At 72.0% G+C, this 56,056-nt stretch carries 54 protein-coding genes, 1 tRNA gene and 1 pseudogene; 31 read left to right on the forward strand and 25 right to left on the reverse strand.

Annotated elements, in window-relative coordinates:
* Window positions 1-60: 60 nt before the first annotated feature.
* Complete coding sequence (locus ACZ6A9_RS06995) at window positions 61-918, reverse strand: MaoC/PaaZ C-terminal domain-containing protein (RefSeq protein ID WP_468979813.1); 858 nt, start codon at window positions 916-918, stop codon at window positions 61-63.
* Window positions 919-1,148: 230 nt separating this feature from the next.
* Between ACZ6A9_RS06995 and ACZ6A9_RS07000 the strand changes: the two genes are divergently transcribed.
* The gene (locus tag ACZ6A9_RS07000; protein WP_468979816.1) at window positions 1,149-2,375 is read left to right on the forward strand and encodes a sensor histidine kinase; all 1,227 of its coding nucleotides are present in this window, start codon (window positions 1,149-1,151) and stop codon (window positions 2,373-2,375) included.
* 47 nt (window positions 2,376-2,422) lie between these two features.
* Complete coding sequence (locus ACZ6A9_RS07005) at window positions 2,423-3,064, forward strand: response regulator (protein ID WP_468979819.1); 642 nt, start codon at window positions 2,423-2,425, stop codon at window positions 3,062-3,064.
* Between the two features lie 62 nt (window positions 3,065-3,126).
* Here ACZ6A9_RS07005 and ACZ6A9_RS07010 read toward each other — a convergent pair whose 3' ends face one another.
* Entirely contained in the window at window positions 3,127-4,557 is a 1,431-nt protein-coding gene (locus tag ACZ6A9_RS07010; RefSeq protein ID WP_468979821.1) for an MFS transporter, read from the reverse strand.
* A gap of 235 nt (window positions 4,558-4,792) precedes the next feature.
* Between ACZ6A9_RS07010 and ACZ6A9_RS07015 the strand changes: the two genes are divergently transcribed.
* The 4 genes from ACZ6A9_RS07015 (at window position 4,793) to ACZ6A9_RS07030 (ending at window position 9,114) form a co-directional block, all read left to right on the forward strand.
* A complete protein-coding gene (locus ACZ6A9_RS07015) occupies window positions 4,793-6,322 on the forward strand; it encodes an MFS transporter (RefSeq protein WP_468979826.1) in 1,530 nt (509 codons plus the stop codon).
* Between the two features lie 150 nt (window positions 6,323-6,472).
* Window positions 6,473-7,132 carry a class I SAM-dependent methyltransferase gene (locus tag ACZ6A9_RS07020; RefSeq protein ID WP_468979831.1) on the forward strand — a complete coding sequence of 220 codons (660 nt, stop codon included), beginning with the start codon at window positions 6,473-6,475 and terminating at the stop codon, window positions 7,130-7,132.
* A gap of 9 nt (window positions 7,133-7,141) precedes the next feature.
* Complete coding sequence (locus ACZ6A9_RS07025; protein ID WP_468979836.1) at window positions 7,142-8,113, forward strand: N-acetylmuramoyl-L-alanine amidase; 972 nt, start codon at window positions 7,142-7,144, stop codon at window positions 8,111-8,113.
* A gap of 158 nt (window positions 8,114-8,271) precedes the next feature.
* Entirely contained in the window at window positions 8,272-9,114 is an 843-nt protein-coding gene (locus ACZ6A9_RS07030; protein ID WP_468979839.1) for a hypothetical protein, read from the forward strand.
* Window positions 9,115-9,264: 150 nt separating this feature from the next.
* On the opposite strand, the gene ACZ6A9_RS07035 is transcribed toward ACZ6A9_RS07030, so the two are convergent.
* The 3 genes from ACZ6A9_RS07035 to ACZ6A9_RS07045 are packed head-to-tail and all read right to left on the reverse strand — an operon-like array spanning window position 9,265 to window position 13,966.
* On the reverse strand, window positions 9,265-11,991 hold the full coding sequence (locus tag ACZ6A9_RS07035; RefSeq protein WP_468979841.1) for a multicopper oxidase domain-containing protein: 2,727 nt from the start codon (window positions 11,989-11,991) through the stop codon (window positions 9,265-9,267).
* Entirely contained in the window at window positions 11,988-13,151 is a 1,164-nt protein-coding gene (locus tag ACZ6A9_RS07040) for a hypothetical protein (protein WP_468979848.1), read from the reverse strand. The genes ACZ6A9_RS07035 and ACZ6A9_RS07040 overlap by 4 nt, the downstream gene beginning before the upstream one ends.
* Window positions 13,148-13,966 (reverse strand): helix-turn-helix transcriptional regulator, encoded by an 819-nt coding sequence (locus ACZ6A9_RS07045; protein ID WP_468979851.1) that lies wholly within the window; start codon window positions 13,964-13,966, stop codon window positions 13,148-13,150. Before ACZ6A9_RS07045 ends, ACZ6A9_RS07040 begins: the two co-directional genes overlap by 4 nt.
* A gap of 74 nt (window positions 13,967-14,040) precedes the next feature.
* Here ACZ6A9_RS07045 and ACZ6A9_RS07050 point away from each other — a divergent pair, with 74 nt between their 5' ends.
* A complete protein-coding gene (locus tag ACZ6A9_RS07050) occupies window positions 14,041-14,829 on the forward strand; it encodes a DUF2249 domain-containing protein (protein ID WP_468979854.1) in 789 nt (262 codons plus the stop codon).
* Between the two features lie 73 nt (window positions 14,830-14,902).
* Window positions 14,903-15,196, forward strand: coding sequence for a hypothetical protein (locus ACZ6A9_RS07055; protein ID WP_468979857.1), 294 nt, complete (start codon window positions 14,903-14,905; stop codon window positions 15,194-15,196).
* A 31-nt stretch (window positions 15,197-15,227) separates the two neighbouring features.
* On the opposite strand, the gene ACZ6A9_RS07060 is transcribed toward ACZ6A9_RS07055, so the two are convergent.
* From ACZ6A9_RS07060 to ACZ6A9_RS07070, 3 genes are read right to left on the reverse strand one after another with little or no spacing between them, the layout of a single operon-like run.
* Complete coding sequence (locus ACZ6A9_RS07060) at window positions 15,228-16,331, reverse strand: prenyltransferase (protein WP_468979863.1); 1,104 nt, start codon at window positions 16,329-16,331, stop codon at window positions 15,228-15,230.
* The gene (locus ACZ6A9_RS07065) at window positions 16,328-17,074 is read right to left on the reverse strand and encodes a class I SAM-dependent methyltransferase (protein ID WP_468979866.1); all 747 of its coding nucleotides are present in this window, start codon (window positions 17,072-17,074) and stop codon (window positions 16,328-16,330) included. Before ACZ6A9_RS07065 ends, ACZ6A9_RS07060 begins: the two co-directional genes overlap by 4 nt.
* Window positions 17,068-18,534: a glycosyltransferase family 4 protein gene (locus ACZ6A9_RS07070; protein ID WP_468979870.1), complete on the reverse strand. Its 1,467-nt coding sequence runs from the start codon at window positions 18,532-18,534 to the stop codon at window positions 17,068-17,070. The genes ACZ6A9_RS07065 and ACZ6A9_RS07070 overlap by 7 nt, the downstream gene beginning before the upstream one ends.
* Before the next feature lie 298 nt (window positions 18,535-18,832).
* On the opposite strand from ACZ6A9_RS07070, the gene ACZ6A9_RS07075 reads away from it, so the two are divergent.
* From ACZ6A9_RS07075 to ACZ6A9_RS07110, 8 genes are all read left to right on the forward strand, one after another.
* A complete protein-coding gene (locus ACZ6A9_RS07075) occupies window positions 18,833-19,588 on the forward strand; it encodes a TetR family transcriptional regulator (protein ID WP_468980691.1) in 756 nt (251 codons plus the stop codon).
* Entirely contained in the window at window positions 19,540-20,016 is a 477-nt protein-coding gene (locus tag ACZ6A9_RS07080) for a cellulose binding domain-containing protein (protein ID WP_468979873.1), read from the forward strand. The genes ACZ6A9_RS07075 and ACZ6A9_RS07080 overlap by 49 nt, the downstream gene beginning before the upstream one ends.
* 265 nt (window positions 20,017-20,281) lie before the next feature.
* On the forward strand, window positions 20,282-21,499 hold the full coding sequence (locus ACZ6A9_RS07085; protein WP_468979878.1) for a prenyltransferase/squalene oxidase repeat-containing protein: 1,218 nt from the start codon (window positions 20,282-20,284) through the stop codon (window positions 21,497-21,499).
* Entirely contained in the window at window positions 21,496-22,131 is a 636-nt protein-coding gene (locus ACZ6A9_RS07090) for an SCO2322 family protein (RefSeq protein ID WP_468979881.1), read from the forward strand. The genes ACZ6A9_RS07085 and ACZ6A9_RS07090 overlap by 4 nt, the downstream gene beginning before the upstream one ends.
* Window positions 22,132-22,216: 85 nt before the next feature.
* Complete coding sequence (locus ACZ6A9_RS07095) at window positions 22,217-23,353, forward strand: CbiQ family ECF transporter T component (protein WP_468980696.1); 1,137 nt, start codon at window positions 22,217-22,219, stop codon at window positions 23,351-23,353.
* On the forward strand, window positions 23,350-25,008 hold the full coding sequence (locus tag ACZ6A9_RS07100; protein WP_468979887.1) for an ABC transporter ATP-binding protein: 1,659 nt from the start codon (window positions 23,350-23,352) through the stop codon (window positions 25,006-25,008). Before ACZ6A9_RS07095 ends, ACZ6A9_RS07100 begins: the two co-directional genes overlap by 4 nt.
* A complete protein-coding gene (locus tag ACZ6A9_RS07105) occupies window positions 25,005-25,853 on the forward strand; it encodes an ECF transporter S component (RefSeq protein ID WP_468979892.1) in 849 nt (282 codons plus the stop codon). Before ACZ6A9_RS07100 ends, ACZ6A9_RS07105 begins: the two co-directional genes overlap by 4 nt.
* A gap of 303 nt (window positions 25,854-26,156) precedes the next feature.
* Window positions 26,157-26,573: an aggregation-promoting factor C-terminal-like domain-containing protein gene (locus ACZ6A9_RS07110; RefSeq protein WP_468979895.1), complete on the forward strand. Its 417-nt coding sequence runs from the start codon at window positions 26,157-26,159 to the stop codon at window positions 26,571-26,573.
* Window positions 26,574-26,688: 115 nt separating this feature from the next.
* Here the strand turns inward: ACZ6A9_RS07110 and ACZ6A9_RS07115 are convergent, their stop codons facing one another.
* Together ACZ6A9_RS07115 and ACZ6A9_RS07120 are read right to left on the reverse strand one after the other, a co-directional pair.
* Window positions 26,689-28,197: a DUF4246 domain-containing protein gene (locus ACZ6A9_RS07115; RefSeq protein WP_468979897.1), complete on the reverse strand. Its 1,509-nt coding sequence runs from the start codon at window positions 28,195-28,197 to the stop codon at window positions 26,689-26,691.
* Window positions 28,198-28,286: 89 nt separating this feature from the next.
* The gene (locus tag ACZ6A9_RS07120; protein ID WP_468979902.1) at window positions 28,287-30,341 is read right to left on the reverse strand and encodes a bifunctional glycosyltransferase 87/phosphatase PAP2 family protein; all 2,055 of its coding nucleotides are present in this window, start codon (window positions 30,339-30,341) and stop codon (window positions 28,287-28,289) included.
* Between the two features lie 453 nt (window positions 30,342-30,794).
* Here ACZ6A9_RS07120 and ACZ6A9_RS07125 point away from each other — a divergent pair, with 453 nt between their 5' ends.
* The gene (locus ACZ6A9_RS07125; protein ID WP_468979904.1) at window positions 30,795-31,472 is read left to right on the forward strand and encodes an O-methyltransferase; all 678 of its coding nucleotides are present in this window, start codon (window positions 30,795-30,797) and stop codon (window positions 31,470-31,472) included.
* A 10-nt stretch (window positions 31,473-31,482) separates the two neighbouring features.
* Here ACZ6A9_RS07125 and ACZ6A9_RS07130 read toward each other — a convergent pair whose 3' ends face one another.
* On the reverse strand, window positions 31,483-31,875 hold the full coding sequence (locus ACZ6A9_RS07130; protein WP_468979910.1) for a hypothetical protein: 393 nt from the start codon (window positions 31,873-31,875) through the stop codon (window positions 31,483-31,485).
* Window positions 31,876-32,187: 312 nt separating this feature from the next.
* A complete protein-coding gene (locus tag ACZ6A9_RS07135; protein WP_468979915.1) occupies window positions 32,188-32,487 on the reverse strand; it encodes a hypothetical protein in 300 nt (99 codons plus the stop codon).
* Between the two features lie 178 nt (window positions 32,488-32,665).
* Here ACZ6A9_RS07135 and ACZ6A9_RS07140 point away from each other — a divergent pair, with 178 nt between their 5' ends.
* Window positions 32,666-32,908, forward strand: coding sequence for a GntR family transcriptional regulator (locus ACZ6A9_RS07140; protein ID WP_468979922.1), 243 nt, complete (start codon window positions 32,666-32,668; stop codon window positions 32,906-32,908).
* Between the two features lie 237 nt (window positions 32,909-33,145).
* On the opposite strand, the gene ACZ6A9_RS07145 is transcribed toward ACZ6A9_RS07140, so the two are convergent.
* From ACZ6A9_RS07145 to ACZ6A9_RS07170, 6 genes are all read right to left on the reverse strand, one after another.
* Complete coding sequence (locus ACZ6A9_RS07145) at window positions 33,146-33,952, reverse strand: hypothetical protein (RefSeq protein ID WP_468979929.1); 807 nt, start codon at window positions 33,950-33,952, stop codon at window positions 33,146-33,148.
* A gap of 240 nt (window positions 33,953-34,192) precedes the next feature.
* Window positions 34,193-34,858, reverse strand: a complete 666-nt coding sequence (locus tag ACZ6A9_RS07150) for a hypothetical protein (protein ID WP_468979934.1) — start codon at window positions 34,856-34,858, stop codon at window positions 34,193-34,195.
* A 19-nt stretch (window positions 34,859-34,877) separates the two neighbouring features.
* A complete protein-coding gene (locus ACZ6A9_RS07155) occupies window positions 34,878-35,144 on the reverse strand; it encodes a helix-turn-helix domain-containing protein (RefSeq protein ID WP_468979940.1) in 267 nt (88 codons plus the stop codon).
* A 941-nt stretch (window positions 35,145-36,085) separates the two neighbouring features.
* Window positions 36,086-36,631, reverse strand: a complete 546-nt coding sequence (locus ACZ6A9_RS07160) for a helix-turn-helix domain-containing protein (protein WP_468979945.1) — start codon at window positions 36,629-36,631, stop codon at window positions 36,086-36,088.
* 282 nt (window positions 36,632-36,913) lie between these two features.
* Entirely contained in the window at window positions 36,914-37,171 is a 258-nt protein-coding gene (locus ACZ6A9_RS07165; protein WP_468979950.1) for a hypothetical protein, read from the reverse strand.
* Between the two features lie 99 nt (window positions 37,172-37,270).
* The gene (locus ACZ6A9_RS07170) at window positions 37,271-38,809 is read right to left on the reverse strand and encodes a recombinase family protein (RefSeq protein WP_468979953.1); all 1,539 of its coding nucleotides are present in this window, start codon (window positions 38,807-38,809) and stop codon (window positions 37,271-37,273) included.
* Between the two features lie 75 nt (window positions 38,810-38,884).
* Between ACZ6A9_RS07170 and ACZ6A9_RS07175 the strand changes: the two genes are divergently transcribed.
* A complete protein-coding gene (locus ACZ6A9_RS07175) occupies window positions 38,885-39,280 on the forward strand; it encodes a DnaJ family domain-containing protein (protein WP_468979956.1) in 396 nt (131 codons plus the stop codon).
* Here the strand turns inward: ACZ6A9_RS07175 and ACZ6A9_RS07180 are convergent.
* Both ACZ6A9_RS07180 and ACZ6A9_RS07185 read right to left on the reverse strand, forming a co-directional pair.
* Complete coding sequence (locus tag ACZ6A9_RS07180) at window positions 39,269-39,838, reverse strand: hypothetical protein (protein ID WP_468979960.1); 570 nt, start codon at window positions 39,836-39,838, stop codon at window positions 39,269-39,271. The two genes, ACZ6A9_RS07175 and ACZ6A9_RS07180, sit on opposite strands and share 12 nt — an antisense overlap.
* A gap of 5 nt (window positions 39,839-39,843) precedes the next feature.
* Window positions 39,844-40,527: a hypothetical protein gene (locus tag ACZ6A9_RS07185; protein WP_468979965.1), complete on the reverse strand. Its 684-nt coding sequence runs from the start codon at window positions 40,525-40,527 to the stop codon at window positions 39,844-39,846.
* Window positions 40,528-40,776: 249 nt separating this feature from the next.
* On the opposite strand from ACZ6A9_RS07185, the gene ACZ6A9_RS07190 reads away from it, so the two are divergent.
* On the forward strand, window positions 40,777-41,268 hold the full coding sequence (locus ACZ6A9_RS07190) for a GNAT family N-acetyltransferase (protein ID WP_468979970.1): 492 nt from the start codon (window positions 40,777-40,779) through the stop codon (window positions 41,266-41,268).
* A gap of 43 nt (window positions 41,269-41,311) precedes the next feature.
* Here ACZ6A9_RS07190 and ACZ6A9_RS07195 read toward each other — a convergent pair whose 3' ends face one another.
* Window positions 41,312-43,402, reverse strand: a complete 2,091-nt coding sequence (locus ACZ6A9_RS07195; RefSeq protein ID WP_468979977.1) for an MDR family MFS transporter — start codon at window positions 43,400-43,402, stop codon at window positions 41,312-41,314.
* Window positions 43,403-43,563: 161 nt separating this feature from the next.
* On the opposite strand from ACZ6A9_RS07195, the gene ACZ6A9_RS07200 reads away from it, so the two are divergent.
* Complete coding sequence (locus ACZ6A9_RS07200; RefSeq protein WP_468979985.1) at window positions 43,564-44,667, forward strand: peptidoglycan-binding domain-containing protein; 1,104 nt, start codon at window positions 43,564-43,566, stop codon at window positions 44,665-44,667.
* 242 nt (window positions 44,668-44,909) lie between these two features.
* Here ACZ6A9_RS07200 and ACZ6A9_RS07205 read toward each other — a convergent pair whose 3' ends face one another.
* Both ACZ6A9_RS07205 and ACZ6A9_RS07210 read right to left on the reverse strand, forming a co-directional pair.
* Window positions 44,910-45,572: an HAD-IA family hydrolase gene (locus tag ACZ6A9_RS07205; protein ID WP_468979993.1), complete on the reverse strand. Its 663-nt coding sequence runs from the start codon at window positions 45,570-45,572 to the stop codon at window positions 44,910-44,912.
* 204 nt (window positions 45,573-45,776) lie between these two features.
* Entirely contained in the window at window positions 45,777-46,358 is a 582-nt protein-coding gene (locus ACZ6A9_RS07210; RefSeq protein ID WP_468979998.1) for a TMEM165/GDT1 family protein, read from the reverse strand.
* Between the two features lie 401 nt (window positions 46,359-46,759).
* Between ACZ6A9_RS07210 and ACZ6A9_RS07215 the strand changes: the two genes are divergently transcribed.
* From ACZ6A9_RS07215 to ACZ6A9_RS07235, 5 genes and pseudogenes are all read left to right on the forward strand, one after another.
* Entirely contained in the window at window positions 46,760-47,404 is a 645-nt protein-coding gene (locus ACZ6A9_RS07215; RefSeq protein WP_468980004.1) for an HNH endonuclease family protein, read from the forward strand.
* An 87-nt stretch (window positions 47,405-47,491) separates the two neighbouring features.
* A complete protein-coding gene (locus ACZ6A9_RS07220) occupies window positions 47,492-49,138 on the forward strand; it encodes an alkaline phosphatase D family protein (protein WP_468980008.1) in 1,647 nt (548 codons plus the stop codon).
* A gap of 251 nt (window positions 49,139-49,389) precedes the next feature.
* Window positions 49,390-49,845: a DoxX family protein gene (locus ACZ6A9_RS07225; protein ID WP_468980011.1), complete on the forward strand. Its 456-nt coding sequence runs from the start codon at window positions 49,390-49,392 to the stop codon at window positions 49,843-49,845.
* A 239-nt stretch (window positions 49,846-50,084) separates the two neighbouring features.
* Window positions 50,085-50,693, forward strand: coding sequence for a DedA family protein (locus ACZ6A9_RS07230; RefSeq protein WP_468980013.1), 609 nt, complete (start codon window positions 50,085-50,087; stop codon window positions 50,691-50,693).
* A gap of 107 nt (window positions 50,694-50,800) precedes the next feature.
* A pseudogene (locus tag ACZ6A9_RS07235) lies at window positions 50,801-51,057 on the forward strand (fasciclin domain-containing protein); the annotation flags it as partial.
* 178 nt (window positions 51,058-51,235) lie between these two features.
* Here ACZ6A9_RS07235 and ACZ6A9_RS07240 read toward each other — a convergent pair.
* Window positions 51,236-51,472 (reverse strand): DUF2277 domain-containing protein, encoded by a 237-nt coding sequence (locus ACZ6A9_RS07240; protein ID WP_468980017.1) that lies wholly within the window; start codon window positions 51,470-51,472, stop codon window positions 51,236-51,238.
* Window positions 51,473-51,581: 109 nt separating this feature from the next.
* Between ACZ6A9_RS07240 and ACZ6A9_RS07245 the strand changes: the two genes are divergently transcribed.
* Window positions 51,582-51,947 carry a hypothetical protein gene (locus tag ACZ6A9_RS07245; RefSeq protein ID WP_468980023.1) on the forward strand — a complete coding sequence of 122 codons (366 nt, stop codon included), beginning with the start codon at window positions 51,582-51,584 and terminating at the stop codon, window positions 51,945-51,947.
* Window positions 51,948-52,011: 64 nt separating this feature from the next.
* On the opposite strand, the gene ACZ6A9_RS07250 is transcribed toward ACZ6A9_RS07245, so the two are convergent.
* Window positions 52,012-52,083 (reverse strand) — tRNA-Val (locus ACZ6A9_RS07250).
* 244 nt (window positions 52,084-52,327) lie between these two features.
* On the opposite strand from ACZ6A9_RS07250, the gene ACZ6A9_RS07255 reads away from it, so the two are divergent.
* The 4 genes from ACZ6A9_RS07255 (at window position 52,328) to ACZ6A9_RS07270 (ending at window position 55,836) form a co-directional block, all read left to right on the forward strand.
* A complete protein-coding gene (locus ACZ6A9_RS07255) occupies window positions 52,328-53,137 on the forward strand; it encodes a DUF4097 family beta strand repeat-containing protein (RefSeq protein ID WP_468980029.1) in 810 nt (269 codons plus the stop codon).
* A gap of 158 nt (window positions 53,138-53,295) precedes the next feature.
* Entirely contained in the window at window positions 53,296-54,642 is a 1,347-nt protein-coding gene (locus ACZ6A9_RS07260) for a hypothetical protein (protein ID WP_468980702.1), read from the forward strand.
* A 37-nt stretch (window positions 54,643-54,679) separates the two neighbouring features.
* Window positions 54,680-54,901, forward strand: coding sequence for an FmdB family zinc ribbon protein (locus tag ACZ6A9_RS07265; protein WP_468980033.1), 222 nt, complete (start codon window positions 54,680-54,682; stop codon window positions 54,899-54,901).
* Between the two features lie 140 nt (window positions 54,902-55,041).
* Window positions 55,042-55,836 carry a DedA family protein gene (locus ACZ6A9_RS07270; RefSeq protein WP_468980039.1) on the forward strand — a complete coding sequence of 265 codons (795 nt, stop codon included), beginning with the start codon at window positions 55,042-55,044 and terminating at the stop codon, window positions 55,834-55,836.
* Window positions 55,837-56,056: the final 220 nt, after the last annotated feature.

Here is a 56,056-nt window from a genome sequence, read left to right on the forward strand (position 1 = left end):
GTCAGCGGGTCCCGCCACGGCCCCGCCCGTCGCACACCGACGGGCGGGGCCGTTCGCCGTTCACGCGTGGGTGACGGTGGTGTCCGTGAGCACCGGCGCGTCCCCGCGTCCGGCCGCGCTCACGGTCACCGTCACGTCGCCGTCGCCGCGCCACAGCCGGGTCCGCAGCGTCTCTCCCGGGTACGCGACCCCGGCGAACCGGGCGGTGCAGGAGCGGACGCGGGTGACGTCGCCGTCGAGCAGGGTGTCGACCACGGCCTTGAGGGTCATGCCGTAGGTGCACAGCCCGTGCAGGACGGGCCGTTGGAACCCGGCGAGCGCCGCGAACGCGGGGTCGGCGTGCAGCGGGTTGCGGTCGCCGGTCAGGCGGTAGAGCAGGGCCTGGTCCTCCCGCACGGGCAGGTCGAGGGTCCGGTCCGGCGGGCCGGCGGGCACCGGTTTCCGCGCGGAGGGGCCGCGCTCACCGCCCCAGCCGCCTTCACCGCGGACGTGGACCCGTGCCTCGCAGGTCCACAGCGGGCCGTCGCCGTCGGCGGCCTCGGTGCGCAGGACGAGGAGGGCCGCGCTGCCCTTGTCGTACACGGCGGTGATCCGGTCGGTGGTGGTGGCGGTGCCCTCGGCCGGCAGGGGGCGGTGCACGGTGAGCGACTGGCCGCCGTGCAGGACGCGGGCGAGGTCGACGTCGACACCGGGCACGGACAGGGCGCGGATCACGCCGGGCGGTCCGCCGCCGGCGACGGTGGCGAAGCCGGGCAGCACGTGCAGCCGGGACTCCAGGGTGTAGCGCAGCTCGCCGGGGTCGGTGGCGGGGCGGCCCGCGCCGATGCCCAGGTGGTAGAGCAGCACGTCCTGCGCGGTCCAGGAGATCCGGGCGGTACGGGGCGGGGCGGCGAGCGCCCGGGCTGCGTCGATGGGCATGGGTCTCCTGTTCGCCCTGTCCTCTGTCCGGCCGGCCCCCGGTGGGCGTCCCCTGGAGGGCGGCGGGCGGGACATGTGTCCTGCCGAAAGCCGTACGGGCGGCTCTGCCGGGGCGGCCGGAAGGACCCTACCGTCGTGGGTGGGACGCACGCGGGACAGCACGAACGACCGCGGGTACGGCAACAACGGGGACGGCGCCGGCTGGACGGCGCGGACTGGGGGCTGAACGCATGTCGACGTCGTGTGGGACGTGGGGGCACGTCACGGAGAAGGGGTGGGCCGCGCCGGCCGGCGGCCCCGGGTCGCTGCCGTGGCTGCTGCTCGGAATGGGGGCCTTCTCCCACCTCTTCCAGGGGACCACCCCGAACCCGTGGATCGGCGGCGCCGGTCTGCTGGTCTTCAACTCGCTCTATGTGTTCCTGGCGTTCAGCGCCCGCCCGTGCGGGCGGCGCGACGTGCTCGCCACCCGGGTGGCGCTCGGCCTGCTGGCGGCGGTGACCTGTGCGCTCGCCGTCGGTTACGGCGGCGGCTGGCTGCTGTTCTTCCCGCTGCTGGGGCTCGCGACCGGCGTGGTGCTGCGCGGACGTGGGCTCCTGGTGGCGGGGGCCGCGGTGACCGTGGCCGCGGGGGTGGTCTCCTTCGCCCACGACGGCTGGGACGGCCTTCCGGTCCTCTACGCGACGGCGATCTCGGCGACGGTGACCGCGACGATCCTGCGGCTGGCGGAGACGGTGCGGGAACTGCGGGCGGCGCGTGAGGAACTGGCCCGCCGGGCCGTGGCGGAGGAACGACTGCGCTTCGCCCGCGACCTGCACGACCTGCTCGGGCACACCCTGTCGGTCGTGGTGGTGAAGTCGGAGGCGGCCCGCCGGCTGGCACCGCGCGACCTGGACGCGGCACTCGCCCAGGTGACCGACATCGAGTCGGTCGGCCGGCAGGCGCTCACCGAGATCCGGGAGGCCGTGACGGGCTACCGGGACGGCAGCCTGGACACGGAGCTCGACCGGGCGTGCTCCGCCCTCACGGCGGCGGGCGTCACCCCGGTGGTGCGCCGCTCGGGCCCGCCGCCGGCCCCGCGTACGCAGGTGCTGCTGGGGTGGGTGGTGCGCGAGGCGGTCACCAACGTCGTACGGCACAGTGCCGCGCACCGCTGCGCGATCACGGTGGCGGTGACACCGGAACGGGCACGTCTGACCGTCACGGACGACGGTGACGGCGCCCGGGACACCGACACGGGCGGCACGGGGCTGCGCGGCCTGGCCGAGCGGCTCGCGGCGGCGGGCGGCACCCTGCGCACCGACCGCGGGGACGGCGCGGACGACGGGGACGGGGACGGGGGTGCGCGGGTGGGCTTCACGCTCTCGGCGGAGCTGCCGGCGGGCGTCGCCGGGGACGCCGGTACGCCCGGGCCGCCCCCGGAAGCCGTGGCAGCGGGGCGGGGGCCCGAGCCGCGATGACCGCACCGTCCGGGCGCGTTGCGCTCCCCGCGTCCTACCCTTCCCCCGTGACCGAGACGCCGCACGACCACCGGCCCGCCGGGTCCGTCCGCGTCCTGCTCGCGGAGGACCAGGGGATGATGCGGGGAGCGCTCGCCCTGCTCCTGGGGATGGAGCCCGACATCGAGGTCGTGGCCCAGGTGGCGGCCGGTGACCTGATCGTCGACACCGTGCTCGCCCACCGCCCCGACGTCGCGCTCCTCGACATCGAACTGCCCGGCCTGAGCGGTCTGGACGCCGCCGCGGACCTGCGTGAGCGGGCGCCGTACTGCAAGGTGCTCATCCTCACCACGTTCGGCAGGCCCGGCTATCTGCGGCGGGCCATGGACGCGGGGGCGGCCGGGTTCCTCGTCAAGGACGGGCCCGTGGAGGAGCTGGCCTCGGCGATCCGCCGGGTGCTCGCCGGGGAGACGGTGGTCGATCCCGCACTGGCCGCGGCGGCACTCGGCGCGGGGCCCAACCCGCTCTCGGCGCGCGAGTGCGACGTCCTGCGGGCGTCGGCGGACGGCGTCACCGTCGCCGACGTCGCGGCCCGTCTCCACCTCTCCGAGTCCACGGTCCGCAACTACCTCTCCGCCGCCATCGGCAAGACCGGCACCCGCAACCGCGCGGAAGCCCTGCGGGAGGCCCGCCACCAGGGCTGGCTGTGACCTCACCGGCCGCGCGGCCCGACGAACGGCGACCCCGCTCCCCGGTGCACCGGACGGCGTGCCTAGTGCGGTCCCGTCCCGCGGCGCGGCAGCCAGACCCACATCAGGACGGCCCCTGCCGCCAGTACCGCCGTTCCCACGCCGAAGACCAGTGCGTAGCCCTCCGTCAGGGCCTCCGGGGTCCTCACTCCCGCCGTGCGGGCGGCCGCGACGGTCGACATGACCGCGAGGCCGAGGGAACCGCCCATCGTGCGGGAGGTGTTGATCAGCCCGGAGACCAGACCGGCCTCCCCCGGTGCCGCGCCCGACATGGCCAGGGCGGCGAGCGGGGTTCCGGCGAGGCCCGCGCCGAGCATCATCAGGACGCCGGGCAACAGGATCGCGATCAGGTACGTCCCGTCCACGGTCATCGTCGACTGCCAGGCGCACCCGACGAGCGCGATCAGCGTGCCGAGCACCGCCGCCGTGCGCGGTCCCGCCGTACGCATCAGGCGGGGGGCGAGTTGCGAGCCGAGGACGACGGCGAGCGAGCTCGGCACCAGGGCGAGGCCGGCTTCCAGCGGGGTGTAGCCGAGGACGTTCTGCGCGTACATGGTCATGAAGAACCACATGCAGAACAGCGCCGAGCCGTTCAGGAACATCGCCACGTTCGCCGACGCCACCGCACGCAGCCGCAGCAGCCCGAGCGGCATGAGCGGGGCCCTGGCCCGTGCCTCGACGAGGAGGAACACCGCGATCAGGGCGAGTCCCGCGCACAGCGGCACCAGGGTGGCGCCCGCCGCCCAGCCCTCGGCCTCGGTCTGGGAGATGCCGTACGCCAGCGTGGCGAGACCGGCCGTCACCAGCAGCGCGCCGGGCAGGTCGAGCCGGCGCCCCTTCCCGGTCCGGCTCCCCGTCAGCCAGCGGGCTCCCCCGGCCAGCAGCACCGCGCCTGCGGGTACGTTGATCAGCAGGACCCACCGCCACGACAGCGTGTCCACCAGCAGCCCGCCGACGAATCCGCCGGCCGCGCCGCCGCCCGCCCCGACGGCCGTCCAGGTCGCGATGGCGCGGGCACGGGCCGCGCCGGCGGGCACCGCCGAGGTGACGAGGGTCAGCGTGGAGGGCGCCAGCGCGGCGGCCCCCAGCCCCTGCACGGCCCGCGCCAGCAGCAGCTGCCAGCCCTCCTGGGCGAGGCCGCCCGCGAGCGAGGCCAGCGTGAACAGGCCGAGGCCGGCGAGGAACATGCGCTTGCGCCCGTAGAGGTCACCGGCGCGGCCGCCGAGCAGCATGAACCCGGCGAAGGCGATGGTGTACGCGGTGACCACCCACTGCAGGCCCTGCTCGTCGAGCGCCAGGGCGCTGCGCACCGACGGCAGCGCGACGTTCACCACCGAGATGTCGAGGACGACGAGGAACTGCCCGGCGCACGCCAGTGCCACCACCAGCCACATGGGGGAGGCGGTGCGTGCGGGCAGGCGGGCGGTGTCGGGGGCTTCGAGCATGTGGGCCATGCTCTCAACCGGTCCGGGCCTCCCGCACCGGTCCGTCGGCCGACGCGGTCCCGGTCGCCCGGCGCGGGCGGACAGGCGGCGGGCGGGATCGCCGGGCGGGCGGAGGAGCTCTTGACAGCCTCAAGGAAAGGTCAAGAATTCGTTAGGGTGCCAAAGCATCGGAATAGTTGCCTCGGTGTACGGGGTTCGGTTTGCACGTATTGCTGGAAACGGCCGGCCCCCGGAGGCACCCTTCATGACGCAGATGACGACCGACCGTCCCTCCGGCAGAGCGGGCGGGGCCGTGGTCCCGGTGCTCGCCTTCGCGGGCATCGTCGTCGCGGTGATGCAGACCCTGCTGGTCCCGGTCATCAAGGACCTGCCGCGCCTGCTGGACGCCTCCCCCGCCGACGCCACCTGGGTGCTGACCTCCACCCTGCTGTCCGGCGCCGTCGCCACCCCGATCATGGGCCGCCTCGGCGATCTGTACGGCAAGCGGCGCATGCTGATCGCCAGCCTCGCGGTGATGGTCGTCGGCGCGCTGGTCAGCGCGAGCACGAGTGATCTGATCGTGATGATCACCGGCCGTACGCTCCAGGGAGTCGCGATGGGCGCGATTCCGCTCGGTATCGGCCTGATGCGCGACATGCTGCCGCGGGAGCGGCTGGGCTCGGCGATGGCCCTGATGAGTTCCTCCATAGGCGTCGGCGGCGGCCTCGCGCTGCCCGCCGCCGCGCTGGTCGCCCAGCACTCCGACTGGCACGCCCTCTACTTCGGCGCCGCGGCCCTCGGTGTCCTCGCCATCGTCCTCACCCTCGCCGTCGTACCGGAATCGCCGGTGCGCGCCCGGGGCACCTTCGACCTGCCGGGCGCGCTGGGCCTGTCCGCCGGGCTCCTCCTGTTCCTGCTCCCCGTCTCCAAGGGCGGCGACTGGGGCTGGTCCTCGGGCACCACGCTGGGTCTGCTCGGGGCCGCCGTCGTGGTCCTGCTCCTGTGGGGCCGCATGGAACTGCGCCGCGCCGCTCCCCTGGTGGACCTGCGGACCACCGCCCGCCGCGAGGTGCTGCTCACCAACCTCGCGTCGATCATGGTCGGCGTCTCCTTCTTCGTCGTCTCCCTGGTCCTGCCCCAGCTGCTCCAGCTGCCCGCCGGGCACGGGCTCGGCCAGTCGATGGTCGTGGCGGGCCTGTGCGTGGCCCCGCTGGGCGTGACGATGATGTTCACCGCTCCCCTCTACGCCCGGCTGTCCACCCGGTACGGCCCGAAGCACACGCTCATCCTCGGCCTGCTGATCATCGCGGCCGGGTACGGGGGCGGACTCGGGCTGATGGACGCCGTCTGGCAGACCGTCGTCACCTCGGTGGTGCTCGGCGCGGGCATCGGCCTCGCCTACTCCTCCCTGCCCGCGCTGATCATCGGCGCGGTCCCGGCCTCCGAGACGGGCGCCGCGAACGGCCTCAACACGCTGATGCGGTCCATCGGTACGTCGGTGTCGAGCGCCGTCATCGGCATGGTGCTGGCGAACACGGCGGACACCGTGGGCGGGGTGGAGATCCCGACGCTGCACGGCTTCCGCGTCTCCTTCCTGATCGCGACCGCCGCGGTGGCCGTCGGTCTGCTGCTGGCCCTGTTCCTGCCGGGCCGCCCCGAGCAGCACCCGCAGCTGCGGGCGAGCAGCGAGGAGGACGCGAACCTGGCCCGCGCGCAGACGGCCCTGCGCGCGCCCCTGGGGACGGCGGGCGTTCCCGCCGCCCGCGCCGAGGCCCGCGGAGAAACCGGCCCCTGAGCGACGGCTTCCCGGCAGCCCGCGCGCCGTGACGGCGTCGGGCCGGAACGGTCCCGGTCACCTGCCGGTACCCCCTGTCCTCCGTGCGTGCCGGACGTGCGGCAGCATGAGCCCGTGCACACACCTGCGACCTCGGGAGAGGCAAGCCCCATGTCGATGGCACCCGAGCCCGGGATCCTGGCCGCGTTCGAGGCGGCGAAGGGCTTCATGCCCGCGGACGAGGGCCTGGCCCTGTACGCGGCGGCGGCCGGCGCCGGCCGGCTGGGCCTGCCCCTGCTGGAGGTCGGCACCTACTGCGGGCGCTCCACGATCCTGCTCGCCGACGCGGCCCGCGCGGCCGGTGTCACCGCGCTCACCGTGGACCACCACCGCGGCAGCGAGGAACAGCAGCCCGGCTGGGACTACCACGACCCGGAGACCGTCGACCCCGAACTGGGCCTGATGGACACCCTCCCCACCTTCCGCCGCACCCTGCACCGGGCGGGCCTGGAGAACCACGTGGTCGCCCTGGTCGGCCGGTCCCCCCAGATCGCCGCACTGTGGGCGTCCCCGCTCGGCCTCGTCTTCATCGACGGCGGCCACACCGACGAGCACGCCACCGCCGACTACGAGGGCTGGGCCCCGCACGTCGCCGAGGGCGGCCTCCTCGTCATCCACGACGTCTTCCCCGACCCCGTCGACGAGTTCACCGGGCAGGCCCCCTACCGCGTCTACCTCCGCGCCCTCGCGTCCGGCGCGTTCACCGAGGTGTCGGCCACCGGCTCCCTGCGCGTCCTGCGCCGTACGGGCCCGGGTGCCGAAGACCGTTAGGGTGACTGCGTGTCGTACACAGGACCCGGCTTCGAACCTGCCCCGCCCCGGCGGTCCCGGCGTCGCGCCCTGACCGTGGCGCTCGCCGCGCTCGTGTCCGGAGGGCTGCTCGGGTGGGGCGTGTACGCGGCCGTGGGCGGCTCGCAGGACGACGAGGCCGCCCCGGCAGGCGCCTCCCCGTCGGCTTCCGCGCCGGGCCCGTCCCGTGCGCCGTCGCCCTCCGGCGGGAGCGCGTCGCCGTCGGCCGAGGACGAGAAGCCCGGCGCCACCGAGACGTCCCCGTCGGCGTCCGCCCCCGCCGCGTCCGGCGCGCTCAAGGGCAAGGTCGTCGTCATCGACCCGGGACACAATCCGGGCAACTTCCGGCACACCACCGAGATCAACCGCACCGTGGACATCGGCACGAACCGCAAGGAGTGCGACACCACCGGCACTTCCACCAACGACGGTTACGCCGAGGCCGAGTTCACCCTCGACGTCGCGCACCGGATGCGTACGCTCCTCGAAGCGCGGGGCGCCACGGTGAAACTGACGCAGGACGACGACCGGCCGTTCGGGCCGTGCGTCGACGAGCGGGCCCGGATCGGCAACGAGGCCGGGGCCGACGCCGTCGTCTCCCTCCACGCGGACGGCTCCGGCAGCGGCAACCGCGGCTTCCACGTCATCCTGCCGGGCAGTGTGCGGGCCGGTGCCGCCGACACCCGCGCCATCGTCGGGCCGTCGCGCGACCTCGGTGAGCGCATCGCGGGCAACTTCGTCCGCGCCACCGGCAGCGCGCCCTCCAACTACACCGGTGGCGGTACCGGACTCGTCACGCGTAAGGACCTGGGCGGTCTCAATCTGTCAACGGTTCCCAAGGTGTTCATCGAGTGCGGCAACATGCGCGATAGCAAGGACGCGGCACTGCTGACCAGCGGTGCCTGGCGGCAGAAAGCGGCGCAAGGGATTTCCGACGGAATCGTGAGCTTCCTGCGCGGGTAAGGGTCATCGCAGTGATCCAGGCGGACAGCCCGATCCTGCGGACGATAGTGTCGTCCGTACGATGAGGGGCCACCCCCGCGCTTCGCACCGGATCCTTAGGGCGACATGGTGACAGCGACGCCTCTTCCGACGACGAGACGACCTACGAAGGACCTGAAGTGAATATCCGCTCCCTCACTCGAGGCGACGGCGTGGTGATCGGAGCAGCGGTATTGCTGTTCATCGCGTCGTTCCTCGATCTGTACTCGATCGATGGCGCCCCGGACAGCGCGGACATCCCCAACCTGTGGGACAGCGGGCCGGTGGTGCTCGGCGTCGTGCTGGCGGGGATCATCGGTGCGGCGCTGGTCGTCGTGGCCCGGGGGCTGCCGCAGCCGCGCAAGGTCGCCGGACTCGACCTCGGCCAGTTCGGTGTGGCCTTCACGGTGTTCGCCGCCTGGTGCGCGCTCGGCAACATCTTCGACCCGGTGGGCGGTTTCGACGGCAGCGGGGGCTTCTCCGCGGACATCGGCGCCGGCACGGGCCTGATCCTCGCGCTGGTCGCCACGCTCGTCATGGCCGGCGCCGCGATCGCGACGCCCCTGGTCCCGGCCCTCAAGGGTGCCCTCCTCCCGGCCGCCCGTCCGGCCGCGCCGCAGCCCTACGGCGCCCAGCCTCCCGGCGGTTACGGCTACCCGGGCGCGGGCGGGCAGCAGGCGTCCTTCGGTGGCCAGCCGCAGCCGGGCCAGCCCGGCGGCCCCGGGCAGCAGCCCTACCCGGGGCAGCCGCAGCAGGGTCAGCCCGCCGCTCCGGCGCCCGCCGGTGACTTCTCGCCGTTCTGGTTCGCCGTGCCGGTGCCCCGGCCGCTGTTCCCGGAGGACGGCTCGTCGACGCCGATCGCCGAACTGGCCCCCGGTACCTGGTACCTGGCGGTCGAGCAGCGCGGCCAGGCGCTCGTCGCGCAGACGCAGGACGGCCGTCGCGGCGTCCTGCAGGACACGTCGGGCATTCAGCGCGGCTGATCCCCCGCTCCTCCTCGTCGCGGCCCCTCGCCCCTGCGGGCGGGGGGCCGTTGCCGTCCAGTCGGTCATCGGGGCGGCGCTCGGGCGGGCCGAGCAGGAGTGGACGAGCGGCGGATCACGGGTCTCACCCACCACGGCGGTGCGGTCCGTTCAGCGCACGCGCAGGACGCCGTGCGCGCCGCGTTCCGCGTCGCTCATGATGTGGGAGACGAACGGGTAGTTGCCGGCCCCGGGCAGGGTCAGCTCGACGAATCCGCCCGAAGCGGGGGCGAGATCGAGGACCTGGGCGCCGCCCTGCTCCGGACCGCCCGGCTTCAGGTCGTACGCGCCCTCACGGAACACCGTGTCGAACTGTCCGCCCACGACGTGGAAGGCGCCGGGTACGTTCGGGCCCGCCGTCAGCACCCAGATCCGTACCCGCTCGCCGGCCTTCGCGGTGAGCGGGTCGTGGTCGTACTGGTTGGCGTACCCGTTGAAGGCGACGATGTCGGGTTCCTGGGACTTCAGCTTCGCGGCGTCGGCCGTGCCGTTCTGCTCGCCGAGGTAGAACTCCGACTGGACCAGCAGGTATTCGCGGTCGACGCGCGGCAGGTTCGGCGGGTCGATGACCACGGCGCCGAACATGCCGTTGGCGATGTGCAGGGACATCGGCATGGTCGAGCAGTGGTACATCCACACCCCGCTGCGGGTGGCCTCGAACCGGTACGTCAGCGACTCGCCGGGCTGGATGGTGCGCATCGGCCGGTCCGGGGCCAGCGCTCCGGCGTGGAAGTCGACGGAGTGGCCGAGGGTGCCGTCGTTGACGAGGGTGATCTCGAAGGTGTCACCGACGCGACCCCGCAGGACGGGTCCGGGGACCGTCCCGCCGAAGGTCCACACCTTCTGCCGTACGCCGGGGGCCACTTCGGCCTCCGCCTCCCGCACGGTGAGGGTGCGCTTGTGCAGCCGGGGGCCGGTCTGGTCGGTCGTGGGCGGCAGTTCGGCGTCGCGGGCGGTGAAGCCGTCGGACGGTACGGCCATCGGGTCGAAGGCGTCGGCGGCGGACTCGCCGGTGCCCTCGGAGGTCGTTGCGCCGTGGTGGTGCCCGGTTTCCGCACCGTCCTCGGGCGCGGCGCTGCCGTCGTCCTTGCCGGTCGCGCCGCCGGCGTCGCCCCCGGTGACCCGTACCGCGAAGACCATGCCCATCTGCCGGTGTCCGACCACCGAGCACCAGCCGTCCAGGTTCCGGCCGACGACCCCCGCGTCCAGCGTCGTCCGCTTCCCCGGCGCGACGCGGTCCGTGCGGGCGCCGGTCTCCAGCACCAGGTCGTGGGTGTCGGTGCCGGTGTTGTCCAGCTCGATGACGAGACGGTCACCGGCGGGCACCTCGATCGAGGCCGGTGAGAACCGCATGCCGCGGACCGACACCTCGACCGTCGTGGTGCGACCGGTCGGGGTCACCTCGCCGCCGTCCGCGTTCGTCGCGGCCGACCGCTCCAGGACCGGCAGTGACCGGACGTCCGCCGCGCCGCCGCCCGCGACGGCCAGCAGCACGACCGCGAGCCCCAGGGCCACTCCCCCGAGCACCCGGTGCGCGACGGCGGGCGGGTCCGCGGGAGCGGGGGCGTCCGCGGACCCGCCGCGGCGACCGCGCAGGCCCCGTACGACCGTGAGGACCAGCGATGCCAGGAAGTGCAGCAGCACCGTCAGCAGCAGGACGGAGTTGACCACCCGGACCATGGACGGCACCGGGAGGACGCAGAGCAGCAGTGCGGCGTTGGTGATGGTCAGCCGCGCGGGCCAGGCCCGTTCGAGTCCGGCGGTGGCGGCGCGTACGGCCGTGGGGCCGCCGCCCAGGACCACGGGGACGAGGAAGCTCAAGGCGCCGAGCAGCACCTGGGCGATCCAGCCGGCGGCCAGCGGGGCGGTCAGCAGGGATGTGCGCTCCCCCACCGTGATCCACGAGGTGGTGGAGAGGAAGATGCCGGCCAGCACCAGCAGGGATCCGGCGAGCCAGAGGCTGCCCGCGGCCACCGACCAGGCGGCGAAGGAGCGGGGAGCCTTCGCCCGCGCCTCGCGCACCCAGGGGATGCCCGCGACCACCAGCCCGGCGGCGTAGGCGGCCACACCGGGGGCGGCCAGCGCCGGGGGCCCGAGGAGGGCGGCGGCGACGGCCGCGCCGAGGCCGGCGAGCAGCACGGGCAGGGCCCTGCGTCCGGCCCGTTCCGCCCCTTCGGCGACCCGGGTGCGCAGCATCGTCGGCCACAGGGTGATCAGCGTTCCGGCGACGGTGAGACCGACCCAGCCGAGCAGGTTGATCAACTCGTGTGCGATCAGCATCCGTTCGGGGAGGTCACCACCGAGGTCGCCGCGGGCCATGAGGACCCCCAGTCCCGCCCCGGCGGGCAGCAGCGCGGCGGCCGCCACGTAGTAGCGCACGGTCATGGTGAACCGGCCCGGCAGCGCCCGGCGCAGCAGCCGGACCAGCCACACGGCGTGGGCGGTGACGGCGGCGGCGACCAGGGTGCCACCGCCGAGGACGGCGGGCCAGTGGTCGGAGAACATGCCGCCCATCACGGCGACGGCGCCGGCGTTCAGGCAGAGCAGCCGCAAGGCCGCCGGGGCGCCCCGGTTCGCCTCCGGCAGCCGGAGCACGGAGGCGGCGAAGTGGCCCGACCAGATGACGACGGCGTTGGTGACCGCTCCGAGCAGCAGGATGTGCACCAGCAGCCAGCCGGCGTGGGGGAGGAAGTGATGGGCACTCCCGACCACGGCGGACAGCACGAGCCAGGCCACCACGACGGCGTTCACACCGAGGTGCCACAGGGCGCGCGGCGATCGTCCGGACGGCCTGGGGCCGGGTCCGGCCGACGGGGGCGGGGACAGTTGCGTGGTCACCGGGTGTTCCTCGGGTCGGCAGGGGCGGGAGCGGGCGAAGCGGGTGGGGAGGCCGGTGGGGAGGCGGCACGCCGGGTGGCCGCCACCGACGTGGTCGCCGCGGTCAGGACGAACAGCAGCACCGCCGCGATGTTGAGCACCCCGCCGAGCTGCCACGCCCCGCGGACCTCCCGCAGGTCGCCGACCACCACGCGCAGGAGGAGGGAGCCGTGCAGCAGCCAGGCCGCCGCCGCGAGCCCGGGGTGGTAGGGCAGCGGGCGGCGCAGTACGGCGGGCAGGATCACCGGGGCGTGCGCCATGATCATCGACATCACGAAGCCGAGGAACACGGCGTGCACCACGGCGTCGTAGCGGCTGCCCCCGGCGACCGGACCGCCCAGCAGCCACAGCGCGCCGGCCAGGCCCAGCCACGCGTACCCGGCGAGCAGACAGGCGGCGGTGAAGCGGGGCAGTCCGGTGGAGCGCAGCAGCCGGCGGGCGACATCGTGCGCGACGAGCCAGCCGACCAGGGCTATCAGGGCGGCGCCGAGGAGCAGCGTGCCGGTGGCGGGCCACATCAGGGTGGTGGCGACTCCGGCGGCGACCGCGCCGAGGCAGGCCAGGAAGGCGGGCTCGGCGTGCGGACTCAGGGCGGCCACCCGGGCCAGTTCCAGTCGCTCGCCGGCGATGGTCAGCACGAGGAAGGCGACCAGCCAGGGCAGCAGCCGCGGGACGTCGAGGCCGCCCAGCCACAGCAGTGCCGCCCCGAGTGCCGACACCGCTCCCGCGGCCTGGGCAAGCAGGGCGGCGCTCGGCTGACGGCGCCAGAAGCGTACGTACAGAGCGGTCAGGACAGCGCTTCCGGCGACGAGCAGCGACCGCGGGACGGTGAGGCTCACGGGGGTGAGCAGCAGCAGCCCCCCGGTGCCGAGCGCGGCGGGGGCGAGGTAGCCCCAGCGGCTGCCCAGGGCGACCGCGCGTTCCAGCGCCACCAGCGTGCCGGCGAAGCCCAGCACGAGGAGCACCCCGTGCACCTGGGGCAGGCGCTCACTGGTGACCGGGGCGGGGAGGCCGAGCAGCAGGAGGGCGGCGTCGAGACCGGCGAGCAGGCAGAGACCGGCTGCCAGCAGCAGGGGCGCACGGCGGGCACCGGCGCGCCGGGCCTCGGGGGTCGGGGTCACCGGGCTTCTCCTGACGGTCGGGGGTGGGCGGGGTCGGTGGCCTCGGTGTGGGGGCCGGCGCCGGCGGAGGCACCCGGGGCGGAGGTGCCGGCAGAGGCGGAGGTGCCGGCGGAGGCACCCGGGTCGGGAGCGCTGTCGGCAGCGGGGGTGCTCAGGTGGAGTCGGCAGGCGTCGGATTCGGCGAAGGGGAGGAGTTCGACCTCCTGGTGCTGTTCGCCGAGTGCGGTGAGGGCCGCCCTGGCCAGCCCCTCGTGGACGCCGCAGATCACACCGGGGTGCTCGCGGGCCGTCTCGGCGAAGGGACAGCGCGGCAGCCGGACCCGGCGCGCGTCCTCGTCCGCCTCGGGCGCGAAACCGATCTCACCGAGGAGGTGCAGCAGGCGTTGCCGTGCCTCCTTCGGATCCGCCGACGGCGCCTGTCCCGTGGTCAGGACACGTCCCCAGTCCTCGCCCGCCGCGAGGGCGTCCCCGCGCGGATCAGTACTGGCACGGGCGATCCGGGCGGCCAGGACGGCGGCGAGCCCGGCGTACTCACGGGCGGGGGACGCCTGCGGCGGGCGGGCCCGGTAGCGCCAGGCGGGGCGGCCGCGGCCGGCGGGGGCGGACCGTTCACGGGCGGCCAGACCGTCGTCCACGAGGGCGTCCAGGTGCTCGCGGACGGTGTTGACGTGCAGCGCGCACACCTTCGCGAGGGCGGCGGCGGTGACGGGCGCGGTCCGGCCGCGCAGGTGGTGCAGGACACCGCGCCGCTGCGGGGACAGCGGAACACGCTGTGCGCCGCTCCCGGGAAGCGGGCCGTTATTTTCCACGGTCATGTCCGTACTATATTGCAGGTACCGGCCCACTCCGCTCGGACGGGTCGTCGACGGCTGGAAGGAACGGCCCCCTGATGAGCACTCTCACTCTCGCATCGGACCCCAAGGACGCGGCGGCCGTGGAAGCCGTCGAAGCGCATCACGCCCAGCTGGCCGGTGAGCTGGCCGGACGGGTGGCCATGCTGGTCGCCGCCGCGGACGGCGACCCGGCCGCGGCCGACGAGGTCCGCTCCGCGCTGGTCTCCTTCTGCGACCGGGAGCTGTTGCCGCACGCGACCGCGGAGGAGGGCACCCTCTACTCCGCCGCCCGCGAACTGCCCGAGGCCCGGCTGCTGATCGACGGCATGCTCGCCGAGCACCGGCGGCTCGTCGCGCTGGTCGACGCACTGCGCGAGGCCGGCCCGGCCGTGCGGGCGGCGGCCGACGGGCGGGCGCTCCAGGTCCTGTTCGAGGAGCACCTGGACAAGGAGAACGACCTCGTCCTCCCCGTCCTCGCCGGCAACCCGGACATCTCCCTCTCAGGGCTCCTGGGGGGCATGCGCGAACTGCTCGGCGGCGGCGAGGAGGCAGCGGCCGACGGCGAGTCCGCGGCCGGCGGCTGCGGCGGCACGTGCGGGTGCGGCGGGTCGGACGACGCGGACGTGCCCGAACTCGACGTCCGGGAGGTCCCGCACGCACTGCGGCACGCGACGGTGTTCGGCGCGCTCGCCGCCGTACCGGCCGGGCGGGCCATGCTGCTCGTCGCCCCGCACGACCCGCTGCCGCTGCTGCGGCAGATCGAGGACCGGCACCCCGGTGCCTTCGCGGTGGAGTACCGGCAGCGCGGCCCGGAGGCGTGGCGGCTGCTGCTCACCCACCGCTGAGTTCGCCGCGCGCTTCCGTCCCGTCCCCGAACGTCCCTGGTTTCAACCGGGCGTTCGGGGCCAGTCGGAAAGCATGTCCCCTCGATATCGCTCTGGTTCCACCTCCGCGGGGACGGTCATCGCGGTGATCGCGGACGTCATGGCCGTCATCCTCGGACTGTGGATTGTGATGTACCTGCTGGAGGCCAACCGGGCCAACGATCTGGTCCAGTTCGTCCATGACGCGGCCAACGTGCTGGCAGCCTGGTCGCGTGACCTGTTCACCTTCGACGAGGAGTGGGCCCGGGTCGTCTTCGGCTACGGACTCGCCGCCGTCGTCTACCTGTTCGTCGGCCACGCCATCGCCGGCCGCATGCGCCGCCACTGACCCGGGCGGCCCGCAGGGGGCGGTCCGGGGGTCAGGTGAGGGCGCAGCAGTCCGGGTCCAGACCCCTGGGCAGGTGTTCGCCGCCGAAGACCGCGCAGGTGGGCTCGTGGCCGCCGAGGGCGGCGACCGCCAGCAGGAGTGAGCCGGCCGTCCACGTGGTCAGCTCGCGCGGCCATATGGCGTCGTCGTCGAAGACGTACCCCGTCCAGTACAGGCCGCTCTCCGGATCGCGCAGGTGCCGGATGGACTGGAGCACCTCCAGCGCACGGTCGGACTCGCCCATCGCCCACAGGGCCAGGGCGAGTTCGGCCGACTCGCCGCCGGTCACCCACGGGTTGGGCACCACGCAGCGCACCCCCAGGCCGGGCACGACGAAGCGCTCCCAGCCCTCCTCGATGCGCGCCTTGGCCTCCGGGCCGGTGAGCGCGCCGCCGAGGACCGGGTAGTACCAGTCCATCGAGTAGCGGTCCTTGTCCAGGAACCGCTCCGGGTGGTGCCGGATCGCGTGCCGCAGCGCGCCCGCCGCCAGCTCCCAGTCGGGTTGGGGCTCCTCGCGCTGCTCGGCGATGGCCAGCGCACAGCGCAGCGCGTGGTGGACGGAGGAGGAGCCGGTGAGCAGCGCGTCCGCCGTGGGCGTGCCGTCGTCGTCGCGCCGCCAGCCGATCTGCCCGCCGGGCTGCTGCAGGCGCAGCACGAACTCCACCGCCGCGCACACGGTGGGCCACATGCGGTCCAGGAAGGTGTCGTCACCGGTGGAGAGGTAGTGGTGCCACACGCCGACCGCGATGTAGGCGACGAAGTTGGTCTCCCGGCCCCGGTCGGTGATGTCGAGCGGGTCGCCGTCGGCGTACGCCGCGTACCAGGAGCCGTCCTCCAACTGGTGCCGGGCGAGCCAGAGGTAGGCCCGCTCGCCGGCCTCGTACTCTCCGGCGGTGTCCAGTGCCATCGCGGCCTCGACGTGGTCCCACGGGTCGAGGTGGTGCCCCCGGAACCACGGGATCGCGCCGTCCTCCCGCTGCACGGCGAGGATCCCGGCGACGGTGTCGGCGGCCTGGTCGGCCGTCAGCACACCGTCGAGGACCAGGTGTTCGGTCCGAGGAGTCCTGGGCGTACGGGGAGTCCTGGAGCTCGTCACGTCGCGTCCGCCTCGACCGCGGCACGCGGCAGGTGCGGCTTGGTCGCGTAGGCGACGAAGCTCTTGCCGATCACCGGGTTCAGCGCCCGCTCGGCGACCCGGGTGGCCAGCGGCTTCTTCATGATGTCCCAGACCAGCAGCTTGTGGTACGCCCGTACCGGCAGCGCCTTGTCGTTGTCCACGCCGAACGCGCACTTCAGCCACCAGTACGGCGAGTGCAGCGCGTGCGCGTGGTGGGTGCCGTAGGGACGCAGTCCCGCCTCGCGCATCTTCGCCAGCAGTTCGTCCGCCTTGTAGATGCGGATGTGGCCGCCCTCCACCTCGTGGTAGGCGTCGGAGAGGGTCCAGCAGACCTTCTCCGGTCCGTAGCGCGGCACGGTGACGGCGATGCGTCCGCCGGGCTTGAGCACCCGCACCATCTCGGCGAGCACGCCCTTGTCGTCGGGGATGTGCTCCATCACCTCGGAGATGATGACGACGTCGAAGGACTCGTCCGGGAAGGGCAGGGCGAGGGCGTCGCCCTCCATCGCGGTGGCGGTGGCCCCGGCCGGCGCCTCCCCGGCCTCCTTCATCGCCGCGAACCACTTGGCGACCTCGCGGATCTCCTCGCCGTTCTGGTCCAGCGCCACCACCTGGGCACCGCGCCGGTAGCACTCGAAGGCGTGCCGGCCGGCCCCGCAGCCGAGGTCCAGGACACGGTCGCCCGGGGCGAGCGGGAACCGGGAGAAGTCGACGGTCAGCACGTGGCCCTGCTTTCGCGATCGGAGGTGTCGGCCGCGGTCACGGGGACGGCACCCGTGTCCACGAGGGTGTCGGGGAGGACGTCCGGGCCGGCCGGGGCCGGGCGGCGCGCCGCGGGCTCCGTCGCACGGGCGGCGCCGGCGTCACGGCCCGCGCCGGCCGCCGCGGTCGCCATCGCCTCGCGGTAGCGGGCCACCGTTCCCTCGGCGGCGCGCGCCCAGGTGAACTGCCCCAGCACCCGCTCGCGTCCGGCCGCGCCGAGGCGCGCCCGCAGCTCGGGGTCGCCCAGCAGCCGGGTCAGCGCGGCGGCCAGCGCCCCGGCGTCGCCGGGCGGAACGGCCAGACAGGTCTCCCCGTCGCGCCCGGCGACCTCGGGGATCGCGCCGCCGGTCGTGGCGACCAGCGGGGTGCCCGTGGCCATGGCCTCGGCGGCGGGCAGGGAGAAGCCCTCGTACAGCGACGGCACGCAGGCGACCTGAGCCGACCGCACCAGGTCGACGAGTTCGGCGTCCGAGATGCCCTTGACGAATTCGACGGCGCCCTCGAGGCCGTACCGCTCCATCGCCTGGGCGACGGGCCCCTCCGTGGGCCGCTTGCCGACCACGACGAGGTGGGCGTCGGGCTGCTCGGCCCGCACCTTCGCCAGCGCCTCGACGAGGAAGACCAGGCCCTTCAGCGGCACGTCCGCGCTGGAGGTGGTCACGATCCGGCCCGGGACGACCGCCACGGACGGGTCGGGCGAGAACAGGTCGGTGTCGGCGCCGATGTGGACGACGTGGATGCGGTCCTCGCGCACGCCGAGGTCCTCGACGATCTCCTGGCGTGAGGTGCCGGAGACGGTGAGGACGGACGGCAGCCGGCGCGCGACCCGCTTCTGCATGCGGGTGAAGGCGTACCAGCGGCGCACCGAGAGGCGCCGCTGCCAGTTCTCGGCGGCGTCCAGTTCGAGCCGCCGGTCGACGGTGATGGGGTGGTGGATGGTCGTCACCAGGGGGGCGCCGACGTCGCCGAGCAGGCCGTAGCCGAGCGTCTGGTTGTCGTGGACGACGTCGAAGTCGCCGCGCCGGGCGCGCAGATGGCGGCGGGCGCGCAGGGAGAAGGTCAGCGGCTCGGGGAAGCCGCCGGTCCACATCGTGCCGACCTCGAGCGCGTCGATCCAGTCGCGGTACTCGTCACGCTTCGGGGTGCGGAAGGGGTCCGGCTGGCGGTACAGGTCGAGGCTGGGCAGCTCGGTGAGGCTCAGCCCGTCGTAGCCCTCGTCGAGCACGGCGTAGGGCTGGGCGCCGATCACCTCGACGCGGTGTCCGAGGCGGGCGAGTTCGCGGGAGAGGTGGCGCACGTAGACGCCCTGACCGCCGCAGAACGGGTTCCCCTTGTAGGTGAGGAGTGCGATCCGGAGCGGTCGCAAGCCGTCGGATGCGGGCCCCGCCGAGGGCCCGGCCTGACTGGCCTCAGCGGTCACTCTGGGCCCCCTTCTCCTGCACTGTCCCGCGACAGTACGCCGGGACGCCGATCTAGAACAAGTTTCAGAGTTGATCGTCTGGAGGATCCGAATCTACCGGCAGGTAGGGATGCTGTGACCAGTGGATCAGGTGATTCACGCCACGGCGGACGGCGTGCCATGCTGTCCGATCATCCACCCTCACCGACTGTCACGGACGGGACCCATGCCCGCGGAAGCCAACAGGACCGAGGCGACCAAGGCAGCCCCTGCGGCCGACACGGCCGAAGCGGCTGACACGGCCGGTGCGGCCGGCGCGGTGACGGCGGCCGCGGCCGGCGGGCCGGCCCGACCGGGGGCCGACACCGCGCACACCGCGCCCACACCCGCACGCCCCGCGCACACCGCGCCCGCACCCGCACCCGCGCGCACCGCTCCCGCCCCCGCGCGCACACCCTCCGCCGCGCCGCGCACCGACCCGCCCTCCCCGCTCACCGAGCGGCAGGAGGCGCGCCGGCTCCGCATCCTCCGGGCGTGCGCCCAACTGGCCGGCCGGGGCGGCTTCGACGCGGTGCAGATGCGCGAGGTCGCCGAGTCCTCCCAGGTCGCACTGGGGACGCTGTACCGGTACTTCCCGTCCAAGATCCATCTGCTGGTCGCCACGATGCAGGACCAGTTGGAGCACATGCACGGAACACTGCGGAGGAAACCCCCGGCCGGTGACACCGCCGCCGAGCGGGTCGCGGAGACCCTGATGCGGGCCTTCCGCGCCCTCCAGCGCGAGCCGCAGCTGGCCGAGGCGATGGTGCGGGCCCTGACCTTCGCGGACCGCAGCGTGAGCGCGGAGGTCGACCAGGTCTCCCGGCAGACCACGGTGATCATCCTGGACGCCATGGGGCTGACCGATCCGACGCCGGGCCAGCTCTCGGCGGTCCGCGTGATCGAGCACACCTGGCACTCGGCCCTGATCACCTGGCTCTCGGGCCGCGCCTCGATCGCACAGGTCAGGGCCGACATCGAGACGGCATGCCGCCTGGTCGACCTGGCGGCGCCGCGGCCCTGCGACGCCTCCTGAGACGACCCCTCACCCCGGTCCGGGGCGGCGGCTGCAACGGGAAGGTGACGATCACCGCCGGCAGCGCCCCGATCCGCGCCCGCAGCGTGAACGTCACCATGGCGCCCCCGCAGAAGGCCGTCTCCGTGTGGAACGGCTCACCCACCGGGGACGGCAGCGGCACCGTCACGACCGTCCGCTCCAGCCGGAACGGCTCCCTCGCGGCCGGGGCGTCCACCAGCTCCGGTTTCACCGTGAACGGCGGCAACACGCCTTCGCCGCAGGTCGGAGCCCGTACGGCGTCCTGGCCCGGCCCGCACCCGCCCCGCACGTGCCCGCACCCGCGGTCCCCGTCCGGGGAGAGCGGGTGCGGGCCACGTCTCGCCCCTCCCGTGACCTCCGTCACCTCACGGCCCCGCCCCGGTCCCGCCTCCCGCGGCCACCCCTGACCCCCTTCTTACGGGCGGGTAGAGTGGCGGCGTCGTCATCACACCCGTACGGGGGGAAGCCGGTGCAATTCCGGCGCTGACCCGCAACCGTGAGCCGCCCGCCGCGACGCCTGGGACGGTGAGCCGGACTGCCCCACACGGATCGTGACCGGCTCACGTGCCCGGCAGTCCCGCCGGCGCACGGGCACCGTCGAGGTATACGGAGCCGAGCCGCCGGGGTGTCCCGCGCTGCCCGGCCCTCTTCAGGGAGAGGCACCCGCCGATCATGAACATCCGCCGCAGCGCAGCGGTTCTGGCCGCCGCCGCCGTGATCGGCGCCGCCGCACCGGCCGCCGCCGACCCGTCCCCGTCGCCGTCCCGGCCGGCGCTCCCCTCCGCCCTGTACGGCGACGCAGACCCCCAGTACGACGGCGTCTGGCGCCAGTCGCTCGCCCTGCTCGCCCAGCACACGGTCGGTGTCGAACCGCCGAAGGCCGCCGTGGACTGGCTGACCGGACAGCAGTGCGCCGACGGCTCCTTCGCCCCCTACCGCGCCGACACCGCGAAGGCGTGCGACGACACGACGACGGTCGACACCAACCAGACCGCCGCCGCCGTCCAGGCACTCGCCGCACTCGGCGGCCACGGCGCCGTGACCGACAAGGCGGTCGGCTGGCTGAAGTCCGTGCAGAACAAGGACGGCGGCTGGGGCTACGTCGCGGGCGGCGCCAGTGACACCAACTCCACCTCGGTCGTCATCGGCGCCCTCGCGGCCGCCGGTGAGAAGCCCGCCGAGGTGAAGAAGGACGGCAAGTCGCCCTACGACGCGCTGCTCGCCCTCGCGCTGCCCTGCGAGGGCGACGGCGCGGGCGCGTTCGCCTTCCAGCCGGACAAGAAGGGCGAACTCGTCGCCAACGCGGACGCGACGGCGGCGGGCGTGCTCGGCTCCACCGGCGCCGGCCTGGCCGCCGGGCCCGGCAAGGGCGGGCAGCCGGACGCCGCCTGCGAGAAGGCGGACAGCCCCGAGCAGGCCGCCGCCAACGGCGCCGCGTACCTCACCAAGGCCCTCGCCGACGGCGGCCACCTCGTCTCCGCCCTCCCCGGCTCCGAGGACCAGCCCGACTACGGCAACACGGCCGACGCGGTCGTCGCGCTCGCCGCGCAGGGCTCCACCGAGCAGGCCGGCACGTCCGCCGCCTGGCTGGAGAAGAACGCCGCCGACTGGGCGGCGCAGAGCGGTCCCGCCGCCTACGCCCAGCTGATCTTCGCCGCGCACGCGACGGGCGCCGACCCGCGCGCCTTCGGCGGCACGGACCTGGTGAAGCAGCTGACCGCGACGGGCCCGGCCGCCGAGAAGACCGCCGAGGCGTCGGACGACAAGGACGAGAAGAAGGACGACTCCGACTCCGGCTTCGGCGTCTGGTGGTTCGTCGGTGTCTGCCTGATCGCCGGCATCGGCATCGGCTTCCTGTTCAGCGGCCGCGCGAAGAAGAAGCAGCCGTGATCCGCCGCGTCACCCTCCTGTTCCTGGCCGCGCTCCTGCCCCTGCTGGCAGGCGCGGGCCAGGCCCAGGCCGTCGGCTACCGCTACTGGTCCTTCTGGGAACAGGACGGCACGGCGTGGACGTACGCCACCCAGGGCCCGTCCCTGGCCCGCCCCTCCGACGGCGACGTCCACGGCTTCCGCTTCTCCGTCAGCGAGGACTCCGGCGACGCGGCGAAGCCCCGCGGCGCCGCGGACTTCGACACCATCTGCGCCGGGACCCCGGCGAAGGACGGCACCAAGCGCGTGGCCCTGGTCATCGACTTCGGCACCCCCGCCGACGCCCCGTCCGGCGAAACCCCGCCGGCCGGCCGCACGGCCTGCGCGCAGGTGGCCGAGGACGCCAGCACGGCGGAGGCCCTCGCCGCGGTCGCCAAGCCCCTGCGCTACGACTCCAACGCCCTGCTGTGCGCGATATCGGGCTACCCGGAGAAGGGCTGCGGAGAGCAGGTCTCCGCGGAGAAGGCCCCCGCGCCCGCGAAGGAACAGGCCGAGCCGCAGGACTCGGGCCCTTCGATCGGCCTGATGGCGGGAGTCGCCGTGGTGGCCCTCCTCGGAGCGGCGGCCCTCTGGCAGGTACGCCGCCGTGCGTGACGCGCACCACAGCGCCCACCCCCGCCGCGGGAGCGGCACGGGTGGGCGGTGGGCGTTTCCCCGCCCGGACACGGCCGAGAGCGGGATGCGGGGGACGCCGGCCGGGCAGCCCGTCCCCGCCCGCCCCCGGCGGCCCCCCGCGGCCCTGCACCCCGGCGCCTGGTGGCTCTGGGCGCTGGCTCTCGGCACCGCCGCGACCCGCACCACCAACCCCCTCCTGCTCACCCTCCTCATCGCCGCGTCCGCCTACGTCGTGGCGACCCGCCGCCCCCACACCCCCTGGTCCCGCTCCTACGGCGCCTTCGTCAAGCTCGCCGTGGCGGTCATCCTCATCCGCCTCGCCTTCGCGGTGGTCCTCGGCTCCCCCGTCCCCGGCGCGCACACCCTGTTCACCCTGCCCGAAGTGCCCCTGCCCGACTGGGCCCAGGGCATCCGCCTCGGCGGCAGGGTCACCGCGGAGGCCCTCACCTTCGCCCTCTACGACGCCCTCCGGCTGGCCACCCTCCTGATCTGCGTGGGCGCCGCGAACGCCCTCGCCAACCCCTCCCGCCTGCTGAAGTCCCTCCCGGGCGCCCTGTACGAGATGGGCGTCGCGGTCGTCGTGGCGCTGACCTTCGCCCCCCACCTCATCGCCGACGTGCGCCGCCTGCGCGCCGCCCGCCGCCTGCGCGGCCGTCCCGACAAGGGCGTACGGGGTCTCCTCCAGGTGGGACTGCCGGTCCTGGAGGGCGCGTTGGAGCGCTCGGTCGCCCTCGCCGCGGCGATGGACGCGCGCGGTTACGGCCGCAGCGCCGCCGTCCCGCCCGCCGTACGCCGCACCACGGCCGCCCTCACCCTCGGCGGTCTGCTCGGCGTCTGCGCGGGAACGTACGGGCTCCTCACCGCCGCGGGCGGCAGCTACGGCGTCCCCGTCCTCCTCGCCGGACTGGCGGCCGCCCTCGCGGGGCTCTGGCTCGGCGGCCGCCGCACCCTGCGCACCCGCTACCGCCCGGACGCCTGGGACACCCGGGCCTGGCTGGTCACCGCGTCCGGAGTCGCGGTGGCCGCGCTCCTCACGCTCGCCGCCTCCCGCGACCCGGCGGCCCTGAACCCCGGCGTGGTACCGCTCGTCGCGCCCACCCTCCCCCTGTGGCCGGCGGCGGCCGTCCTGATCGGCCTGCTCCCCGCCTTCATCACCCCCGCCCCCGAGGCGCCGCACCCCCGCAAGGAGCCGACGACGTGATCCGCTTCGAGAACGTGTCGGTGACCTACGACGGGTCAGCCGAACCCGCCGTCCACGGAGTCGACTTCGAGGTGCCCGAAGGCGAACTGGTGCTCCTCGTCGGCCCGTCCGGCGTCGGCAAGTCGACCGTGCTGGGCGCGGTGAGCGGCCTGGTCCCGCACTTCACCGGCGGCACCCTGCACGGCAGGGTCACGGTCGCCGGCCGCGACACCCGCACCCACAAGCCCCGCGAACTCGCGGACGTCGTGGGCACGGTGGGCCAGGACCCGCTCTCCCACTTCGTGACGGACACGGTGGAGGACGAACTCGCCTACGGCATGGAGTCGCTGGGCCTCGCCCCGGCGGTGATGCGCCGCAGGGTCGAGGAGACCCTGGACCTGCTGGGCCTGGCCGACCTGCGCGACCGTCCCATCGCCACCCTCTCCGGCGGTCAGCGGCAGCGCGTCGCCATCGGCTCCGTCCTCACTCCCCACCCCCGGGTCCTGGTCCTGGACGAGCCGACGTCCGCACTGGACCCGGCGGCGGCCGAGGAGGTCCTGGCCGTCCTCCAGCGCCTGGTCCACGACCTGGGCACCACGGTCCTCATGGCCGAGCACCGGCTGGAACGCGTCATCCAGTACGCCGACCAGGTGGCCCTGCTGCCGGGCCCCGGTGAGCGCCCGTGGCTCGGCACCCCGCCGGAGGTGATGGCGGTCTCCCCCGTCCACCCGCCGGTGGTCGCCCTGGGCCGCCTGGCCGACTGGTCCCCCCTCCCCCTGACGGTCCGCGACGCCCGCCGCCGGGCGGGAGCGCTGCGCGACCGCCTGGCCGGCCAGGAACCGGACCGGGCCCGCCCCGCACCCACGCCCGCCCCCGCCGGGAAGCGCCGCTTCACACGCGGGAAGGCCGGCGACACCACCGCCCCGGTGGCCGAGGTCCGCGCCCTCTCGGTGCGCCGCGACGGCGTGCAGGCGCTGCGCGAGGTCGGCCTGACGGTCACCCCCGGTGAGACGATCGCCCTGATGGGCCGCAACGGAGCCGGGAAGTCGACGCTGCTCGGCGCGCTGGTGGGCCTCGTGGCCCCCTCCTCGGGCTCGGTCCGCACCGGCGGCGCGGTCCCGCACCGCACCCGCCCCCGCGACCTGGTCCGCCGGGTCGGCCTGGTCCCCCAGGAGCCCCGCGACCTCCTCTACGCGGACACGGTCGCGGCGGAGTGCACGGCCGCCGACCGGGACGCGGAGGCGGACCCCGGCACCTGCCGTGCCCTGCTCACGCGGCTCCTCCCCTCCATGGCCGACGACATCCACCCCCGCGACCTCTCCGAGGGCCAGCGCCTCACCCTGGCCCTCGCGGTCGTCCTCACCGCCCGCCCGCCCCTCCTGCTCCTCGACGAGCCGACCCGGGGCCTGGACTACGCGGCGAAGGCCCGCCTGGTCACGATCCTGCGGGAGCTGGCCGCCGAGGGCCACGCCATCGTGATGGCCACGCACGACGTGGAGCTGGCGGCGGAGCTCGCCCACCGGGTCGTCCTGCTCGCCGAGGGCGAGGTGATCGCGGACGGGCCGTCGGCCGAGGTGGTCGTGGCGTCCCCGTCCTTCGCCCCGCAGGTGGCGAAGATCCTGGCCCCCCAGGCCTGGCTCACGGTCTCCCAGGTCCGAGAGGCGCTGAGCCGATGACGCCGCCGACCACCACGACTCACCGGCCGGACCGTCAGGCCCGGGCCATCCGCCTGGGCCCCCGCTCCTGGCTGTCCCTCGCCCTGGTCAGCGCGGTGGGCGTGGCCGGTTTCGGCTGGCCCTTCCTCGCCCCGCCCGCCTCCGCCGTGAACGCCCACGCGAGGGACGCGCCGTGGCTCTTCGCGGGCCTGCTGGTCCTGCTGGTCGCGGTCGTGGCGGCGACCATCTCGGAGTCGGGCCTCGGTCCGAAGGCGGTGGCGATGCTGGGCGTCCTCGCCGCGGCGGGCGCCGCCCTGCGCCCCATCGGCGCGGGCACGGCCGGCCTGGAACCCATGTTCTTCCTCATGGTCCTCAGCGGCCGGGTCCTCGGCCCCGGCTTCGGCTTCGTCCTCGGCTCGGTGACGATGTTCGCCTCCGCGCTGCTCACCGGCGGTGTGGGCCCCTGGCTGCCGTTCCAGATGCTGGCGATGGGCTGGTTCACGATGGGCGCGGGCTTCCTCCCGGGCCCCGACCGGCTGCGCGGCCGGGCGGAGGTCTGGATGCTCGCCGGGTACGGCTTCCTGGCGGCCTTCGCCTACGGCACGGTGATGAACATGGCGGGCTGGCCGTTCATGTCGGCGCTCGCCTCGAACATCTCCTTCTCCCCCGACGCGCCGCTCGCCACCAACCTGGCCCGCTTCGTCGCCTACTGCCTGGCGACGTCCCTCGGCTGGGACCTGGGCCGCGCCCTGGTCACCGTCGTCCTGACCCTCACCGTGGGCGCCACCCTCCTCAAGGCCCTGCGCCGGGCCACCCGCAGGGCCGCCTTCGAGACCCCGGTCACCTTCGGGAGCACCACCGAGTAACCCCCCGGAAGCACACCGTGCACGAGACGGTGAAGCACCCCACATGACCCGCGTCACATACGACCCGGCACCGTAGCGGCCACCCGTGCCGTGGACGGAACCCCGCCCCTCGAACCGACCGTCCCCCGACCTTCGGTAGTAAAAGGGGTCTTTGCGGGCAATGCCCGGATTTGCTTCTGTGGAGCCGTCGCCAGGCGCCGACACCCCCACCGGGGTCGCGGCGCCGACGCATGCCCCCGCCGCACACCGCGGCATCCGGCACGGCGTAGCGCGACTCCCCCGCTTCCGACCGAAAGGCCGCCTGTGTCCGCCGCTTCCTTCCTCCGCACCGTCTCCGCCCCGAAGAAGACCCTCGCCGGTGCCGCCCTGGTCGCCTCCACCTGCGGCACCCTGATCGCCGCAGCGCCCGCCCAGGCCGCGACCACGAGCGCGTCCTCGGCCCAGGCGACGGCGCAGAAGATGATCGGCAACTCGGCCGAGTTCCAGTGCTTCTCGAAGATCGTCCAGCACGAGAGCGGCTGGAACCCCACCGCCACCAACGCCTCCAGCGGCGCCTACGGCCTGGTCCAGGCCCTGCCCGCCTCCAAGATGGCCTCGGCCGGCTCCGACTGGAAGACCAACCCCGCCACCCAGATCAAGTGGGGCCTGGACTACATGAAGGACCGCTACGGCAGCGCCTGCGACGCCTGGTCCTTCTGGCAGGCCAACAACTGGTACTGATCCACGCCGGACACCCCCCGTACCGAAGGCGGCGGCCCCCTGATCCCCGGGGCCGCCGCCTTCGTCGCCCCGTCACCGTCCGCCCCGGGCCCACCGCCCGGGGCGGACGGCTCCTTCAGTGCTCACAGAGGGAGAACTCGCGTTCGTAGAGCTGCTCGTTGTGTTCGTCGACGAAGAACTTGCGTTCCCGCATGAGCTGTTCGCGATACTCCTTGGCCTCCTCGAGCGTCATGGTCGAGGTGTCGGACCACGGTTGCTGCGGGGGCACGTCGGAGGTCGAGACGATCGTCTCGGACGGGTCGACCAGGAAGAACGCGAGGATCTTGCGATACCCGGGCCGGGTGGGGTCCTCGAGGCGGAACGAGCCGACCCGGTGCTGCAGCACGTTCGGGAACGCCAGACAGCGGCCCGCCGGGGTCGGCGCCGATCCCAGCAGCTGGTTCAGCGCGCCCTCGTTCTCCAGGCCGTAGACCTCACGTACGCCGCCGTCGTCGTTCTGTTCGTAGTCCGGGTCGTCGAGTGCCGTCCGGAAACTCAGCAGGCTCTCGGTGATGTTCTCGCTGTCGTAGTAGTAGATGCCGGTCGAGACGATCCGTTCGTTCAGCATCCCCTCGACGTGCCAGGAACCGCCCGGGTACCCGGGCTTGTCCGGGGTGAGGCAGACGGTGGCGAGCTTGACGATGACCTGCAGACGACGGCCTCGCAGGTCGACCCGGCCGGAGGCGTCGGGCACCTGGGGCGGGGTGAACGCCGGGGCGTCCGGGACGGCCGGGCGCCGGTTCTCGTACCAGACGTCATAGGCCTTCAGCCAGGCGCTCCGGGCTTCCTCGTAGGCCGCGTCGTCCGGGTACGAGGACCTGCTCGGGTACTCCGGCTCCGAGTCGTACCACCCGTAGGCATCGGCGTCGATCCGCAGGGGGCGCGGATGGCGCAGATCGGTGAGCACGTTCTCCAGCAGCGGGCGGAAACGCGCGAACACGTCCGGCAGCACGGAGGCCAGTTCGCGATGGTCTTCGGGGTGGACGTTGTTGACGTACGAGCGGAAGGAGACCTCGCCGTCGTCACTCACGTCGACGTCCGTGGGCAGCCACTGGAACGTCTCCGAGAACTCGTAGCGCGCGTAGGCGTTCGTCGGGTTCCGCCAGGCCGGCTCGGGTCCACCGCTCACCTCTCTCACCAGGCAGAAGAGCGAGGGGTGCACCAGGTCCAGCACCTGGCCGTCGGATCCGGGATGCCAGTCCTTCTCCGCTTCGGGGACCTGCTCCAGGACCCGGACCGCCTCACGCAACCGGGTGGCGAGCTTGTCGTCGATCAGTGTGTCCGACTGCCACACCCCGTCGACGGCGGACACCTCGGCGCCGGTCCGCCCGTCCCGCAGCGCGGCGTAGTGCCCGAGTTCGGCGAGCACATAGCGGACCTGCGCTTCGGTGAGACCCTGATCGACCGCTTCCCGCGTCCACCGGGCGACGACGTCCGCGTCGTTCCTCTTGTCGGACCACCCGGGCTTGGCCCGTATGTGCGCGCTGCACCGCATCATGTCGAGTTCCCGCAGCGTCCGCGGGGTCGCGGTCGGCAGGGAACGGGCGGTGTGAAAGGGCAGCGGAAAAGCAGACAGGCCGGTCAAGTCCTTCGTTCCTCACGGTCGGTGTGCGGTGGCCGGAAGACTACGTCAGCGCACTGACACCGCTCCTGAGCCGGCGCGAGGGCACCGGGTCAGCTCGGAGCACGGTCCTTCGCCGGCGCCGGCGGCGCGCTGCTGAAGTCGGTGGCCGCCACCACCGCCGTGGCGGCGCGAGGGCCCTGGAGGAGATACGTCAGGCCGAAGCCGGCGCCGACGACCAGCGCGCCGCCGGCCGCGTCCAGGATCCAGTGGTTGCCGGTGGCGACGATCGCGGCGGCCGTGAGGAGCGGGTGGAGGAGACCCAGGACCTTCGTCCAGAGCTTCGGCGCGATGATCGCGATGACCACACCGCACCACAGGGACCAGCCGAAGTGCAGCGACGGCATCGCCGCGTACTGGTTGGTGAGGTGAGTGAGGGTGCCGTAGTCGGGCTCGGAGAAGTCCTGGACGCCGTGCACCGTGTCGATGATGCCGAGGTCCGGCATGAGGCGGGGCGGGGCGAGCGGGTAGAGCCAGAAACCGACCAGGGCGAGGAGCGTGGTGAAGCCGAGGGCCGAGCGCGCCCAGCGGTAGTCGACGGGGCGGCGCCAGTACAGCAGGCCCAGCACGGTCAGCGGGACGATGAAGTGGAACGAGGTGTAGTAGAAGTCGAAGAAGTCCCGCAGCCAGCCGATCCTCACCACGGCGTGGTTGACGGCGTACTCGATGTCCATGTGGAGCAGACGCTCGAGGTCGAGGATCTGCTGTCCGTGTTCCTCCGCGCGGGCGCGGCCCGCCGAGTTGCTGCCGCCGGTCGCGGCGAGCCGGACCTGGGCGTACGCGGCGTAGGTGACGCGGATCAGGAGCATTTCCAGCAGGAGGTTCGGCCGGATGAGCACCCGGCGCAGGAACGGCAGCAGGGGGACGAACTTCGGGCGCGCCGGGACGGGCGGGGCGCAGGGAGTGGGGACGGGGGTGCGGAAGGGGCGGGAGGCGCGGGAGAGGAAGGGGACGGCGGTGGCGGCGGCCAGGGCGGCGAGGAGCACGACGTTGTCCCGCACCGGGAACAGGAACTCCATGTTCGGCAGCATCATCGTCGCCGGCAGCGTCATGACCAGGACGACGGCGACGGGCCACACCATCCGGTCACGGGCGCGTTTGCCGACCCGGCCGACGGCGGTGAGCAGCACCCATAACAGCTGGTGCTGCCACGCGGTCGGGGCGACGACGATGGCGGCGCAGCCGGTGACGGCGACCGCGAGGAGCAGCTGGCCGTCGTGCGCGTAGTGCACGGCGCGGCGCAGGGCGAGGACCGCCACGGCGGCGCCGAGCAGCAGGAAGACGGCGATCTCCAGGGGCCCTTCGAGGCCGAGGCGGAGCAGGGCGCCGTGCAGGGACTGGTTGGCGAGGGCGTCGGCGGGGCCGCCGAGGCCGACGCCCGCCAGGTGGTGCACCCAGTAGGTGGCGGAGTCCTGGGGCATCGCGGCCCAGGCGAGCGCGGTGACGCCGGCGAAGGTGACGGCGGTGGCGGTCGCGGCCCGGCGGCGGCCGGTGAACCACAGCAGCGGGGCGAAGAGGAGCAGGGTCGGCTGGAGGGCCGCCGCGACGCCGATGAGGGCGCCGCTGGTGCGCTGACCGTGGGCGACGAAGCAGCCCAGCAGGACGAGCAGGACCGGGATGATGCTGGTCTGGCCCAGCCAGAGGGTGTTGCGCACCGGCAGGGACAGCATGAGCAGGCTGATGGCGACGGGCGCGGCGAGGACAGCGGTGCGGCGGCCGACCGGCTGGGGCAGCGCGCGGGCGGCGATCAGGCCGAGGGCGGCCACCAGCAGCAGCGTGCCGAAGGTCCAGCCCCAGCCGAGGGCCTGTTCGGCGGTGCGGGTGAGGGGTCTGAGGACGAGCCCGGCCAAGGGGGTGCCGGTGAACCGGGTCGAGTCGTAGAGGGAGCCGCTGACGTGCAGGACGCCTTCGGCGCCCACCCAGGTCCCGAGGTCCGTCAGGCGTTCCCCGCTGGGCGTGGTGAGGACGGCGGCGACCTGGCGTACGGCGAGGACGGCGGCGAGCAGCCACAGGCCCAGGCGCACCGCGCGCAGCCGTGCCCGGGTGCCGTCGACGGCCGTCGCCCCGGGTGTCTCCGCCGGTCGCCCACCATGCTCCGCGTCCACCACGCCTCGTCGGCCTCCCGCCCCGTTTCGCCCCGCGCGTCCCGTGCGCGGGGATCCGCTCCGCGCTCCCCACGTGGCCCGCGGCACCCCTGGACAGGACGCAGGAAACCGCGGCTTCACCTGACGGCCCGCTCACTTTTGTCCGGATGACGATAGTCCGTACCCGGTCGTGTTGCCCGCGGGTGACGCGAGAAGCATCACAACGGGTGGGTGCCCGGGGCATCCGGTGACGGTCCCGCGCCCCCGCACCTCCTGGTCCGCTTCACCCGGCCGTGATCGGCGGGTCCGCGGTGGGGCGGACGGCCGAGTCGGCGAGACTCCCGCTGCCGGGCTCTCCGCCGTCGCTGCGACCCGGGACACGCCGGGAGAAGGCCTGACGGGGGCGGTGCGGGCGACGTATCTTCGGCAGCGCACTTAGTTAGAAAGACTAAGCAGCCGCACGGAAGGCACAGGTGGATGAGCGAGACGCAGCTCTGGCACACGGTGGACGGCTACTTCGCCGACCGCCTCCTGACCGACGCCCCCGACGAGGCGCTGACGGCCGCCCTGCGCGACAGCGACGCCGCCGGCCTCCCGCCGATCTCCGTCTCACCCGTGGCGGGCAAGCTGCTCCAGCTCCTCGCCCAGGTGCAGGGCGCCCGCACCATCCTGGAGATCGGCACGCTCGGCGGCTACAGCACCATCTGGCTGGGCCGCGCCCTCCCGGCCGACGGGCGGCTGATCTCCCTGGAGTACGACCCACGGCACGCCGAGGTCGCCGTCCGCAACATCGCCCGCGCGGGACTCGACGCACAGGTCGAGGTGCGGGTCGGCGCGGCACTGGACTCGCTGCCCGCGCTGGCCGACGAGAACCCGCCCCCGTTCGACCTGGTCTTCATCGACGCCGACAAGGTGAACAACCCGCACTACGTGGAGTGGGCGCTCCGGCTGACCGGTGCGGGCGCTCTCATCGTGCTGGACAACGTGGCCCGGGGCGGCCGGGTGGCCGATCCGGACAACACCGATCCGGACGTGGTGGGCACCCGCGCCGCCCTCGACATGATCGGCAGTCACCCCCGGCTGACGGGTACGGCGATCCAGACGGTCGGTACCAAGGGTTACGACGGTTTCGCCCTGGCACGGGTACTGGCGTGAGCCCGGATCCCTAGATCTCGTGGTAGAAGCCCACGTTGACGCTGCGCGGGGCGGTGCGGTCCTGGATGACGACCTCGCCGCTGCCGCCCCGGGGCAGCACGACGGAGCCGCCGTAGGCGACCGGCTGGGCGTACTCCCCGATGGTCAGCCGCACTTCGGAGGACGGCTCCGGCAGCGAACCGCGCAGCCAGGTGAGCTGCCAGGTCCCGTCCTGCGCGCAGGAGAACTCCAGGTGGACGCGCGAGACGAACAGCCAGTCGTCCGGCGTCGAGAGCCGGCACAGCGACCGGTCCCGGCCCACCCGCAGCAGGGCGCCCGGCTCGCTGGGCGCGTCGGCCATGAGCATGCCGGCCGTGGCACCCGCTTCCGCCGCGGACACCGCGGCCATGGTGAGTTCGAGCACCTGTGCTCCTCCTGAGACGTCCTGCGGGCCGAGGAGGGCCCGGCGGCGACCGCGACGGCCGTGCACGACGGGCCCGGGTCGGCCCGCCGCCGCCGAATGATAAAACGCCCGGCACGGTGGCGTCCGGCACAATGGACTCATGACCGAGCGAAAGCCACCCGGCGTCGACTTCGAGAGCTGGGTCGACAAGCAGATCCAGAGGTTTCCACAAACATCGTCTGTGACCAGCAAGGATGACTGTCCGTAGATCTGGACATGAGTGAGCCCCCTGGCCATCGAGACCAGGGGGCCAGTGTCAGGGGGCAGAGCCGGCTACTCCGCAGCCTCCATCCGATGCTCTGCGACACGTACCGCAGCACGGGCCGACTGTGCCAGGAAGAACAGAGCCACGGTGAGTTCTGCTCTGGTCACCTCCCTGTCCTCTGCCACAGACAGGGCCCGGACGACATCCATCCTGGCCACAGCCAACACGGACTCCTCCCAAGCCTCCATGTCCCTGGCCTCAGAGGTACGGGGAACTAGGAGTGCTCCCTGTAGAAGCTGCTCGATCCTTCCCCCTGTCTCACAGATGACAGTCTTCCCCGGGTCTGCCTGTCCGTTCGATGGGATCATGCCCATAGTCCCTACCTCCATAGGGGCAAGGCCCCGGTGTCAGAGCTAGTCCCTCTGCCCGGGGCCGTTCTGTGTCTCCAGTGGCTACCGGAGGAAGACCAGCCTACTCGTATCCTCGAATACTCGTAAGGTCGAATCCTCGGATGCGTGTATCCCCGAACGGTCGCACGCTTGACCCATGATCGACCGGACGCAGCCTGTCTACCCGCAGCTTGTGAGCATCCTGAGGACTCGGATCACCGATGGCACGTACCCCTCAGGGTCACGCATGCCGGCTGTGCTTGCCGTGGCGAGTGAGTTCGACGTCGCTGCCTCCACTGTCCAGAGGGCGTTTGCAGCCCTCAGGGCAGAGGGTCTGATCATCACTTGGTCTGGCCGTGGCTCGTTCGTGGCAGAGCATTCACAGGGCACGCATCAATAACGAGCCGGCATTGTGGTGCTGTCACGCTTTATCCCCGTGCACATACCCCGGGGTAATGCCTGTGAATACATCAAGCGAACCCGCCGGGAGTGCCGTCCCGTCATCGTGTACGAGTTTTGAACTTTCCACAGATGATACAAAACGACATCCGGATACACAAAAACCCGGGACCCCTAGCATAATTGCCAGAGACCCCGGGATGATCATTACCTAGGCCCCGATATTCGGGGAATTCTGTCAGTCGAAATGGCGGGAGTAGTCTTCCGGAGAAAGCCGGGCAATATCGTAGACAGCCTCTGCCCTCACGTCGTCCATAGGACTATTGCCAATTGCCGTGGCTACTTCCTCAGAACGCGGATGCTCGGGCGCAGCACCATTCCAGTCAACAAGTTCGTCATACACCACAACAGAACCACCCTGGTATGACTCCAGACCAAGGGACTGTGCGGCACGGCGAGTCAGCCGGCCATCTGCGGTTACCTCAAACGCCTCAGCATCGGAGAAGTCTGCCCACCCTGTACCCGCGGAACGGTTCATCTGACTGTCTGAGACTGCCCACACCAGACGACTAGTCGCAGCAGACATACGGGCCTTTGCATTCTCCGCAGCCTCAATGGCTGCGACATACTCCCCATGTACCTTGGTGCACTCCTCAAGAGCCCTCCTGGCAAGGGAAGGCATCTCATCAATGATGGCTTCCTCTGCCTCCTTGAATGCTTGGTCATAGGCAGAACGGAGCGCAGCAATGGTCCGGGTGTATTCCTCTGCCTTGGCCTTATGAGGGGCCAGGAAGTCATCCCTATTGGTCAGAGGCTTGCCATTCCTGACAGCCTCCATATCCAGTCGCCTAAGCTCTGCCTCTGCGTTGACCAGGGCAGGGACCCTAGGGCCCTGAGGAGTGGGGATAGTGGCATAGTCGGCATTGTCAAGCTGGCAATCCTGTAGGGCCTTGAATGCCTTATCTCTGACAGCAATAGCCTTCTTGGTGCCCGCGGTGAAGCTGTACCCCGCCGGCATAGGCGTTACAAATACAGTGTTAGTCATGTAGTCCCCTAACGGTAAATCGTGTAGTCATGTCGGTCACTCGAAGTCAGATACCTATTCACCAGAATGGCAACAAGGAGCAGTGCATAGCCTGCAATAGACAGAGGCTCCATTACTCCTCACCCCTGACAATGAAGTGTCCAGCCTTGACAGCCTCATAAATCTCATGGGGTGTCATTTCGTTAAGCTCTGCATTGGCCTGGCGTTCCGTTGTCTTGTCATCCATGGCGTATCTCCTTGTCAGGCAGTGAGCTGTGAGAGGTAACGGGCCCCGGTACGTTCCGAGACCTTGAAGGCAGTAGCAAGAGCCTTGGCAGTGACCTTCTGTCCAGTCTTGTCAAGGGTGTCTGCCACATCCCGGATAGCTTGGAGAGAAGGACGTGAACGGCCCTGTGCGCCCTTCTTACGTGGCGCAGTAGGAGCAATATCCTTGGTCTCTTCCTCGGCCTTCTCGGGCTTACCTGTGGCTCCCTGTCCCTTATCCGAGGAAGTGACACCGACTGTAGGAGTCTTGGGTGTCACGGCAAGGTGGAGAAGGTGAGCCGCGGCGATACTCGGGACCGAGGAAACAGCAGCAACCAACCATGGCCCTGAGGTGACGTAGCCGGCTGCAATTAGATGAGCGATGCACTGTGCAGACAGAGCAAACCCGAGTGCGACAGCAGCGCCGATAATGGCGCTGGTTCGTCCTCTGACGCCCTTCTGTCGAGTGGCAGCAATGACAGCAGCGCATACGGCGTAGAGAGACAGGACGAACGGAGCCAGATACTCAGTGCCGCCACTGAAGCCGGCGGTACGGGCAAGGGAGATCTCAGCAGGAGCAGACATAAGGAGAGCAGCAAGGAGCACCAGAGGCCGGCCAGCAATGGCAGCAACCTTGGCATAAAGCGGAGTGGTCATGTTCATTGGTCATGTGTCCTAACGGCTAGTTGTTGTAAGCGGTCCGGATAGCCGCCTTAATGGCGGGGTCCGTAATCTCAGAGAGCAGAGAGCGCAACGGGATACCCAGCACCTTGGCCATAATGATCTGATACTTAAGACCAGGGTTCCGGTTTCCTTTGTTGTTGTTAAACCACTTCTCCGGTGTACCCGGGTAGACGTCGCAAGCCTCTGCTAGTTGGGCATAGGTAACGCCACGCACTTCCCTTATGGCGCTCCAAGTGCGCCTATCCCATACGGAGATCTTCGCCATTACAGATCACATCCTTCTAGGTCATGTGTGTTGTTGTGGGATACGTAGGCAAAAGAGAAGGCTCCGGTCTCCTACGCCATGACCAAACGCAGGAGACCGGAGCCAGGAATGCCCGTAGACCAGAAAACCGGGCCAAGGCATCAAGGAGAGGAGGAGACGAGACTACGAACCTGAGAGAGCAGAGGAGATAGAGAAGGAGTGCCTGTTGCCCTGTGGCCTAACTCCCTCACTTTTCCCTTCTACTTATGATGTCGGTGTCAATCGACCTAGGTTTGTGACGTCATCGACGGTTACGGACTTATAACGTCTACATACTCCCTGGTCAGAGGCTCGTGCACCTGCCGAGAAGGCAGGGCCGGCACGCCCTGTCCAGAGGCCACAGAACGGCCTAGGGAGCCGTCAGAGCACCGGGGAGACCAGGGAGCAGCAGACAGAGGCTTGGAACGGTACACAGAGCCTTCCACGGCCCTAGCGGAACAAGGGCCGGACCACTCGACACAGAGGCCAGAGACACCCATAGCCCCAGGAAAGCTCTGCACGGCCTTCTAAGGGCCGTACAGCCATACCCCTAGGCAAGGAGTCCAGGGAGACTCTCCTAGGCCCGTACAGAGCCATACAGAGGCTCTGAGGGGCGCGGGACAATCTTGTGACCTCTCTGCCGTTCGGTCTTCCGTTCTCTCGCATGCTCGTTCACTGCCATGGCTGTCTGAGATCCCAAAGATCGAAGACAGACCTACTTGGTTAGATGATCTTGTAATGACTGTGGCCAAGGAACCATCAAGACTCCTTGGCCAACTACTCATGTTCTTACTAGTACTCTCCTCCTCTTAAGGAGGAGGAGAGGAAGTTAAGTAAGAAGTTATGTTGCCACCTGTGACAGGTTGGTCTGCCATGGATGGCAAGTTGGTCTAGTGGTGCTACTAGCAACTTGCCACCTGTGGTCAAGCCGTGTTCGGTGTGTGCCCTAGCCGATATGTCACCGGGCCGTTATACGTCCGGTGCTGCTTCCTGATGAGGTCTGCTTCCTTCAAGTCATCGAGCCCACGGCTTATAGTGCGCTCCGGCTTGTTGGTTCTCTCAGCCAAAGTCTCAATGGTGGGAAACACACCAGCCCTGTTACCGCCACCGCCAAAGCCGGCCAGTGCCACGGCTACCCGGACACCCCTGTCTTTGACATTCGTGCCGATGACAACTTGAAGCCATTCGTTAGGACGATTGGTCATATCCACCCAATCGTCATTTGGGCTTTCCTGTGGCGCCCCCTCTGCCTCTTCTTCCTTGTGATCCAACTCGGCATAAACCTCTGCCATGATCTCTTCGAGTTCCGCACCCTGAGGGTGCTCGGCCGGCTCTGACTTCTCCAGATGCGCCCCGGCCCTGATACGGGTTAGTTCCACCTGCTGCTCAATGCTCAACATTCGATCCCATGGGTTATCCGGGTCAATGCCAAGAGCCACATACTCTTCTACGGTAATGTCAGTCTGCATTCTTCTCTCCTGCCACCATAAGCATGTCTTCAAGTTCCTTGGTCATGTACGCAGACATAGCGAACTCCACTAGTCCGCGGGCCCTCTGCCACTCCATTCCATAGTGTCGAGTGAGGAACCATATTCCTGCGTCATACTTCATTGCGCCGCGCCAGACCATATGGGCAATGTCCACTACTACTTTTGTCTCTGCCCTTGACACTTCCTGTCCCTTCCTCGGGAATGACAAAGGGCTCTGTCCGTGTTGACAGAGCCCCTGTACGGGTAGTGCTTATTCGGTTGTCAGTGTTCGCCGTGCTGGAGTCTGGCCACCATCAACTCTGCCCAGAACTCACAGAGGTACGACGCTGCGTCTTCCTCGGTTGTCTCTGACGACGTGGCGTAGACCGATACAGCCGCTGTCAGTGTCAGTGCCCCCGCCCGGACGCAGTCCCCCAGGGAGAAGACAAGCTGCTCCAGTACCTCTTCCCGGCCCTCCAGCCGGCCTTCCTCCCACTCACCGATGCTCTCGCCGTTCTCGTCTACGTACAGTCCAGCCATGTAGACTGACCTCTCTCCTTCACAGGAGACAGAGGGCGGTGATCATGATTGGCGTCGTGTTGCCGCCCTCTGCCTGTTCAACAACGGTTGTGGTGCTGGTTATTCCCCGGCGGGGATGTGGCCTTGTTGGGTGAGCCTGGCCTTACGCTCCGGCCAAGTCTCAGGCTGCGGAGAGACGTCGAATGTCTTCCGCCCAATCTCAATGCGGTATCCGGACTTGATGAGTTGCTTCCTCTGGCCTTCCAGATCCAGAGTCCCCCACAGCTCTAGGAAGGTCTGTCCGGTGTCCCGCTCTTCCCACCGGCCTTCCACCACAGGTTCCTTGGCTAGTTCGTCCCTACGGGCCCTGAGAGCATGGAGACGCTCCTTGTAGGACTCGGGATCGTCGTCGTACGCGCCGGCCTCATAGTTGTCACGCAACTTGATGATGCGGCTCTTGATCGCTTCAAGTTCCTTGGTGCTGTCAGAACCGGAGACCCATACCCTCTCGGTCACTCGTGCCTGTCCGTACCTCTGGAGGAAGTAGATCTCTACCCACTCCTCCACTTCATCGGCACGGACCGAGATACCCCGGCAACGAGCCTCCCTGGGCCATGCTGCACAGGTGTAGTAGCGGTACTCCACACCAGATGGCTTGTGGATGGAAGACTTCTGTGCGGACTTGTATCCGCACTCTCCGCAGAATACGACCCCGTACAGAGGTGACGTCCCGTTGACCCGTCGCTCTGTCGTCTTGGCCCGTGCCTGTAGTGCAGTCTGGAGTGTCTGCCACTCCTCCTCAGTGAAGATGGGCTCTGCCACCTGCACGGGCTGTCCCTGACTGTCGTACAGCACTTCCCCCTTGTGCTTCTTGTGTCCAAGAAGGGCAGGGTCACTGAGGAGAGACTTGACGGTTACCCCGCTCCACTGCTCCGGTACACCTTCCTCGGAGCCACGGCGGTGCACAGGCTTGCCACGGCGCAGCCTGGCCCTGTCTCGTGCCGTGTTCTCTCCAGCCGCATTGAGTGCCTTGGCCACGGCAAAGTAGGACTGTCCGGCAATGATCTGGCGTCGCATGTCATGGAGGACACGAACCATGTCCGGGTCCTGCTCCAAGTAGGTGGCAGTCTTCCCGTCGACATAGCGCTTGACCGGACGATAGCCGAACGGGGGGATGCCCCCTGTCCATCGTTTGGTGAACCGTCGGCGTTCGTGACTGTCTTTGGTCCGGGCCTTGATGCGCCGCAACTCAGCAGCCGGCCCGAGTGCCTTGGTGTGCAGGATGAACAGCCCTAGTCCATCGTCATCAAGCATCTGCTTGTTGAACTCAGGGTCATCCATGACCAGGATGCGCTTGTTGTGGTCTTGGGCCCACATGACAAAGGAGAGGAAGTGCCTCTGGTCTCGGGACAGCCTGTCTGCCGTTGACACCCAAAGTTCGTCCCACTTGGACAGGTTCTCTTCTGTCAGCCATGGACCAAGGCTCTTCCGTTGGAACGGGTCCACACCGCCGGACACAGACAGGTCGACCGCGGTACCAACTACGGTGACACCCTCTGCTGTTGCACGCCGGCTCAACTTGTCGTGCTGACTCTCGATGGACTCGGAGCGCTCTCCCTTGTCTGCTGAGATTCGCTCTGCGAACAGGACCCGTCGCACTGACTGTCCCCTCCCCTAGCGGTACGGCCCCCTGCCGTACCTACTGGTGTCAGGCTAGCGGATATTTGTCAGTCAGTGTGGATCTGGAAGCAGATCCGTGACGCCGACGCGCGCGGAGAGTTCGAGCAGCTGGCGGGTGCGGGCAAGCCGCTGCCCCGCGAGGTCGAGAGCACCTACGACGAACTGTGGTGGGTGAAGCGGAAGATGGCCCGCGAGGGCTTCTCGGTGCTGCCGCCGACGCTGGCTCTGCGCAAGGAGGCCGAGGACGCGCTGGAGGCGGCTCTCGCGGCTCCCTCGGAGCGGATCGTCCGGAAGATCCTCACGGAGATCAACGCCAGGATCAGCGAGATGATGTTCAAGCCGCCGCCCGGCCCCCCGCTGGGAAAGAAGCCGTACGACGTCGAGGACGTCGTACGGCAGTGGCGGGAGCGCCGGGCGGCGGGCGGGCCGGGTCCCGGCTCAGACGTGTAGCAGCCGGTCCGCCAGTTCGCGGTAGTCCCGCAGCGCCAGACGCAGTTGCTCGGTGTCGGTCGCCGCGGCGGTCTGCCCGTCGCCGGGCCCCGCGGTGCCCGCGGTCTCCCAGGACCGGCGCAGGGTGCGGCGCCGCTCGGCCACGGCGTTCGCGAAGCGCTCGGCCAGCTCCCGCAGTACGTCGTCGGCCTCCTGTACGGCCTCGCGCGGCGCGTCGACGAACCCGGCCACGGCGTGCTGCAGCTGCGCGGCGAGCTGGTCGGTGTCGTCGTGCGGCAGGAGACGGTGGTGGGTGCCGGAGCCGTTCTCGCCGCCGTGGTGGGCGTGGGTGGGTGTGTGGGCGGGGGTGGGCGCGGGGGTGCCGGTCGCCGCCGGGGCCGGGGGCTTGTCGGCCCCTGTCGTGTGCGTCCCGTCCCGGCCGATGCCGGTCGGCTCGGTGTCACCGGGCCGGGGAGCCGGGGTGCCGTCGGCGCCGCGGCCGGTGCGCGGTGTGCCCTGGTCGAGCGGGGTGCCCTCGTTGAGGGGAGTGCCTCCGGGGCGTCGGGTCACGTCGGTCATCTCGTTCAGCTCTCCTTCGCCTGGCGCCGGTGGAGCAGGGACGGTGTGTGGTGGCCGCGCCGGGCGGCCGGGGCCGCGTGGTCGGCCTTGCCGCTGTGGCGTCCGCCGTGAGGGCGTCCGTCCTCGTGCCGGGACGGACGCACCAGTTCGTCGAACAGGGCGCGGGCCTCGACCATGGCCTCGCGCATCTCCTCGGTGCCCGCGCCGCCGTCCTGCGCGCCGTTCGCGCGCGCCTGGGCGACGCGGTGCACGCGCCGGTAGCCCTCGACGTGGTGGGCGTGGTGCACGGACAGCGCGGAGAGCTGCTCCTCGTAGTGCCCGTCGCCGGGGAAGCCGCGGACGCCCGCGAGTTCGGCGATCAGCCGGTCCGCCTCGGCGACGGCGTCGCGCGGGGACTCGACGAACCGCTCCTGGGCGGCCGTCCAGCGCGCCTCGAAGCGCTCGCGCTCGGCGGACTCCAACGGCCGTACACGCAGGTCGCCGTGGCGCTCCACGCGCTCGGCGAGTTCCCGCTCGGCGGCCTTGGTGTCCCCGTCGTGCCGGGCGACGGCACGGTCGTACTCGGGCCCGAAGCGCCGCTTCAGGCTCATACCGTGCCGCGAGCCACGGTTCCGCAGGGTCAGCACGGCCGCGACGGCGACAACGACCGCGACAATCACGATCAACGCAATGATCAGGCCAGTGGACATGGATGCCTTCCGGGTTCTCGGCCCAACCGGCACTCCTCGCGAGCCGGTTCGTTCCCTTCGTGTTGCCCGATGCTCCCCGCACAAACTGCGCGGCACAGACAGCACCCCGGGGGACGCGCGGACCGCGCGATCCAGCCACGGCGGCCCGCACCCGGGCCGCCGTACCCCGGGAGCGGACGTCCGGCAGGCCACACGGCCGGGCCATATTCGCTTGCGCGACCGGCCCCGGGGCCGTCGACAATGCCTCGCATGGCTTGGACCGTTGCCCCGGAACCGCACGACTCCCCCGCCGCCACCGCGTTGTGGCGGGCGTACTACACGGAGGTCAGCGACCGCTGGTACCTGCTGCACGAGGGGCGCGCGACCGACCCGGCGGAGCTGGAGCGCGAGATCGCGGCCGGTGCGGAGGGCGGTCTCGTGCCGCCCCGCGGGGAGTTGCTGGTCGCGCGGTACGCGGGTGAGGCGGCCGGGAGTGCGGGGTACCGGCTGCTGGGCGACGCGACGGCGGAGCTGACCCGGGTGTTCCTGTACCCGGGGATGCGGGGCAGGGGCGGTGCGGGACCGCTGGTGCGGGCGGCCGAGGACGCGGCGCGCGCGGCGGGCGCGACCCGGATGGTCCTCGACACGCGCACGGACCTCGTGGAGGCGCGGGCCCTGTACGCCCGGCTGGGGTACACCGAGACCGCCCCGCACAACGCGGTGCCGTACGCCGACCACTGGTTCGCCAAGCGGCTCCGCTGACTCACTCGCACCGGTGGAAGGGGGCCACCGGACCGTGACGGGCTCAGCGCGTCGGGGTCACCGCGCGTTCGTCGTGCGGGCGTTCGCCGCGGGAGCCGCACAGTTCGTCGTTCAGTTCGTGCACCAGGTGCACCAGATCGGTCGGGCGGTCCGGCCCCCACCAGTCGCCCAGCAGCTCGGCCAGGGACTCCTCACGTGCCCGCGCCAGACGTTCGCTCACCTCGCGGCCCTCGTCGGTCAGCACCATGTCGATGCCCCGGCGCACGGCCAGGTGCCGGATCTCGACCTGCCGGGTGGCCTCCAGGACGATGTGCAGCGGGACCGGGTGGCGTTCGGCGAGCCGGGCCGGTTCGACCGAGCCGTGCCGGCGCATCCGCAACAGCAGCCAGCTCGCCGCGGGCAGCAGGTCGTAGCCCGCGCGGTCGGTGATCGTCCGGTAAATCTCGCGCCGTCCCTCGCGCGTGCCCAGCACCGACAGCGCACGGCACACCTCGTCGTAGGAGGACCGCTCCACGGGGTTGCTGGCGAGGGTCTCGGTCACGTCGGGCGTGGTGACGGAGGCCCGCAGGCGGTCCTCCTTGAGGAACCAGGCCAGCGCGAAGCCGAGCAGGGCGACGGGCACGGCGTACAGGAAGACCTCGGTGATGGCACTGGAGTAGGCGTCGAGCGCCGGCGGCCGCAGGGACGGCGGCAGGGCGGCGATGCCCCGCGGGTCGGCCTCCAGCGTCTCGGGGGAGACGCCGGGCGGGAGCGGCGCGTCGCGGAAGGCGGCCGTGAGCTCGTCACCGAGGCGGCCCGCGAAGATCGCGCCGAAGACGGCGACGCCGAACGAGGCGCCGATGGAGCGGAAGAACGTCGCGCCGGCGGTGGCGACGCCGAGGTCCTCGTAGGAGACGGCGTTCTGCACGATCAGCACCAGGACCTGCATCACCAGGCCGAGTCCGGCGCCGAACACGAAGAAGTAGACGCTCATCAGCGCGGTGGAGCTGTCCGCGTCGAGCTGGTGCAGCAGCAGCAGTCCGAGGGCGGTGACGGCGGTGCCCACGACCGGGAACACCTTCCAGCGGCCGGTGCGGCTGACGATCTGCCCGGAGCCGGTGGAGGACACCAGCATGCCGGCCACCATCGGCAGCATGTGCACGCCGGACATGGTCGGGCTGATGCCGTGGACCACCTGGAGGAAGGTCGGCAGATACGTCAGCGCGCCGAACATGGCGAAGCCGACGATGAAGCTGATCACGGCGGAGAGCGTGAAGGTGCGCACACCGAACAGCTGCAGCGGCAGTACGGGTTCGGCGGCCCGGCGCTCGACGGCCACGAAGGCGACGAGGAGGACGGCGCCGAGCACCGCGAGCCCGATGATCTGCGGCGACGCCCAGGCCCAGGTGGTGCCGCCGAGGGAGGCGACCAGCACCAGGCAGGTGGCGACGGAGGCGATGAGGAAGGTGCCGAGGTAGTCGATGACGTGCTTGGTCGCCCTGCGCGGGATGTGCAGCACCGCCGCGATCACGGCGAGCGCGACGATGCCGACGGGCACGTTGATGTAGAACACCCAGCGCCAGCTCCAGTGTTCGGTCAGCAGTCCGCCGAGCAGCGGCCCGAGCACGCTCGTCGCGCCGAACACCGCCCCGAACAGGCCCTGGTAGCGGCCGCGTTCGCGGGGCGGCACGAGGTCGCCGACGATCGCCATCGACAGCACGATCAGCCCGCCGCCGCCCAGCCCCTGGAGCGCGCGGAACCCGATCAGCTGCGGCATGTCCTGCGCGGCACCGCACAGCGCGGAACCCGCCAGGAAGATCACGATGGCGAGCTGGAAGAGCCGCTTGCGCCCGTACTGGTCACCGAGCTTGCCCCACAGGGGGGTCGCGGCGGTGGAGGCCAGCAGGTAGGCGGTGACCACCCAGGAGAGGTGCTCCAGGCCGCCGAGGTCGCTGACGATGGTGGGCAGGGCGGTGGCGACGATGGTCTGGTCGAGCGCGGCGAGCAGCAGGCCGAGCAGCAGGGCGCCGATCGAGAGCAGGACGTTGCCGGACACCTGTTCCCGGTCGCCGCCGCCGGTGGACGGCGGTCCGGCACGGTGTGCGGGCTGCGCGTCGCTCCTCCTCGGCGCCGAACCGTGCGCGTCGCCGGCCATGCGGACCTCCACGGAATCTCGTTTCTCCCACCCATCGTGATCGGTGTGACCTGTTATGGCCTGTTGAGTCCTGCCGGAAGCTCGCATTCCGGGGGGCGCGCGGGCCGGGCTGTGAAGAAGATCTGCATAATTCCTGGAGTTCGCGAGGGGAGGGACCACACGTGGAACAGCCGAACAACAGCCCGTGCCCGGAGTGCGGTGCGCCCAGGAACAGGGACAACACGCCGTCCTGTGCCTGCACGCTGCGTGCGTCCGACGCCCTCCGCGACGCGCGTACGGCGGAGGCCGCAGCGGCGGAGGACTTCGATCCGCTGCGCATCCGGCCGTATGTGGAACTGGACGGCGACAGCGCGCGCAGTACGCCGGACGGGGCCGAGGAGCGTCCGGCGGAGGCCGCGCACCCGGGCACGGATCCGTCCGCGGGCGGGCCCGGCGCCACGGGGGCGCCGGACGAGACGATGTCCTTGCGCGCCGTCCCGCCGGAGGCGGCGCCGCCGGGCGGGACGGACGCGGCGTCCGCGCTGCCGACCCCCCTCGGACCGGCGACGGCACCGCCGAGCGCCACGGACCTGAACCTGTTCGACGCCACGCGGCCGATCGCGCGCGTGCCGGACGCACCCGCCCCGGGGGGAGGCGGCGGGGCGCCGCCGCGCAGGGGTCGCCGCGGGGCGCTGTTCGCGGTCGCCGCGGCCGTCGTCCTGGTGGTGGGGGCCGCGGGGTGGGCGAGCGGGATGTTCTCGTACGAGACGCCGTCCCGCGACGGTGCGGCGCCGGAGGAGGTACGGGCGAGCGTCCCGGACCCGTCGCCGGAGGAGCCGTCCGGGGAGCCGACGGCCGGCGCCTCCTCCGCCTCGCCGACGTCGTCCGCCTCCCCGTCGGCCTCACCGTCCGCGAGCGCGAGCGCCTCGGCCTCGCCGTCACCGTCGGCGTCCAGCACCTCGCCCACCCCGTCGGCACCGGCCGAGCCGTCCACGATCCCGACGAGTGCCTCCCCCTCCGCGGGAGCCCCGGAGGAATCGGACGAGGACGACGACGCCGGCTTCGCCCCGGTGCTGCGCCGCGGCGACCGCGGCCCGGAGGTCACCGAACTCCAGCGGCGCCTGAACCAGTTGTACCTGTACAACGACGACATCAACGGCCAGTTCAGCCGCCGCGTCGAAGAGTCCCTGCGCAACTACCAGTGGTCCCGCGGCATCCGCGAGGACCTGGGCGTGTACGGCCCGCAGACCCGGAGCCGCCTGGAAGCGGAGACGCGCGAGCCGTGAGCGGTGGGCGCGGGCACGGCTGAGCACGGACGGCGGGCGCGGGGACCGCACGCCCGAGTGACGCGCCCCCACGACGACCGGTCGCGTACGGCCCTCGACCGGCACCGGCCGGAGCGGCGATGGGCTCTCTCGAGGCGGTGCCCCGGGCGCCTGACCGTCCACGGCAGAAGCCGGGACCGTGCCGGGCGGGCCGGGCAGGGGGTCCGTGAACGGCGGATTCCCCGTGAGGGACCCGCCCCCCGCTACGGCGTGATGTGCAGGCGGATCGTGCCGTCCGGATCAGCGTCGACCCGTACCTGGGTCAGGTCGCGCACGACCACGTCCGGGGCGTGGAAGGCGGCGCGGGGGCCGATGCCCACGACGCGCATGCCGGCCGCGCGGCCCGCCGCGATGCCGGCGCCGGAGTCCTCGAACACCACGCAGTCGGCCGGGGCGACGCCCAGTTCGGCCGCGCCCTTCAGGAAGCCCTCGGGGTCGGGCTTGCTCGCGTCGACGGACTCGGCCGTCACCCGGACGTCCGGCTGCTCCAGCCCTGCGGCGGCCATCCGCGCCGTCGACAGGGCGACGTCGGCGGAGGTCACGAGGGCGTGCGGCAGGCCCTTGAGGGAGGTGAGGAAGTCGTGGGCGCCCGGCACCTGGACGACGCCGTCGGTGTCGGCGGTCTCCTCGGCGAGCATGCGGGCGTTGTCGGCGTGGTTCTGCTCCATGGGGCGCCCGGGCAGCAGCAGGGCCATCGAGGCGTAGCCCTGGCGTCCGTGCACGACCTTCATGACCTCGTCGCCGTCGAGCCCGTGGCGGTCGGCCCAGCGCCGCCAGACGCGCTCGACCGAGGCGTCGGAGTTGACGAGGGTGCCGTCCATGTCCAGCAGGAGGGCACGGGCGGTGAGTACGGCGGTGGCCGTCATCGGCAGCTCCAGAGCGCGAGGGGTCCGGTCGAGGGGTCCGGTCGAGGGGGACCAAGGCGGCCCCGCCCGCCGGTCAGGGAAAACGGGCGGGAGCCACTTTGTTCATCCACGGTACAAAATAGGTCCGGCATCCCGCCACCGGATTCACGGGAATTCACCGACGCTTCGGCCCGCCGTCGCCCCGCCAGGGCGCCGTGGCGGGGGTCAGGCGGTGGCCGCCTCCCACAGGCTCCACACGCCGAGCCCGAGCATCAGCAGCGCCGCGATCCGCGTGATCAGCTTCAGCGGCACCCGCTTCATCAGCGCCTTCCCACCGACGATGCCGAGCCCCGCCACCGCCCACAGCGCGAGCACCGCGCCCAGTCCGACGGAGAGCGGGTCGTCGTAGCGGGCGGCGAGGTTGGCCGTCATGATCTGCGTCAGGTCCCCGAACTCGGCGACGAGGATCAGCATGAATCCCGCCCCGGAGACCTTCCAGAAGCTCTGGTCCTCCGGCTTGCGGATCTCCTCCTCGTCCTCGTCCTTCTTGAGCAGCAGCATCGCCGCGCCGCCCAGGAACAGCACACCCGTGACGGCGTGCACGAGCTGCTGCGGCAGCAGCGTGAGGACACTGCCGGCCGCCACGGCGAGCGCGACGTGCACCGCGAAGGCGGCGGCGACACCGGCGAAGACGTACGAGGCGCGGTAACGGGTGCCGAGGACGAGCCCGGCGAGGGCGGTCTTGTCCGGCAGTTCGGCGAGGAAGACGACGCCGAAGACGACGGCCGTCACGGTCAGGCTGATCAACGGTTCCTCAATCGGTCGGGGCTGCCCCGCCGAGAGTGCTGTGCGTTCCACGGGACACCTCGGCACGGCAGCGCACGCGGCACCCGTGCCGAGGGGGGCACGGGCGTGCACTGCTTGCCGAAGGTCTCGCTGGCGGGCCCGTGTGCGGGTCCGCCTCCGGGCGCCGGCTCAGGCGAGCTGAGCAGTGTGTCGACGGTCCGGCGAAGAGCTACTCCCCTTCTGCGCCGTCCATGGTACGCGAGGCCCGCCCCGGCTTCGTACGCGGAAACTTCACACCTGAACCATAGACGTGTCATGCACGTGTCATTAGCTTCTTACCGGATCCACCCCTCCCGGCAACACGGCGCCGCGAGCATTCCCCTGCCCGCACGCCAACCGCCCCAGCCCACAAGGGAGTTCGCATGTCGAAGTTCTACGCGCGTCGACGGCTCAGCATAGCCGCGGCGCTCACCGGAGTCATCGCCTCCGTCGGCCTGTTCCACGCCCCGGCCGCCTCCGCCGCCCTCCCCACCCCGGTCAGCGCCGCCACCGCCCGCGGCTACCTCTCCTCCCTGGACGTGCGCACCGAGAACCGCACCGGCTACAACCGCGACCTGTTCCCGCACTGGATCACCGTCAGCGGCACCTGCAACACCCGCGAGACGATCCTCAAGCGCGACGGCACGAACGTCGTCACCGACTCCTCCTGCGCCGCCACCAGCGGCAGCTGGTACTCCCCGTACGACGGCGCCACCTGGTCCGCCGCCTCCGACGTCGACATCGACCACCTGGTGCCGCTCGCCGAGGCCTGGGACTCCGGCGCCGGCTCCTGGACCACCGCGCAGCGCCAGGCCTTCGCCAACGACCGCACCCGGCCGCAGCTCCTCGCCGTCACGGACAACGTCAACCAGTCCAAGGGCGACCAGGACCCCGCCACGTGGATGCCGTCGCGCACGGCCTACCGCTGCACGTACGTCCGCGCCTGGGTGCAGGTGAAGTACCACTACGACCTGTCGGTCGACTCGGCGGAGAAAACCGCGCTGCAGGGGTACCTGGCCAACTGCTGAGGCGCCCCGCGAACCGCCGGGCGCGTACATCTCCCCGGCGGCCTCCGTCGCTGCGTACCGTACGGGGCGACGGAGGAAGGGGTCACCATGGCCGGACTGCGGCTCGGACCACTGCTGAGGTACGTCGACGGCTCGTCAGCGACCCTATGGGTCGAGACCGACCGGCCGGGCACCGTCGAGGTGCGCTGCGCGGAAGGGCCCGGCGGCAGGGCCGGCACCTTCCGGGTCGCCGGTCACGACTACGCGCTCGTCCAGGTCACCGGTCTCGCGCCGGGCACGGCCACCCCGTACGAGGTCTTCCTCGACGGCGCCCGGGTGTGGCCGCTGCCCCAGGACCCCTTCCCGTCCTTCCCGCCCTCCGTGATCGCCACCCCGGGCCCGGACGACCGGACGCGGGTCGCCTTCGGCTCCTGCCGGTGGGCCTCCCCGCCCACCGGGGAGCCCGACCCGGTCGGCCCCGACGCGCTCGACGCCCTGGCCAAGCGCATCGCCGCCGACCCGGCCGGCGAGCGGCCCGACGTGCTGCTGCTCCTCGGCGACCAGGTGTACGCGGACGAGACCTCCGACGCCACGCAGAAGTGGCTGGCCGGGCGCCGCGACCTGGAGGAACCGCCCGGCATCCAGGTGGCCGACTACGAGGAGTACACCCACCTCTACTACGAGTCCTGGCTCGACCCGCAGGTGCGCTGGCTGCTCTCCACCGTGCCCACCTGCATGATCTTCGACGACCATGACGTGATCGACGACTGGAACACCTCCGCCTCCTGGGTGGAGGACATGCGCGCCACGTCGTGGTGGCGCGAGCGGGTGCTCAGCGGCCTGATGTCGTACTGGGTGTACCAGCACCTGGGCAACCTCTCCCCCGCCGACCTGGAGGCCGACCCGGTCTACGCCGCCGTGCGGGAGCACCCCGACGGCACCGACGCGCTGCGCGCCTTCGCCTCCGAGGCCGAGGCGGACGCTACCGCCGTGCGCTGGAGCTACCGGCGCGACTTCGGCCGGGTGCGCCTGGTGATGGTGGACAGCCGCGCGGCCCGTGTCCTGGAGGAGGGCCGGCGCTCCATGCTCGACGCGCAGGAGGCCGCCTGGCTGCGCGAGCAGGCCCTCGACGGGCGCGACGCGTACGACCACCTGCTGATCGGCACGTCCCTGCCCTGGCTGCTGCCCCACCTGGTGCACGACGCCGAGGCGTGGTGCACCGCCCTGTGCCGGGGCGACAAGGGCCCGCGCTGGGCGCGGTTCGGGGAGAAGCTGCGGCGCGCGGCGGACCTGGAGCACTGGTCCGCCTTCCCCGAGTCGTTCGACGAACTGGCGGGTCTGATCGCCGAGGCCGGTACGGGGACGCAGGCGCCGGCGACGGTGTGCGTGCTCTCCGGGGACGTCCACCACGCCTATGTCGCGGAGCCGCGCTGGCCGGGAGGCGCGGCGCCGGACGCCCGGGTGGTGCAGCTGACCTGCTCCCCGGTCCACAACTCGATCCCGCAGTCGATGAGGCTCGGCTTCCGTTTCGGGTGGAGCGCGGTCGCCCGGGGACTGGGGCGGGTCTTCGCGTGGCACGGCGGTCTGGACCGGCCCGCGGTGGGCTGGCGCAAGACGGGCGGGCCCTGGTTCGGCAACCAGCTCATGACGCTGACGGCGCACGGGCGCTCGGCGGTGCTGCGGCTGGAGCACGCGCAGCAGGAGGGCACCGGCGTGCGTCTGAGGACGGTCGCGGAGACCCGGCTGAGCCGCTGAGGCCACAGGCAGCTGTGAGGCACCTGTGCGGCGAGGGGTGAATCCGGTCAGCCCTCGGGCGGGAGGAGACCGGCCGAGAACCGTACTGACGTGCGACGGCGGGCGTTTCGAGCAGCGGGAACGGCCGGAACCCCTGGCCGAATGTTGAACTTGCAAGTAAGAATCCGGCGCTCCTAGCGTGGGAATCCGACTCGGTTCCGCCCCCGGACCGGCCCCGTCCGCGGGACCGGCCTGACCGAAGGAGAACCCACATGACCGCACGGCTCAACAGCGCCCAGCCCTATGCGCTGGGCCTGTTCCGCATAGTCGTCGGCCTGCTCTTCGCCTGCCACGGCGCCGTGTCCCTGCTGGGCCTGCTCGGCGGCGTGGACGGCAACGGCGGCACCGTCGACACCGGCGCCTGGCCGGGCTGGTACGCGGCCCTCATCGAACTCGTCTGCGGCGGGCTGGTCCTGCTCGGCCTCGGTACGCGGGCGGCGGCGTTCCTCTCGTCCGGCGCCATGGCGTACGCGTACTTCAAGGTCCACCAGCCCGACGCCCTGTGGCCCATCGAGAACAACGGCGAAGGAGCGGCCATGTACTGCTGGGCCATGTTCCTGCTGGTGTTCACCGGCTCCGGCGCCTTCGGCCTGGACCGCCTGCTCACCCGGCGCTCCTCCTCCCCGGACGGCCGGCACACGACGGAACAGACCCCGGTGAGCGCCTGACCGGCAGCGGGGCGCCCTCCCGCCGGACACGCCGGGTTCGCGCCCCGCACCCCCGCCCCGCCACGACGTGCCGGCCGGAAGGCGAACTCCGGGCCACCGGCGCGCGAACCCCCCGTGACCTTTCCGTCACTTACCGGGCGTACGCTGTATGGCTGTCATCGGCCACACTTCTGCCACCTCTGCCGCCCCCGCGACAGCACGGCCGGATCTGGCCCACGGGGGCGCTACGGGGAGTTCGGGTGGAGAGTCTGGGGTCGCTGGTCAGCAGCCCGTGGATCTATGCGGTGGTGGCCCTGTCGGTCCTGCTCGACGTGTTCCTCCCGGTCCTGCCCAGCGGGGTCCTGGTGATCACGGCGGCCACCGCGGCCGCGGCCGGTACGGCGGCCGACGTGCCCGACATCCTGGCGCTGACCCTCTGCGCGGCCACCGCGTCCGTCCTCGGCGACCTGGTCGCCTACCGTCTCGCCTGGCGCGGCGGCGCCCGCCTGGACCGGGCCATCGCCCGCTCCCGGCGGCTGAGCAGGGCGCAGGAACGTCTCGGCGCGACTCTGGCGCGGGGCGGCGGCGCGCTGGTCGTCCTCGCCCGGTTCGCCCCGGCCGGCCGTTCGGTGGTCTCCCTCGGCGCCGGCGCCGCACGGCACCGCGCCCGCGACTTCCTGCCCTGGTCCGCGCTGGCGGGGCTGTCCTGGGCCGGCTACAGCGTGGCCCTCGGCTACTTCGGCGCCCACTGGCTGGGCGCGACCTGGCTGGCGACGGCGGTGTCGGTCGGCGCGCTGTTCGCGGCGGGCGCGGGGGCGGGGTTCCTGATGCGCCGCAGGCCACGCCCCCGGCCCTCGGAAGCCTCCTAGACGGTGGCCGCGCCTCCCGGGCACCTCGTCGGCCGGCGGCCCGGCCTCGTGTTCTCGACCTCACGGGGGACCGATCCGCACCCGTACCCGGACCGGATCACGTCTCGAAGGCCACCCTGGACGAGGTCCTGAACGACAGGGAGCAGCTGACGAAGATCCTCACCTACCACGTCGTGGGTCAGCGGATCATGCCGCGGGGCCTGGAGAACGGCTCCTTCGAGACGCTGGAGAAGTCGAGCTCACCACGTCCGGCTCGGCCGAGTCCTACACCGTCGGCGACTTGGCCGAGTTGGTCTGCGGCAACGTGAAGACGGCCAACGCCCACGTGCACCTCATCGACACGGTGCTGATGCCTGCCGCCTGACGCGGGGCGGGCGGACAGCGGAGGGGCCGAGGGCCCGGCCGGCGGTCGGCCAGGGGTCCCCCGCCCCTCCGGCGCTCGGGGAGCGCCGCCCATCGGTCGTCCGGCCGGGTCACCGGGGCGCCGCGCGGGGCACGGGCGCCTTTCGGCGGGGTAGGCCCGCCGTCCCGGGACGGCGGGCCTACCCCGCCGCCGCCTGCCGGGCGCCGGCTCCCCGCACCTCCAGGCCGTCCAGCAGTTCGGCGGTCGCCGCGGTGATCACGTCCACCGCCCGTTCGAACACCTCGCGGTTGTGCGCCGCCGGCGCACGGAAGCCGGACACCTTCCTCACGTACTGCAGGGCCGCGGCCCTGATCTCCTCCTCCGTCGCCTCCTCGGGCAGGACGGGCGGACGCAGCGTCTTGATGCTTCGGCACATGCCCCCAGTCTGACGTGCGGCGCCCGCCTACGGCCACGAACGGATGAATCGCGCCGCAAGACCCTTCGGCAACTCGCCACCCAAAATCGAACAGGCGTATCATTGGGCTGTGGCTGCGACCTATGACTTTCCGAGTGACCTCCTCGCCGGTCAGGAGGAACTGCATCAGGTCAGGGCCGAGTTGTCGGCCCTGCTGAAGCGGCTCCCCTGGTCGGTCGAACCCCTCGACGGGTTCAGTGACGACACCGGCTGGCGCAAGATCGAGCGCCCCGCCTCGCCGGGCTGGACCGAGGACGAACAGGCCGAGGTGGAGAAGCTCAGACGGCGCGAGCACGAGCTCGCGGTCTTCGTCAGCGGCCACCGCTACTGGGCCGCCGTCGGCGGCTCCGACCGGGTCGCCGCCCGCAGCCGGCTCAAGCACGTCCACGAGGACACGGACAGGGGCGCGGGAGGGGACGCGGAGAGCTCCGCGTAGCGACACGACGACGGTGCCACGACGACGGCCTCCGGACGCAGTCTCCGGAGGCCGTCGGTCACGGTGGGCGCGGACGGTTTCGAACCGCCGACATCCTGCTTGTAAGGCAGGCGCTCTACCCCTGAGCTACGCACCCGAGGCCCGGGCCGCGTGCCCAGGTCGAGTCGACAGCCTACATGGCCCGGGCCACGGTCCGGCAAACGCGTATCACGGGCTCCCCCGGGGGCCCGTACGGCAGCTTCTCGGGGTTTCTCCTGGGGTTATCCCCACCTGGGATCCGGGAGTGGCCCGGATCCCGCAACGGGTCGTGCGTCCGTACGGTCGAAGAGCGCTCGAACCCGGCTGTCGGGCGCCACCGTCCGGCCCAGGGGGAGACCGTCATGACCCGCACGTCCCGCACGTCCCGCACCGCGTTCCGCACCACCCGGACCGCGCGGACGCGGCCCCTCGCCCTCGCCGGGGCCGTCGCGGTGCTCGTCGCGGGACTCGGCGCCTGCGGGGCGTCGGCCACCGAGGACGACGATCCCGACCGCCGGTCCTTCCCCCTGCCGGGCCGCACCCTCACCATCGACTCCGACGACTCCGCCCTGGAGATCGTCGCTGCGGACGACCACCCCGCGGGCCGGATCGAGGTCACCCGCTGGTTCCGGGGCAGGGTCGTCGTGGGCTCCGACGCGGAGAGCACCTGGTCCATGGACGGCGACCGGCTGGTGCTGCGCCAGAAGTGCGCCGGCCTCGTCGTCGACTGCGACGCCCGACACCGCATCGAGGTGCCCCGGGGCGTCACCGTCGAGGTCGAGGACAAGGACGGCAGCGTGCGCGCCCAGGGCTTCCGCGACGCCCTGAGCATCCGCACGACGGACGGCTCGGTCCACGTCACCGACACCACCGGCCCCCTTCGGCTGCGCACCGGCGACGGATCCGTGCGCGCGCAGGTCTCCTCCCGCACGGTGCGCGCCCACAGCGGCGACGGCTCGGTCCACCTCGAACTCGGCGCCGTACCGGACCTGGTGGAGTCCCGCAGCGGCGACGGCTCGACGACCATCGAACTGCCCCCGGCCGGCTACCGCGTGGACACGGAGACCGGTGACGGCGGCGAGGACGTGTCCGTGACGCGCGACGCCTCCAGCCCCCACAAGGTGACCGCCCGCACCGGCGACGGGAACCTCACGGTCCGTACGGCGAACTGACGGGCCCGTGTGTTCGTCCTCCACCGGTGGGACAATGACACCGGGCAGGGCGAACGACAGTACGGGAGAGGGATGTGACGGCGACACCAGCGCGGCCGTACTCGCCGTCGGAGCCGCGTGCGCCCCGCACGCGCCGTGCCCTGTCGCCCCGGTCGCCGGTGCAGCCCGCCCGCCGGGCTCCCGGACCGCTGCGGGACGCGTTCGCTCTCGTGGGGCTGCCGCTGGTCGCGGCGGTGCTGCTGCCCGCCGCGTTCGCCGGCGGAGGAACCCGTCGCTGGTTCGGCGGGCGGGCCGAGAACCAGCGTGCGCAGGCGCAGGCCGCGAAGGACGCGGCGGCGGCCGCGTTCTACGAACTCGACACCGCCCAGCGCGATCTGCGGATCTCCATCGAGACGATCACCGCCGTCGACTCCTCCCCCGCCGCCCGTCGCGTCGTCGCCGGCTTCGAGGCGCTCGGCCGGCGCATCGACGAGGCCAGCCACCGCTACATCGACGCCGTCGACGCCCACGACCTGGACCGGGACGACCTGGAGGCGTCGGCGGCCGCACAGGCCCGCGCCCAGCTGACCGCAGCCAAGGAGGAACTGGGGCGGGTCAAGCAGGAGCTGGACCGGTTCGCCGACGGGCTCGGCCCGCTCCTCGGCACGGCCGAGACCCAGCTCGCCCGGCTCGCGCCCTCCGTCGAACGGGCCCGGCAGGCGCTGCTCGCCGCGTCCGACGCCCTCGACACGGCGCGCGGCTCCGGGCTGGCGGCCGACGACCTCGCCGCCCGGCTCGCGACGCTCTCCCCGGAACTGACCAAGCTGAACCAGGGTGCCGGGCAGCACGGCGTGCCGGCCACCCTGGAGCGGGCCGAACGCGTCACGCGCGAGGCCGAGGCCATACGCGTGGAGGCCGAACGGCTGCCGGAGCGGGCCGCCGAGATCGACCGCAGGCTGGTCTCCCTGCGCACCCGCGCCCAGGCCCTCATCACCCGCTCCGGACAGGTCGAACCGGTGCTGAGCGAGCTGCGCCGCCGCTTCACCGTCGCCTGCTGGCAGGACCTGCAGAACGTGCCCGAGGTCGCCGCGGAGAACGTGGCGCAGGCCGAGAGCAGACTCGCCGAGGCGAGAACCGCCCGTGAGCGGCAGCGCTGGGCGGACGCGACCGCGCTGCTGTCCACCGCCCGGGCCCTGCTCAACACGACCGAGGAGGCCGTGTCGGCCGCCGGCGACCGGCTGCGGCGGCTGAACGCCGTGCAGAAGGACCCCGAGCAGGAGATCGAACGCACCCGCTTCGCCATCCGGGACGCCCAGCGGCTGGCGATGGCCGGCCGCAACACCCCCGACCCGGCGCACGCCCGTCCCCTGGACGACGCCGTCGCCCGGCTGGACCGGGCCGTCACCGGTCTGGAGGGACGTCACCCCGACTACTGGCACTTCCTGACCGAGACGGAGACGGTACGGGAGACGGTGAGCCGGGTGGTGGCCCTGATCCGCGAGGAGCGGGGCGGCGGCGCGCACTGACGGACGCGGCGGCGGCCGGCCCGGCTACCCTGGGCCCATGCCTCGCTACGAGTACCGCTGCCGGACCTGCGGCGACACCTTCGAACTGAGCCGCCCCATGGCGGAGTCCTCCGACCCCGCGGCCTGCCCCGCCGGCCACGACGACACGGTGAAGCTCCTCTCCACGGTCGCGGTGGGCGGCACCGCCTCCGCGGCGGCCCCCGCCCCCTCCGCGGGAGGCGGCGGTGGCGGCTGCTGCGGCGGTGGCTGCTGCGGCTGACGCGGTACCGGTCCGCGCAAGCCGTCAGGTGTGAGCTCGCCCGGTGGGGAAACCCGTGGTGAACGGCTGTGGCGGTCCGTGCCCGTGAGGTGCGGTCCTCCTCAGCCTCCCTTCAGCTACGGATTCCTAGCCTGGACGGCATGACGGCACTCACAGCGCACCTGACGGCACCGGACACGGCCCTGGCGGCAGCCCAAGGCGGCCCGGGGCCCCAGTGGGTCCACGACCTCATGGACTCGATGGGCGCCCCCGGTGCCGGACTCGCCATCGCGCTGGAGAACCTCTTCCCGCCGCTGCCCAGCGAGGTGATCCTGCCGATGGCCGGGTTCACCGCGAGCACCGGCCGCATGGGGCTGCTCGCCGTGCTGCTGTGGACCACCGCCGGTTCGGTGATCGGCGCGCTCGCCCTCTACGGGGTGGGCGCACTGCTCGGCCGGGAGCGGACCGTGGCCGTCGCCCGCCGGCTGCCGCTGGTGAAGGTCTCCGACATCGAGAAGACGGAGGCGTGGTTCGAGCGGCACGGGACCAAGGCCGTGTTCTTCGGCCGGATGATCCCGATCTTCCGCAGCCTCATCTCCGTACCGGCCGGTGTGGAGCGCATGCGGCTGCCGGTCTTCCTCGGTCTGACCGCGCTGGGCAGCGCGATCTGGAACACCGCGTTCGTACTCGCGGGCTATCTGCTGGGCGACAACTGGGGGCAGGTCTCCTCCTTCGCCTCGGCGTACTCGAAGGTGGCCCTCGGGGCGGCCGTGCTGGCGGTGCTGGTCTTCGTGGTGCTGCGGCTGCGGCGGCGCGGCACCGGGCGCCGGCGGCGCGACGGTCGGGACGCCCCCCGTCGGGCGCCCGCCGCGGACGGCCGCGAGGAGGACCATCCCACGCGGCAGCTCCGCGTCACGGACCCGTACGAGCCCACCGGCCGGAGTCGGGAGCGCTGAGGGCGGATGAGCGGGCCGGCCGGCGCGTGTCACCCCACCGCACGGGCGGGGTGACGCGCGCCGCGGTCCTCCGCCGGTCAGCGCGGCGCGCGGACCGTCCGCAGGAGCTCGCGCAGGATGCGCGAGCGGGCCGGCCGGCGCGTGTCACCCCACCGCACGGGCGGGGTGACGCGCGCCGCGGTCCTCCGCCGGTCAGCGCGGCGCGCGGACCGTCCGCAGG

Source organism: Streptomyces sp. NPDC041124 (assembly GCF_055592385.1).

Excerpts from the sequence above, each read along its gene's own strand:
- ACZ6A9_RS06995 (WP_468979813.1), bottom strand. The coding sequence starts at position 918 with ATGCCCATCGACGCAGCCCGGGCGCTCGCCGCCCCGCCCCGTACCGCC.
- ACZ6A9_RS07000 (WP_468979816.1), top strand. The coding sequence starts at position 1,149 with ATGTCGACGTCGTGTGGGACGTGGGGGCACGTCACGGAGAAGGGGTGG.
- ACZ6A9_RS07010 (WP_468979821.1), bottom strand. The coding sequence starts at position 4,557 with ATGGCCCACATGCTCGAAGCCCCCGACACCGCCCGCCTGCCCGCACGC.
- ACZ6A9_RS07015 (WP_468979826.1), top strand. The coding sequence starts at position 4,793 with ATGACGCAGATGACGACCGACCGTCCCTCCGGCAGAGCGGGCGGGGCC.
- ACZ6A9_RS07020 (WP_468979831.1), top strand. The coding sequence starts at position 6,473 with ATGTCGATGGCACCCGAGCCCGGGATCCTGGCCGCGTTCGAGGCGGCG.
- ACZ6A9_RS07045 (WP_468979851.1), bottom strand. The coding sequence starts at position 13,966 with ATGACCGTGGAAAATAACGGCCCGCTTCCCGGGAGCGGCGCACAGCGT.
- ACZ6A9_RS07050 (WP_468979854.1), top strand. The coding sequence starts at position 14,041 with ATGAGCACTCTCACTCTCGCATCGGACCCCAAGGACGCGGCGGCCGTG.
- ACZ6A9_RS07055 (WP_468979857.1), top strand. The coding sequence starts at position 14,903 with ATGTCCCCTCGATATCGCTCTGGTTCCACCTCCGCGGGGACGGTCATC.
- ACZ6A9_RS07080 (WP_468979873.1), top strand. The coding sequence starts at position 19,540 with ATGCCGCCTGGTCGACCTGGCGGCGCCGCGGCCCTGCGACGCCTCCTG.
- ACZ6A9_RS07085 (WP_468979878.1), top strand. The coding sequence starts at position 20,282 with ATGAACATCCGCCGCAGCGCAGCGGTTCTGGCCGCCGCCGCCGTGATC.
- ACZ6A9_RS07095 (WP_468980696.1), top strand. The coding sequence starts at position 22,217 with ATGCGGGGGACGCCGGCCGGGCAGCCCGTCCCCGCCCGCCCCCGGCGG.
- ACZ6A9_RS07105 (WP_468979892.1), top strand. The coding sequence starts at position 25,005 with ATGACGCCGCCGACCACCACGACTCACCGGCCGGACCGTCAGGCCCGG.
- ACZ6A9_RS07125 (WP_468979904.1), top strand. The coding sequence starts at position 30,795 with ATGAGCGAGACGCAGCTCTGGCACACGGTGGACGGCTACTTCGCCGAC.
- ACZ6A9_RS07135 (WP_468979915.1), bottom strand. The coding sequence starts at position 32,487 with ATGATCCCATCGAACGGACAGGCAGACCCGGGGAAGACTGTCATCTGT.
- ACZ6A9_RS07140 (WP_468979922.1), top strand. The coding sequence starts at position 32,666 with ATGATCGACCGGACGCAGCCTGTCTACCCGCAGCTTGTGAGCATCCTG.
- ACZ6A9_RS07145 (WP_468979929.1), bottom strand. The coding sequence starts at position 33,952 with ATGACTAACACTGTATTTGTAACGCCTATGCCGGCGGGGTACAGCTTC.
- ACZ6A9_RS07150 (WP_468979934.1), bottom strand. The coding sequence starts at position 34,858 with ATGAACATGACCACTCCGCTTTATGCCAAGGTTGCTGCCATTGCTGGC.
- ACZ6A9_RS07155 (WP_468979940.1), bottom strand. The coding sequence starts at position 35,144 with ATGGCGAAGATCTCCGTATGGGATAGGCGCACTTGGAGCGCCATAAGG.
- ACZ6A9_RS07160 (WP_468979945.1), bottom strand. The coding sequence starts at position 36,631 with ATGCAGACTGACATTACCGTAGAAGAGTATGTGGCTCTTGGCATTGAC.
- ACZ6A9_RS07165 (WP_468979950.1), bottom strand. The coding sequence starts at position 37,171 with ATGGCTGGACTGTACGTAGACGAGAACGGCGAGAGCATCGGTGAGTGG.
- ACZ6A9_RS07180 (WP_468979960.1), bottom strand. The coding sequence starts at position 39,838 with ATGACCGACGTGACCCGACGCCCCGGAGGCACTCCCCTCAACGAGGGC.
- ACZ6A9_RS07185 (WP_468979965.1), bottom strand. The coding sequence starts at position 40,527 with ATGTCCACTGGCCTGATCATTGCGTTGATCGTGATTGTCGCGGTCGTT.
- ACZ6A9_RS07190 (WP_468979970.1), top strand. The coding sequence starts at position 40,777 with ATGGCTTGGACCGTTGCCCCGGAACCGCACGACTCCCCCGCCGCCACC.
- ACZ6A9_RS07195 (WP_468979977.1), bottom strand. The coding sequence starts at position 43,402 with ATGGCCGGCGACGCGCACGGTTCGGCGCCGAGGAGGAGCGACGCGCAG.
- ACZ6A9_RS07205 (WP_468979993.1), bottom strand. The coding sequence starts at position 45,572 with ATGACGGCCACCGCCGTACTCACCGCCCGTGCCCTCCTGCTGGACATG.
- ACZ6A9_RS07215 (WP_468980004.1), top strand. The coding sequence starts at position 46,760 with ATGTCGAAGTTCTACGCGCGTCGACGGCTCAGCATAGCCGCGGCGCTC.
- ACZ6A9_RS07220 (WP_468980008.1), top strand. The coding sequence starts at position 47,492 with ATGGCCGGACTGCGGCTCGGACCACTGCTGAGGTACGTCGACGGCTCG.
- ACZ6A9_RS07225 (WP_468980011.1), top strand. The coding sequence starts at position 49,390 with ATGACCGCACGGCTCAACAGCGCCCAGCCCTATGCGCTGGGCCTGTTC.
- ACZ6A9_RS07240 (WP_468980017.1), bottom strand. The coding sequence starts at position 51,472 with ATGTGCCGAAGCATCAAGACGCTGCGTCCGCCCGTCCTGCCCGAGGAG.
- ACZ6A9_RS07255 (WP_468980029.1), top strand. The coding sequence starts at position 52,328 with ATGACCCGCACGTCCCGCACGTCCCGCACCGCGTTCCGCACCACCCGG.
- ACZ6A9_RS07265 (WP_468980033.1), top strand. The coding sequence starts at position 54,680 with ATGCCTCGCTACGAGTACCGCTGCCGGACCTGCGGCGACACCTTCGAA.
- ACZ6A9_RS07270 (WP_468980039.1), top strand. The coding sequence starts at position 55,042 with ATGACGGCACTCACAGCGCACCTGACGGCACCGGACACGGCCCTGGCG.